Genomic DNA, 57,671 nt, shown 5'->3' with positions numbered 1-57,671 from the left:
CAAAGCTATGCGGCCGTCGCCATTGCCGCCGCCGATGCACCCGGGACTTCGCTTGACGTCGTCCGCTCCACTTTTGGTGATCCCACCGTGGCGTCCCGCCAGCGGGTGGATACCAGGCCGCATAACCTTTCGGACAGCCGTCCGGCCGGTGTGCTAATCGATTTGGCTCGGCGCGAAGTACACCTGGACGGCGAGACGCTGAATCTGACCTTCAAGGAATTCGAACTACTGAATTACTTGGTGGAGAACGGCACCCGGACGGTGGGCCGTGAGGAGCTGCTCGAAGGATTGTGGAGCAACGCCGAAGAGGTGCCCAATGAGCGCACCATCGACGTTCATATCCGCCGCCTGCGCTCCAAGCTGGGGCGGCTGGCCAACACCGTGCGCACCGTGCGCGGCGAGGGCTACCGGTTCTATGAGCACCCCGAGGTTATTGTCTGGGCGGCTCCGGAATACTCCATCTAGGCTGTTTTTCGCGGCCAGTCTTAGAGCTTCGATCCCTTAGACTGGCCGAATGAGCTTGCATCACCTCAAGCAGCTGACCTTGATGCGCCACGCCAAAGCTGAATATCCGAGTTCAGCGGTGGAGAGCGATCACGACCGCCCGCTCGCGGCGCGAGGCCATCTGCAGGCGGCTTTGGCCGGGCGTTGGCTAGTCGAAAACGATGCGGTGCCGGATTTCATCCTGTGTTCCTCCGCGCTGCGTACTCGGCAGACCTGTACCTGGGTCTGCAAAGAGTTGGCGGAGGCCGCGCCCACGCCCAAGCTGGAGGATGACCTTTACGACGGGGGTCCGCTGAGGATGCTCGCGCTGATCAACCATGTTCCGGAGACGGTGACTTCGCTGCTGGTGATTTCACATCTGCCCACTGTGCAGGAGCTAGCCCTGCGCTTGGCGGCCCGCGACTCGGATCCGGAGGCATATCTGGATCTTGCCGAGCGCTACCCAACTGCGGGGCTGGCTACCTTCCGTACTGCCTCGTCGTGGGCTGAGCTCGATGGTCAGGACGCCACGCTGACCGGGTTCGCCGTCCCGCGTTAGCTGACCCTGCCAACTAGCGTTGCAGTGCTTTGAGTTAGAGGGCTTTAGCAATGTCCTTGAGCTCGGCGACCAGGTGGTTGATCGCCGGGCTGGCGCTCAGGCTGCGCCGATAGACGATTTTTACCTCACGGTTCTGAGCGGGGGCGCGCAGTTCCAGGGCGACGACGTCGGCCGGCAGCTCCGGCCTGCCCAGCCTGGGCACTAATGCCACGCCAACACCCAACTCGACGAGGCCAATATGGGTGCTGAAATCGGCATCGAAAAGTCGGATCTTAGGCAGGATGCCCATTTCGGCAAACATTCGCATCAGCGCCTCGTGGCAGATCATCCCCACCGGGGTAGCCATCCACCACTCATCCAACAAATCTGCCGCGCAGACGCTGCCGCGCCCCGCCAAGGGGTGCTCTCGGTGCACCAATACATCGGCGCGGTCATCGCATAAATCGGTGGTTTGTAATTGCTCCGGAATGGGCAGCGGTACGGAATTCCAGTTGTGCACCAGGGCAAGATCTGCTTCGCCGTTGGCCACCCTTTCCACCGATTCGCGGGGGTCCTCGGCAATCACCCGAAGCTGGATCTCGGAGCCTTGCTGCTCCAGTCGGCGAATCAGTGGGCCCACCAGGCCGCGGCAGGAGGTGGAGAAGGCACTAACCCGCACCGGGCCGCTTGGCTTACTCGGGTCCGCCATTAGGGTGACTTCTAGTCCTTCTAGTTCCTCCAGCACCCGGCGGCCCTGCTCGGACATGGAGAGCCCGCGTTCGGTCAACAACACGCCACGGCCGTGCCTTTCGAGTAATGCGCCGCCAGCCTGCTTCTCTAGCTTCTTGATTTGTTGGGAGATGGCGGAGGGGCTGTAGCCCAGGGACTCCGCCGCGCTGATCACCGAACCGTACTGGGAAACGGCCACTAGAGCGCGTACCGCCATCACATCAATCATGAAGTAAAAGTACATGATTTCGAGGCGAAACGTTTGCTTTTACTTAAAGGAGTTCTTTGCCAAGCTTGGACTTATGCAACTCAAACACGCTCTGCTGGCCGTTCTGGTGGCTGTGATCTGGGGAGTGAACTTCCTGGCTATTAACGCAACCTTGCAGGATGTTCCGCCATTGCTCTCGCTGGCTCTGCGCTTCTTATTGGTCGTCTTTCCCTGGATATTCTTCGTCAAGCCACCGAAGGTCGGTTGGCGAGCCGTGGTGGCGATCGGTCTCACCACGAGCCTGGGGCAGTTCGCCATCCTCTATTTGGCTCTCAGCCTGGGCATGCCGGTGGGCTTAGCTCCGCTCGTCTTACAAGCCCAAGTGCTCTTTACTGCCTTGATCGCTATGGCGGTACTCAAGGAACGTCCCAGTGGCGGCCAGCTGATTGGCATCGGAATGGGTGTCCTTGGCCTGGCCATTGTCGGTTTTGGCCGCGCCCAGGTCGCTCCCGTGCTGCCCTTCCTGCTGGTCTTGCTGGCGGCAGCCTGCTGGGCCGTCGGCAATGTGATCACTCGTCGGGTTCAGCGGAGATCTTCCGCTTCAAGTTCGGGGCTAAGCATGGTGATCTGGTCCGGAACCGTGGTGCCGGTACCAATGTTCGTGCTGTCCTACTTCTTCGAGGGGCCGGCCGCACTGGGGGAGGTATGGGGCAATCTGCACTGGCCGGCCATTCTGGGCGCGCTCTACACCGCCCTGATTTCCTCCCTGGTGGGCTACGGCATTTGGAACAATCTACTCCGGCGCTACCCGGCCAGCGCCGTCGGCCCCTATAGCTTGCTGATCCCGGTGGTGGGGATGGCCTCGGCCTGGATCGTGCTTCGCGAGGTTCCGAGCTCTACCGAGCTGCTGGGAGGTGCGCTTTTACTCGCCGGGGTGGCGTTCGCCGTCGTCCGCTTCAAGAAGCCAACGGTGCCGGTGAAGCCCAGCGAGTTAGAAGTTCAGTCCTTGAGGTAACCGGTCATCACCGTCATCAGCGCCGCCAAGGCTTCTTCACGGCTGCGCTCCGGGTGGAACACCTGGCGATCCAGGCCGACGATAAGGGCGGCCCCCAGGGTCAACCCCACCATGGCCTGCGGCTGCACCTCGGTATGCACCTGATGTTCCTCAGCCACCCGGGTCAGGGTTCGCCCGGCCAGCAAGAACAGCCGCTCGCGGAGCATGGTCAAGGTGTCCCGCCAGGCGCTGGGGGTGCGCCACAGCTCGGAGACCAGCAACTGGGTGAAGGAAGGGTAAGCCTCGAAAAAGTCGAGAGTCTTGGCCAGCATGTCCTCCAGAGCTACCAGGGAAGGCTGCGAATCGTCCGGAGTGAGCTGCTCTTCTAGTAGGCTCACGCCGTGTTCCAGCAGTTGTGCGATTAGCTCGCTCTTGCTGCCGAAATTGTAGTAAACCGTGCCCTTGGAAACCCCGGCCGCGGCGGCTATTTCGTCCACCGTGACCTCCGCCGGGCCGCGCTCGCCAATTAGCTGCATTGAGGCTTCGAAGAGCTTCTGCTTGGTGGCGTTGGTGCGCCCGGGGCGCTTGAGCGGTTCGGTACTCATATTGAAATCTCCGGTTGCAGGGTGCTGAGGGTCCAGACCTTACGTTTGCGGACGGCCAGGATGGAAAGCAGGATTCCTATCAGGGTATAACCCACCAGGCCCAAGGCGATGGGTAGTAACGGAGCCAAGTCCGCCCCGTAGATCAAATGCCGCATTCCTTCCACAACGTGCCCCATCGGCAGAATGGTGTGCATGATGTGTAGCGGGTCTGGGGTGGTTTGCCAGGGAAAGGTGCCGCCGGAGGCGACCAATTGCAAGACCAGGAGGATCAGCACCACCAGCTTGCCGGGAGTGCCCAGCAGAGCCACGATGCCCTGAATCAGTGCGGTGAAAGCCATCGAGGCGAGCAGCAGCAAGCCCAGGGTGAGCACCGGGTGGCTGGGATTCAGGCCCAAGCCGAAGAGCACCACGGTGTAGAGCACTATGGCTTGGATGACCGAGACGGTGAGGAAGGGCAGCCAGCCGCCGAGCGCCACCTTCCAGGAAGGCGCATTCGAGGCTAGGGCGCGCTGAGTAAGCGGGCGCATTGCCTGCACCAGCATGAACGCACCGATCCACAAGGAAAGCACCAAGAAGAACGGGGCCAGACCAGAACCGTAGTTGACGGCCTTGGCTTGATCGACATTGTTCACGGCTATTGGATCGGCGATCACTTTAGAAGCCTTTTCCTTAGCGGCCTGATCCGGGTTGGGGATTTGATCGGCTCCCTTGTGTAGCTGATCGGCCAGGGTCTTTGCACCGGCTGCCAGCTTTCCCGCGCTGCTATCCAGGGTGCCGACGCCTTCGTCCAGGGTCTTTGCGCCGGCCGCGAGCTTATCGGTTCCAGCTACCGCTTGCTGCTCGGAGCTGGAAAGCGTGGCCGCGCCGCTAGCCAACTGGCTGGCACCGCCATTCGCCTGGTTGATCGCGCTGCTCAGCGCCGGGGTGGAGGCAGCCAGGGTAGCGGCGCCGTCGGCCACCGACTTCGACCCGGCCGCGAGTTTCTGAATATCCGCGGCATCGGCGTCGATCTTGCTCTTCACGCCGTTCACATCGGTTTGTAATGCGCTGCCAATAGAACTCCGCTGCGCTGCTGTGATCACTCCATCCGTCTCCAGTTTGTCCAGCACGGAGCCAACGGCGGTAGTTGCTTGAGTGCTGAGCTGATCCAGACTCCCGACGGCGGATTGCACCTTGGTGTTCAGGCTCGCGTTCCCGGCGGCTACTTGAGCGGCACCCGCGGAGAGCTGCTGAGCTGAGCCCGGTAGTCCGGCGGTCTTACTCTGCAGCTGGTTCAGCCCGGAGGAGAGTTCGCTAGCTCCGGCGGAGAGCTGGCTGGCTCCATCCGCCAACTGCTTTTGTCCGCTAGCCAGTTCATTTGCACCGCTTTGGAGCTCGGTACTGCCCTGGTGCAGCTTCGCCGTCCCATTGTGCAGTTGGCTTGCTCCGCTGGCGAGCTGGCTGGCGCCGTCGGCCGCTTTGACGATCTGCGCGTGTACCGTGCCGTAGCCGGTGAGTAATTGATTGGCGGTTGTTTCGCCGACCTGCAGGGCCACGCTGTCGTGTACCTGCGCGGTCACCTTGTCCACGATGGAGGAGAGGATGTAGCCGTTGGCATCATTGGTGGTGACCTGCAGGATGGCTTGCTGTGCCGAGTCGAAATTCGATGGCGAGGCCAGGTTGGCGGAGAACTCCTGCGGGATCTTCAGGGCGAAAGAATAAGTTCCGTTGGCCACGCCGTCGTCGGCTTCCTGGTCCGAGCTGACCTTCACCCAGTCGAAGGTCTTGCTGTCCACCAGGTTTTGAGCCACCTCGTCACCCACCTTGACCGGCTTTCCATCCACTACGCTGCCCTGATCGTTAACCACAACGGCGGCCTTGAGCTGGTCCAGATTGCTGTAGGGGTCCCAGTTGGCATAGAGATAGACGGCGCCGTAGAGCAGAGGCACCAAGATGAGGGCGATCAAGGAGAGCTTGGGCAGGATGCCACTGGTCATCCGCTTGAGTTCGGAGAGCGCTAGACGGAGGACGGTCATCAGAGTTCCTGCGATTCTGCTTCGGCTGCTGTTGCTGTTGCTTCGGCTGGTTCGGGTTCGGTCTCTGCAGCTTCGGTGGGGTTGTCGATCCGGACGGCTTTGCCGGTCCACTCTTCGGGGAGCTGGGATACCGTGGCGACGATGCAGAGCGGGCGACCCTTATCCTGAGCGAGTGCGACCAGCTGCGGCAGCCAATTCTGCGAATGCGGGCCGTGCCGGTCGGGGGAGTCGACGATCAGCAGATCGACGTCAGGGTTGGCCAGTGCCAGGGTGCAGAGCAATTCCAGCCTGCGCTGGGAGGGTAATTCCTCAGCCAGGGAGTCGGCGATGTCCTTGAAGGAGTTGACCTTGAGCCAATCGCCAGCGTGCCGGATCCCGCGATAGCGGCGGGGGATCAGGGCTAGATCCTCGGTCACCAGATCCTTGACGCTCAGGTGCTGTTCGGGCTCGTTGACGCCGGGGGAGTCAATCAGCGCGCTGCGCTTACGCAGCTGGGACAGCTTAGAACTCTGTCCCCAGCTCACGGTGCCCGAGCTCGGTTTCATTCGGGCGCTGAGGGTGAGCGCCAAGGCGGTGCGCTGCGGCTGTATATCGCCGACGGCGAGCAGCAGTGAGCCGGTGGAGGCCTCAAGATCCAGGGCGGGTACTAGATCGTAATGACGACCTTCCACCCTGAGTTGCTGGGCAAGGAGCACGGCAGTGCCTTTCGACGATGTTTCTGTCTCAAGGCTAACAGAACTGACTGGTCAGTTCAAATAGGAGTTCTACGGAAGAACTTCAACGCTCCCATTCCCTGGAATTCCCGGACGGCGGACTCAGAGACCCAACTTTTCCAAGAGCCGGAGCCACACCTCGCTCACCGTTGGGTAGGCGGGGACCGCGTGCCAGAGTCGGTCCAGCGTTACTTCGCCGACAATTGCAATGGTGGCGGAGTGCAGTAGCTCGGCCACGTCTGGGCCCGCGAAGGTGGCGCCGATAATCACGTTCCGGTCGCCGTCGATCGCTAACTGTGCCCAGCCCTGGTAGTCATCGGCATAGAGACTCGATCCGGCGACGGCGATAGGTAGCGAAACCTCGACCACCACCACACCATCGGCCTCGGCTTCTTCGATGCTGCGCCCAACCGTGGCAATCTCGGGATCGGTGAAGACCACACTCGGCACCGCATAGTGATCCGCTGTCTGGGCGAACTTGCTCCACGGGGCGGCAACGCCGTCGAAGCTTCCTTTGACCTTCGCGGCAATGGCATCGCCGGTAATCCGAGCCTCGTATTTGCCCTGATGGGTCAGTAAAACCTTGCCTGCGGCATCTCCCACCGCATAGAGCCAATCGGAGCCGGTCACCTTGCCACTCTGATCGGTCTCCAATTGTTTGCCGTTAAAGCCGGGCAGTTCCAGGGTCTCCAGGCCAAGTTCGGCCAGTGCGGCCGCCCGCCCGGTGGCTACCAAAAGCTCATCGGAAGTGATCGAGCTGCCATCTTCGAGTTCCACCCGGACGCCTTCCGGATCGCGGCTGATCCGACTGAAGGCGACCTTTTCACGCAGATCCACGCCGTCTTTTCGCAGCCCGGCGGTGACCAGATCCCGGGCCGGGGCGGGCATTTTGCCAAGCACATTGCCCCGAACCAGTTGCGTCACCTGCGAGCCCAGCCGGGCATAGGCCTGAGCGAGTTCGGTTCCGGCCACCCCGCCTCCGATTACCGTGAGACTTCTCGGCACTCGTGGCGAACTAGTGGCCTCTCGGGTTCCCCAGAACTCGATTTCGGCGAGGCCTGGGATGCTAGGAACGGTCGGATTCGAACCAGTGGCCAGCACAATGGCGTGCCGAGCGTGCGCAAGGTGGGTGCCGGCGTCGGGGGCTGAGATCTCCACTGTGCGCTCACCAATCAGCCACGCCTTTCCGCGGAGGAGAGAGATCTTGGCATTTTCAACCCACTTGACCTGGCCGGAATCATCCCAGTTCGAGGTGAAGGAATCCCGGCGCCGCAGCACTTGGCCTGAGTCCAGGCGACCGGTGACGGCTTCACGCGAACCGGCCAGATTGCGGGCGGCATTGAGTGCAACGCCTGGGCGGATCAGGGCTTTGGAGGGCATGCAGGCCCAGTAGGAGCATTCCCCACCAACGAGTTCGGCTTCGATCAGCAGGGTGCTCAGGCCACCTTTGACCAGCCGATCGGCGACGTTTTCGCCCACCGCCCCGGCCCCGATCACGATGGCGTCAAATGTCTGTTCAGAGCGCACTTCAGTCATCCTCAGAGCCTACGCCGAGGCCAGCGGATCGTCTTCCTCTTCGGTGATTTTGACGGCTTGGCTACTGATCTCGGTATCGACAGCCTGGCGAAAGGCTAGATAGCCTGGAGGTATGGATCGGAAAGAGCGAGCCGAACTACTGCGGAAAGCCGCACAACAACGCGCGGCCAGGGACCTCAGCCGGGGTGAAGAACCTCCGGAAGAGCCCGTTGTTCCGCAGCAGTCGATCCGCAGCGAAGCGGTGCGGGCGGACGTGGTGCTGGAGCAGGCAATAGCTCGAGGAGATTTCGACAACCTGGCGCTGGCTGGCAAGTCACTTCCGAGCCTGGAGGGGAACCTCGATCCGGATTGGTGGCTCAAAGGGTTGATTCAGCGTGAGCAGCTCAGCGGTCTGGGGCCTCCCGCCTTGATGTTGCGCAAGGAGGACGCCGAACTGGATTCCCGCCTGGATCGGCTGGGTTCCGAGCGCCAGGTCCGGGAGACGATCGAGGATTTCAATACCCGGGTCATCGAGGCCCGCCGTCAACTGCTCGGTGGTCCGCCGGTGGTGACTAAAACGCGTGAGGTCGAGCTGGAGATAACTCGTTGGCGGCAGCGTCGCCGGGCCTAGCTCGGCTGCATTGAGAATTCGACGATCTTGCTTACTATCCAGGCGTGTTTGCCGACCTGTCGGGTTCGGTTGAATCCGTGCTCTTCGAAGAGTTCAACGGTGGCGCTGTATAGAAACCTGCCTTGGGCTTCGCGGCCGGTGGTCACCTCGGATATGGCTTCGACCAGGCCACCTCCCGCTTGCGCGATCTGATCGAGGGCACCTTCCAACGCCACCCGGGCGATGCCCTGGCTGCGATGGTGCTTATCGACGTAGAAGCAGGTAATCCGCCAATCGGGTTGAGCCGGCGCGTCCTTGAGGTACTCGCGCCTGTGTTTGATTCGGCTGAGTTCTTCGGGACTGCCATATTGGCACCAGCCCTGTGCGAGGCCATCGTGGTCGTAAACTAGTGCGGCGTGGGCTCGATCATTGAAGACTCGTTCTTGCTTCGCTACGCGATGGTTGAGTCCTTTCTCGCTGCCTTCGGGGTGATAGCCGATGCACCAACATCCACCAAAGATGCCGTTATTACGCTCGACCAGTTCCGCGAAATCGTCCCAGCTAGCAGCGTTGAGTGGGCGACTGCGGTAAGTCGTGGTGCTGGACTCGGCAGTGCTGGACTCCGGCATCTTTCAGTCCTCGTTTGCCAGCGAAGCAAGCAGCTGGGCGAGTATTTCTGGCTTGCTGATCATTGGCCAATGACCGGAGTCAATATCGATAAGTTCAAGTTGCTTTACCGCGGTGAGTTCGGGAATCTCGCCGGCATCGATCCATTCTTGAGCCTGGGCGGGGCTGAATTCGGGGCAGATCAGGGTGACCGGAACGTTGTAGCGGTCTTCGTCTTTCAAGTTCACCACTCCAGTGGCAACCCCTTCGGGAACCGGAATTGCGGCCAGCTCGATAGCAGCCTTAGTGCTCTCGTCCAGGTCGGCTGAGTCTGCGCCTTCAAAAGGACCCCAACCCGGGAACGGCATGACGCCGTCCTTAATCTCAAAGAAGTCGGCATAGCTCGCTCCCGCGGAGGAGGGGAACCCGCCAATCAGAGCTACCCTGGCAACCTTCTCCGCTCGGGCGTCGGCGGCCAGCCAGGCCAAGGTGCAGGCTGCGGAATGTCCCACTACCAGGGGTTTTCCGGCGGCAGCATCAACCGCGGCGAGTACCGCTGCGCGTTGCTGGTCGAGGGAGGCAGAGCCATTCCCATCGCCCTGTCCGGGAAGGGTCAGCGGGACGGGGCGATGCCCCAGTTCTTCTAAGGTCTGTGCTACCCGCTGCCAAACCGAACCGTCCAGCCAGAGACCTGCGATCAGAATGATGTCCACGATAAGTTCCTTCTTTCCAGTTCTTGCAATAGCCGGACGATTGTTATGCACTCAGAATAGTTACAGTTCCGGACGATCTACTTCCGGTTTATAAGTAATTTTTATAACCTGCTGCTGTGACCTCCGATCTCAGTCCCACCGCCCGTGCACTGCGTGCTCTTGAGCTGCTTCAGGCTCGACCGGGCAGTACCGCTACAGAGCTGGCCGAGCGTTTGGGCGTCACCGAAAGGGCTGCTCGTCGCTATGTGGGGATACTTCGGGAGGCGGGTATTGCGGTTGAATCGTCCCGAGGCCCGCACGGCGGGTACCGGCTGGGGCGCGGCACCAGGCTGCCTGCGGTAGCTTTCACCCAAGAGGAAGCGTTGGGCTTGGTGATGGCTGTACTAGATGGTCAGCCAGCGGCCACCGATGTTGACGATCTGGTTGGTTCCGCCCTGAATAAGGTGATCCGGGCATTGCCCGAGAGTGTTGGCCGGCAAGCCGGTGAGCTCCGTAACTATGCACAGGCTGCTCCGGACCGCTACTCGTCACGCCCCGATCCGGCCATCACGAGTGCCCTCATTGCGGCCGTTGCCGCGCGGCGGCAGGTGCTGATCAGCTATCGAAGCGAGTCAGGCGGCGAGTGGGATTCCGAGGCTGAGCCTTGGGCCGTCGTCGTCCGCTATGGGCGCTGGTACCTGCTCTGTTACTCATACCGCGCGGCAGCCATTCGCACCTATCGACTGGATCGGATTCGGGCTGTGCGGCAGACCGGAGCTACCTTCGAGCCACCCGAAGCCCTCGACCCGGTGACCATGCTGGAGGAGAACCTTGGTACCGGCTGGGAATTCCCCACCCGCGTGGTGTTTGAGGCGCCGATGGTTGAGGTGGCTCCGTGGATCCGGCCTGCTATGGGCAAGCTTGAAGTGCTGGGGGAGGGGTGCGTGCTTATTGGCAGCACGAGCAACCCCGCAATGTATGTCCAGGAGTGGTTGGCCGCAGTGCCCTACGCCTTTTATATCGACGGTTGCCCGGAGCTTATTGAGGAGCTGGCTAAGCTCAGTTCACGCCTCTCAAGCGCCCTCAAAGAGCATTTTTGAGATGAGAAATCTCAAAATGTTATCCCAGGTGAGAGCGTAATAAACGGCACAGCTTCGACTTTATTCATTTTTGTTGTACCTCGTGAGTATGCTTTTCAAATTGTCATCTCGGAGGGATGGCGCTTTCTTCTTTTAAGTGCCTTTGGCCCCTCCGTGAACCTTATTTGGGGGAAAGTCATGCTCAAACATCGACGAACGTCACGCTTGATGAGGCCGTGGGTATTCATTGCGGCGATCATCGCTCTCGTTTTCGGCTCGGTGGTGGCTGCCGCACCAGCCTCTGCGGCTCCGACCGGTGCGAGTTGTGGCTTTGCCACCGGTGGCGGCGCCTATCCGTCCACCACCTGCTGGATCGATTGGAGCGGCTACGATCCGGTACTGGCTCGGAGCGCGACCGGCCAGGATATGACCATGCCAATGGGTGCCTACACCGTGAGCTTCAATGTAACCGATCGGCCCATTCCGGGTTGGCGGCAGCGCACCGTCCGGCCCAGTGGTTCGGTGGGGCTTTTCGATTCTCCGGGTTATTACGCAGGCTTGCCGGGCTTGCCGGTGCTCTATACCGATATCGGTACCGGATCCTTTAGCGCGAACACGCTCACCATCGGGAACGTCCAGGTGACCCTCAATGGTGCGCCGGTTTCGGGATACTCATTGGTCAGCGCCTCACCGGAGACCCAAGATCCCTATGTTGGTGCCCTGGGGGAGACCAGCAACTGGACTTCCGATCAGCCGATCCAGGTGATTGACCATGGCGGTACCTTCTCTACTGGCAGTGGTTGTCAGATTCCGACGCCCGGGGATGGCACCACGAGTGTGTACTGTGCGGGTGCTAGCGCTGGAACTACTAGCGCTTATGGCTTGATTGTCTCGGCGCCCGCCGCGACTTCGCTGAGCGCAAGCATGTACCTTGGCACCCGGGGTGAGCGGGAGGGTGCCGCCTTTGGGCTGATGGTTTCCCGGGTCAATCTGAGCAAGCAGGTGCAGGGCCGCATCGACAGCGCAGACTCCTTTGATCTGACGACGGCGATCACCGGCCAGACGCTCGGAACGGCCAGTACCGGAACGGCTGACTCGGCCACCACCGGGAGCCAGATTATTGTGCCGAACGGGCCGGTTGCCCTTTCCGAGGCTCCGACACCCGGCTCAACGACGGTACTGGACTATTACAACCAGGCCTGGCAGTGCGCTAACGCCACCTCCGCCAGCACAACTGCGTTGCCCTCCGGCTCAGGGCTTAGCCAGTCCTTCACACCGAAACTCGGTGATGATGTCTCCTGTACCTTGACGAACTCGGCTCTACCGACGGGGATTAGCGTGGTGAAGACCGCGGACAAAGCCAGTGTGACTGCTGGCGAGTCGGTGACCTACTCTTTCGCAGTGACTAACACCGGCCAGGTGCCGCTGGACGGCGTGGCAATCAATGAAGGTGCTTTCGCCGGCAGTGGGACCTTGTCTGCGGTGACCTGCGCGGCAACCGTTCTTGCCCCTTCGGCGTCCACCACCTGTACCGCTAGCTACCAAGCTACCCAGGCGGATGTTGACACCGGAGAATTCCTCAACACCGCCTCGGCGCAAGGGACGGTGACCGGCACCACCGCAGTGGTGACCTCCACGCCGTCGACGGCGACGGTTAAGGCACCTGGCCAGGCTGGCCTGAGCTTCACCAAGACTGCCAACGTGGACTCGGCTGCTGCCGGAGACCAAGTGGTCTATACCGTAAAGGCAGTCAACTCGGGTACGCTCACGCTTCACGACGTTGCTATTAGCGAGGACTCCTTCACGGGTGCTGGCACGCTTGGGAGTTTGGCTTGTGCCGAGCCCCAGCCCGCGCAACTTGCTCCCGGTCAGGAACTCAGCTGCACGGTGAGCTACCGGGTGCAAGCCGGCGATAAGGGCGATCTGATTAACACTGCCAGCGCGAATGGGCTGGATCCGAGTGGCGCCAGCATCGGTGCTAAAGACGATGCGGTTGTGGCCATCAAGCAGCTCGTTAAGCCAACTGTTACTCCGACCGCCACCCCAACTCCGACTGCTGCGGTCACTCCGACTGCTGCGCCGAGCCCGACAGTAGCCCCGACGCCGTCGGCCGATCCTGCGCCCCAGCAGGATGAGTTGGCCTACACCGGTGCCTCCGGTCTGCTCTGGTTCACCGCGTTTGGTGTGTTGCTGATTATCGCTGGTGTGGTGACCCTGCGGGTGCGTCGCTCAACGAAGTAGTTAGCCCCTCCGTTCTCGGTGAGCTTCGGTGGTGTCGATCGGTTGTACCGGTCGGCGCCACCGAGCTGCTTTAAGGGGCTTGAGGCCGGGGTTCCCCTCTAGGAGCCTCGCGGCTACTGGGGCGAGACGGCCTCGCGGCTCATCGGAACATGTTCGATGTCGTCTTCGTAGAAAACGTCACCGGACACCTTGAAACCGAATTTCGCGTACCAGGCTTGTTTTTGCGTCTGTGCGTCCAGAACGATCTCCCGCCCTGGTGCTTGCGCGACGGCCAGCTGCATCAAGCGCCCTGCCAACCCTCTGCCTCGGGCTGCCTGGGCCGTGGCGACTCGCCCGATGCGGAATCGATGCTTCTCATCAAGGAGGCGGAGTGTGCCCAAAACCTCGCCATCCTCTTCTGCCCAGAACAGCAGCGCCCCCGCTTCGTTATCGCGCCCGTCCAACTCCGGATAGGCGGCACCCTGCTCGACGACGAAGACCGAAACACGCAAACACATCAATCGATAAAGAGTCTGCGGATCCATTTCTGCAAGAGGCGAAGAAAAATACTCCATAGAACCAATCTATATGCCGCCTGTTGTGCAAGTGGTCGGGAAAGCGCGGTTTGGAAATCGCGGCAACTGCTCCGGAAGGGTCCGGCCAATGCCTGAGTTTTGGCTCTGGTCGGAGGAGTGCGACTGCGCTCTAGCTGGATTGAATCGCATATCGTCGTAGCAACCTCGTCACACTTCTCGATGGGAATAAGTGAATGGTAATCTCAATTAATTAATAGCCTTTTGGGGGGAACCAAATGACTTCTTGCCTGGCAAATACAGGTGTCCATCCTGCTGTCCCATTGATCTTGGGATTTGCTCTACTTATCTTCGGCGCAGTGATCGTTGTGATAACCCGGCGTCGGCCGGGGCGACGCGCGGTCGGCAGTGGAGCCTTATTGCTCGTCGGCTTATTGGCTCTAGGCGGTTTAGCTCTCAATACGGCTCAGCCTTCTAGCGCGGCTGCCGTTACCGAATGTGATGCTGCCCCAACGCCATCGCCGTCCCCGTCCAGGCCCGTTGTGGTTCCGCCGGTTATCGCTCCGAGCAACCCGGTACCCGTCACGCCGAGCGTGACAGCCGAACCCAGCGCGAGTTCTAGTCCCAGCGCCAGCTCCACGCCGACTAGTACTCAAACGCCGAGCGCAACGCCTAGCCCCACGGCTACGCCAACGGCTATTCCGGTTACGCCCGTAGTGCCGACTATCAGTTGTAAGGTCGGGACCGTTGATTTCAGCATTGTGGTGAATAACCCGACAATGACCGGGGTGGTCTACACACAGACCTCTACAGGATCTGAAACAACTGAAGTTGTCACTGTTACCGCGGCGGCGGCCCCCGGCTACATTATTGCCCCTGGGGCCACAACGGCCTGGACCTTCCCAGCCACTCTCTGTTATGACCCGGGTACCGGTGGTGGAGGCGCCTAATAGCTTGGGCTCGCATTAGCCACACTTAGCTTGAAAACAAAAAACCGCTAGAACTTCGGAGATTCCGAGGTTCTAGCGGTTTTTATTGTGTGTGCAAATGAAGAATCAGCTTATGAATCCGCCATATGCTCAGATTGGACTTGCGCTGAGCAAGGTGACCGTTGTCCAGGCCACGAGCCAGCCGAACAGGAGCCTTAGGGATGAATAAGATCGTGTGCATTTGTGGATCGACTCGCTTCATGAATGAGATTGCGGCTGCCCGCGCCGAGTTGACGCTCGCCGGAAAGATCGTTGTTGGTCCTGAGGTGCTAGTCCACTCCGATCCCGCGTATTCCGATCTCCACGATTCCAGCGTCAAGCAAAAGCTTGACGCGCTACATCTTGAAAAGATCGACCTTGCTGACTCGGTGTTTGTGGTGAACCCAGGCGGGTACATCGGCGATTCGACCCGTGCAGAGATTGCATATGCCAGGGAACATGGGAAGGCGATCCGTTTCCTCCACCCATAACCGCTTGGTTAGGGGGTTGTCGTCGTACCGCGACGGCTGTCCTCGATTATGTTTTGTGCCTGGAGCCACAAGGGACTGGACCTTCCCGGCCGCTCTCTGCCTGGACCCGGGCACCTAGGACCCGGGCGCCGGTGGTGGAGGCGTCTAATGTTTTGGCCCGCATCCCACCCAGCGTGAAAACAAGAAAACCGCTAGAACTTCGGGGATTCCGAGGTTCTAGCGGCTTTTATTGTGCGGGCGAAGGGATTCGAACCCCCAACCTTCTGATCCGTAGTCAGATGCTCTATCCGTTGAGCTACGCCCGCAATAAAACCGGCCAAAAGGCCGAGGTCAACTCTAGCGTGGAAATGCCCTAGTCATCAAATTCTGCCCTACGGAGGAATAGATCATAGACCGGTCTACGTGATCTATATCACAGTTTTTCGGATGAATATTTGATGAATTCCCCGGAATCACGGCGTTTTCGCTCCAAATCTGCTGGATAGCTCCCGCTGAGCGCCGCCGTCGAACCAGAGACCAAACCCTAACCTGTAAGGCATACACCGACCCAATGAAGGGAAGATCATGGGCCAAACCGCGCAGCAGGTTCTGAGCGAAGCACCGACGACCAATCAGCGATTGCTCGATTGGGTGACTGAGATGGCTGAACTGACTCAGCCGGATCATGTCTATTGGGTAGACGGATCCGAGCAGGAGTACAGCAGGCTCACCGACGAATTGGTCGAGGCCGGAACCCTCAAGCGGCTCAATCCCGAGCTTTTCCCGAATTCCTTTGCGGCCTTCTCCGATCCGAAGGACGTTGCACGGGTTGAGGAGCAGACCTTCATCTGCTCGGCCAAGGAAAGCGATGCGGGCTTCACCAATAACTGGATGGAACCCGCGGAGATGAAAGCCAAGCTAAACGGGCTTTTCGCTGGTTCGATGCGCGGTCGCACCATGTATGTGATCCCCTTCGTGATGGGCCACCTGGAAGCCAAAGATCCCAAATTTGGCGTGGAGATCACCGATAGCGCTTATGTGGTTGCCTCGATGCGGGTAATGGCTCAGATCGGCACCGAGGTGCTGCGCAAGATCGAAGAACTCGATGCCTTCTTCGTGCCCGCCCTGCACTCCGTGGGCGCACCCCTGCAACCGGGCGAGCAAGATGTGGCCTGGCCCTGTAGCGAGGAAAAGTGGATTGTGCACTTCCCCGAGGAACGCTCCATCTACTCCTATGGCTCCGGCTACGGTGGCAATGCCCTGCTGGGCAAGAAGTGCTACGCGCTGCGGATCGCCTCGGTGATGGCTCGCGACGAAGGCTGGCTAGCCGAGCACATGCTGATCCTCAAGCTGACCTCCCCCGAGCAGAAGACCTACTACCTGGCGGCGGCTTTCCCCTCTGCTTGCGGTAAGACGAACCTGGCCTTGCTCGATCCGACCATCAAGGACTGGAAGGTCGAAACCCTCGGGGATGACATCACCTGGATGCGTTTCGACGATGAGGGGCAGCTACGTGCCGTCAATCCCGAAGCAGGCCTGTTCGGCGTCGCACCCGGAACCGGCTGGGACACCAATCCGAACGCCATGCGAGCCATCAGCAAGGGCAACTCGATCTTCACCAATTGCGCGCTGACCGACGACGGCGGTGTTTGGTGGGAGGGAATGACTCACGATACGCCCGAGCACCTCACCGATTGGCAGGGCAATTCCTGGACGTCCGATATGGATCACCCAGCGGCTCATCCTAACGCCCGGTTCTGTACGCCGATCGATCAGATCGATATGCTCGCCCCGGAGTATTACGAGCCGGAGGGTGTACCGCTTTCCGCGATCTTCTTCGGTGGTCGCCGCAAGACCACGATTCCCTTGGTCACCCAGGCCCGGGACTGGAGCCACGGCATCTTCATGGGTTCCACGCTCTCCTCCGAGACCACGGCCGCCGCTGCTGGCGCGCTGGGTCGCTTGCGACGTGATCCGATGGCCATGTTGCCTTTTATGGGTTACGACGCCGGGGATTACCTTAAGCATTGGGTCAAGCTTTCCTCGGCGGTTGATGCCGAAAAGCTGCCCAAGATCTTCTTGGTGAACTGGTTCCGCCGCACCCCGGATGGTGGCTTTGCTTGGCCCGGGTTTGGTGACAACTCGCGCGTGGTCAAGTGGGCTATTGAACGGATCGAGGGCAAAGCCGACGCGGTTGATACCGCCATTGGCTTCGTGCCGACCGCTGAGTCGCTGGACCTGGACGGCCTGGACATCTCGGCGGAGCAGCTTGAGGCCGCCTTGAAGGTGGATGCGCTGGAGTGGGCCGAGGAAGCCGAAAGCATCGACGAGTGGTACCGCCGTTTCGGAGGCTCTTTGCCCGAGGAATTGCTGGGAGAACTGGAAGGCCTCAAGAGCCGATTGGCTTGAGCTGGCCGTCGCTGGACGTCTTCCGGGCTCGCGATAGCTCACTGACTTCCGGATAGCCCACTGCGCAGTCATTGAGCTATCGCGATGCTAGTGGACTATCGTGAGCCTGAATCGGCCTGATCGATTGGCTTGAAATCTGCACTTCGCTTGTTCCTGAAGGCGGCGACTCCCTGGCTGAGTTCGCCGCCTTCGGCGTACATCTCGCCACGTAGCGTCTCGATAGTCTCGCGTTCTTTGGGGTCGACTCCTGAACTCGTTCCCGAGCTAAGGACGGCGATCTGACGCTTGAACAAGTGCAGCGCGCGAGGGGAAAGACCAGCCATCCAGTGCGCTAGTTCAAGGGTTTCACGGGCTAATTCGGAAACCGGTAGCAGCCGGCTCACCAGGCCGTGACGCAGCGCCGTTTCGGCATCGAGGGCTTGCGCCGTGAGGAAGAGCTCCTTCACGAAGGCCGCTGGCAGCCGACTGAGGAAAAAAGCGATACCCGCTGTGTTGTATGGCAGGCCGAGCTTGGCCGGGGTGACCGCGAACGACGCCGTGGGGTCGGCCAGGACCAGATCGCAACTGAGCACGAACTCCACTGCGCCACCCCAGACTCCTCCGGAGACCTGCGCGATGATCGGCAGCGGGAAGTTCCGTAAAACCGCAAGGCTCCGCTCGAAATGACTGCTATCGGTCAGTGGGTCACTGCCATCGAGCGGTAATTCGTCGATGTCGTGCCCGGCTGAAAAGACTTTCGATCCCGGTGCCGCGCGCAGCACAACAACCCGAGTTCCGCCGTCGAGCCTATTGAGCGTTTCGGTGAGTTCGCCCAGCAATTGCTCGGAAAGCGCGTTGCGCTTCTCGGGGCGGTTCAGCTCCACAATGGCGATCGCGCCATCCCGTCGGAAGGAGATATGGTCGCTCATTCCTGAGTCGCCAGCATCGCCAGAATGGACTCGCGGTGCTGATCGAGTTGTGGGGCTGGTAGGGGTTCCATTTGTTCAGGGTAGCTGCCGAACTTAATCGGATTCCCGATCACCGTGCTGCGCGAGCCGTCCTGCCGGGGTGCGGTCTGGCGAATCATGTTCCTGGCTCGAACCTGGGGGTTCTCCAGTACCTGATCCACGGTGGCGATCGGTCCGCACGGTATTCCGGCGGCGGTGAGTTCGGCGATCCAGTCGTCGGTAGTCCGCTCGCTCAATGCCTCTTCTAGCACGGTCTCCAATTCATCGACGTGCTCAAAGCGTTTCCGCACCGAGCTAAATTTTTCCAGTTCTGGCAGCTCGGGCTTGCCTAGTGCCCCAGCCAACTTAGCAAAGAGCTGATCGTTTCCGGCCGCGATCACCAACTGTGAGTCCTTGGTTCGGTAGGCCTGGAAGGGCACGATGGAGGGGTGTCGGGTACCACGGGGTCCGGGGAGCACCCCGGTGTTTGCGTAGGAGGTTAGGGGCTCCTCCATGAAAGCAATCTGGCAATCCAGCATGGCCACGTCCACCAACTCGCCCCGACAGGTGCTGGCTCTCCTGAACAGCGCAGCCAAGATTCCTAGGCATAGATAGGTGCCCGCGGTCAGATCGCCAACGGAGACTCCGGCACGCACCGGAGCGCCTCCTCTTTCGCCGGTGATGCTCATCATCCCGCTCATGGCTTGCACAATCAGGTCATAGGCGGGCTGGTCGCTGGCTGGGCCGCTGCGGCCGAAGCCGCTAGCCGCCGCGTAAATCAGCTTTGGATGCCGTTCCTTTAGCTCATCCCAACCCAGACCTAGCCGGTCCATCACGCCCGGGCGGAAGTTCTCCACCAGTACATCGGCTTTTGCTAGCAAGGCTTCGAAGGTCTTGCGGTCCGTCTCGTCTTTGAGGTCGAGTGCAATGCTCTCCTTATTGAAGTTGATGCCTTCAAAGTACAGTGATCTGCCGTCCTGGAAGGGGCCAATGGCCCTGGCATCGTCCCCGGTTCCCGGGACCTCGACCTTAATAACCCTGGCTCCAAGACCAGCGAGCGTCATGGTGGCGAAGGGGCCAGCCAGAACTCGAGAGAGGTCCAGGATGGTCACTCCTTCAAGCGGGCCGGAAACTGGGGCATTCTGCATGGGGCTCCTCCGATGGCTAATAATCCGTGATTCCACGGTAGGACTCGACAAAAGAATGCGTCCAATACATAGTTTTCATCAGATCAATAATTTCTAGGCATGGATACGAGATGGAACTAAGCCAATTGCGCTACTTCGCCGAGATTGCTCGGACCGAGAATATGAGTCAGGCCGCCAGGAACCTCTATGTCTCGCAGCCCGGATTGAGCCGCTCGCTCGCGGCTCTGGAAGAAGAACTCGGCGTCGAGTTGTTCCTGCGACGAGGAAGAGGACTCCAACTATCAGCGGCCGGCCGGACGTTTTTGCAAAGCGTGCAGGCGGTGGAGGCGCTGCTGGTGCAGGCCAAGGAATCCTTAGCGGAAGACGCGGCCCCCGGTACCGGGCTGATTCGGCTTGGCTATCTAGGATCGCTGGGCTGGGACCTGTTGCCGCAATTGGTGCATAGTTACCGGCAGCGCCACCCCCAAATCCGCTTTCAGCTTCTGGAGGGAGCCGCAGGTGAACTCCGCGACCGTTTGGAGTCTGGCGAACTCGACCTGCTGCTCAGCATGCCACCCCTGGTGGATCATGCGGTGCAATACACCAAGATCTTGGAGCAAACCCTGGTGGCGTTGCTGCCCACCGGCCACCGACTGGCTCGGCGCAAACGGCTCAGCCTGGAGGAACTGCTTGGCGAGGAATTCCTGGCTCTGCGGCAGGGAAATACCTTGCGTGAGGTGTTCGACGGCGCCTGCCGGAGTTCCGGTCTCAGCCCACGGATTGGCTTCGAGAGCGATAGCGTTGCGACGGTGCGTGGGCTGGTCGCCGCGGGTGAGGGAGTGGCCCTGCTGCCCGCCGTCGAGGGTGGTCTGCAGGGGGTAGTGGAGGTTGCGGTGACTCCTGCGGTAACCCGGACCATTGCGATCGGGTATCTAGCGGAGCGACGGCTTAGCCAGGCCGCGCAGGACTTCCTGGACTGGGCTCCTAGCGCCGTTCCGGCCTAGCTAGTTCTGTGCTGATAGCGGTGCGGAGCTGGTCCTGGGCTGGTCCCAGGGCGGTGACCGGATTGTGCCAGTTCGATTCCGGGTACAGCCAGACCGGTCTTCTGCGTAGTTCCTCGGGCTCCCAGCCGTAACGTGGGAAGACATGGGCGTGCAGATAGGGATCGGCGTTGCCCAGAATCTCAATATTGACTCGTAGGAAGTCCGGATCCGCCGCCGCACAGCAGCTCTCTACCGCCGCAGCGAGCCGCTCCAGGCTGTCCAGGAACTCGATACGGGCCGGGCGTGGTAAATCGGATAGCCGCAAAATTGCGGGGTTATCCGTTAGTAGCACGCAGTATCCCGGTAGCCATTGCACATCACCGATTACCGCAAAGCTCTGCGGCAGCCGGGTCAGCACTGTCGGGTTCTCGCCGCGTTGGGCGGCAGCAATCCGGTCCGAACGCCAATCGGTCATGATTCCAACTTCCTTGGCTTGCGATAGGGCAGCTCGTCCACCTCACACCTGGCTCGCGATAGCCCACTGACTTCCGGATAGCCTACCGACGCGACATTGAGCCATCGCGATGCTAGTGGACTATCGCGAACTGTGGGCAAACAGCGGAGGCATCGCGAACAGTGGGAACCTGGAATTAGCCGCGGACCAGGGCCAGCACGGCGTCGCGTACGGACTCCATCGTGGCCCGATCCTTGGCCTCGCCGTTATAGCGCAGGTAGGGCTCGGTGTTCGATGCACGCAGGTTGAACCACCAGTCACCGGAGTCCGCCGAGAAGGTGGTGCCGTCCAGCTCATCTATGCTTACGCCGTCGTGCTCGTATTCCGCGCGGACCTTGGCCACGGCGCCAGCCTTGTCTTCCACGGTGGAATTGATTTCTCCTGAAGCCACATAGGGTTCGTACTCGGCGCCCAATTCGGAAAGCGGGAGCGGTTGTTCGCCGAGCGCCGCCAGCACATGCATTGCGGCCAGCATTCCGGTGTCCGCATTGTAGAAATCTCGGAAGTAGTAATGAGCCGAGTGCTCGCCGCCGAACACGGCACCCTCGGAAGCCATCACGGCCTTGATGAAGGAGTGGCCCACTCTGGTGCGAACCGGGCGGCCGCCGTCGGCCTCAACCAATTCGGGCACGGCGCGGGAGGTGATCAGATTGTGAATGATCGCCGGTGTCTCTTCGCCAGTGGCCCGGGCTCGGGCGATTTCGCGGCGGGCCACCAGGGCGGTGACCGCAGAGGGTGAAACCGGATCGCCCTTCTCGTCGATCACAAAGCAGCGATCCGCATCGCCGTCGAAAGCTAGGCCGATATCCGCACCGTGAGCCACCACAGCCGCCTGCAGATCTATCAGGTTTGCCGGTTCCAGCGGGTTGGCCTCGTGATTCGGGAAGGTGCCGTCGAGCTCGAAGTACATCGGCACGATTTCCAACGGCAGGGCAGAGAGAAGCTGGTCTCCGAGCACGGCAGGAGTGGTCAGCCCGGCCATCCCGTTTCCGGCGTCAACAACAACCTTGAGTGGCCGCGAGCTGGAGAGGTCCACGAGTGAACGCAGGTAGCCCGCGTAGTCCTTGAGTACATCCTGGATGCCAATCTGGCCCGGCGTCGGCACCGACGGAATCCCGGAGGCCAGGTACTGAGCCGTCAGCTCCTGGATTTCCTTCAACCCGGTCTCGGAGGAGAGCGGAACAGCACCGGCCCGGGTCATTTTGATGCCGTTGTACTCCGCCGGGTTATGGCTCGCGGTGAACATGGCGCCGGCCGAGTTGAAATGCCCGGAAGCGAAGTAGAGTTCATCGGTGGAAATCAGGTCCAGGAGCTTCACCGAGGCACCGCGCAGCGTTGCGCCCCGGGCAAAAGCCTTGCAGAAGCTCGGCGAGGAGGGCCGCATATCGCCACCCACCAGCACGGTTTGGCCGGTGAGCTCCAGGGTGTCCACGAAGGCCGCGCCGATTGCCTCGACCATTTCCTCGGTGATGCTCTCGCCCACGATGCCGCGAACGTCGTAAGCCTTGAAGGATGCCGAAAGGTCCAAGGGACCGGAATTCTGATTATTCGTCACCTGATGAGTCTAAACGGCCCAGGGCGAATCGGCATTTTGTCGGAGCCAACGACCATACTGGAGGGATGCCTGAGTTGAAGATCGAAGCCCAGCGGATCCTGGCCACCCTGGTGGGGAACCCGGAAGCCGATTTCCACGAAGGGCAGTATGAAGCCATAGCGGCGCTGGTCGACGGCGGTCAGCGGGCTTTGGTGGTGCAACGCACCGGATGGGGCAAATCGGCGGTGTACTTCGTCGCCTCGCTGCTCTTGCGCGCTCGCGGTGCCGGACCCACGCTCATCGTCTCCCCGTTGCTGGCGCTAATGCGCGATCAGATCGCCGCCGCCGAACGCGCCGGGGTGCGCGCGGTGGCGATTAACTCCGCGAATGCCACCGAATGGGACGAGGTGCGTGAGGCGCTCGCCGCCGATCGGGTGGATGTGCTGCTGATTTCGCCGGAGCGCTTGAACAACCCGGCTTTCCGGGACCGGGAATTGCCCGAGTTGATCCGGCGGACCGGGCTGCTGGTGATTGATGAGGCGCACTGTATTTCGGATTGGGGGCACGATTTCCGCCCGGATTATCGGCGGATCTCCGAGCTGATCGCGGGGCTGCCCGGTACCGTTCCGGTGCTGGCCACCACGGCCACGGCGAACTCTCGAGTGGTGACCGATATCGAAGAACAATTGGGTAGCGAGGTCCTCACCATTCGAGGCTCTTTGGCTCGTGAATCGCTGCGACTGGGGGTTCTCCGACTAGCGGATTCCAGGGATCGGCTGGCCTGGTTGCTGAGCCACCTTGAAGAACTGCCCGGCAGCGGGATTATTTACACGCTGACAGTTTCGGCAGCAGAGGACACCGCGCGATTGCTCGCCGAGGCCGGGCATCGAGTACTTGCGTATACCGGCCGTACCGATAACGCCGATCGGGAGAGCGCCGAGCAACTACTCAAGAACAACCAGGTCAAGGCCTTGGTGGCAACCAGCGCACTCGGCATGGGCTTCGATAAACCGGATCTAGGCTTCGTGATTCACCTGGGCGCGCCCTCCTCCCCGGTGGCTTATTACCAGCAGGTGGGCCGTGCCGGTCGTGGCAGCGCCAATGCGGACGTGCTGCTTTTGCCAGGGACCGAGGACAAGGAAATCTGGAAATACTTCGCCACTGCCTCGATGCCGTCTCCCGAGCGAGCCACCGCGGTGCTGGAGGCGCTTGCGGAGGCCGGAACGCCGTCGGGAGTCCTCTCCACCGCAGCTTTGGAAGCTCGGGTGGATCTTCGCCGGACGCCTTTGGAGTTGTTGCTCAAGGTTCTCTCGGTGGATGGTGCGGTGCAGCGGGTTGCCGGTGGCTGGCAATCAACCGGCAATCCCTGGGTCTACGATCGGGAGCGCTATCGGAGGATTGCGCAATCGAGAGTCGATGAACAGGGGTCGATGGTCGATTATGAGCGCAGTTCGGCCTGCCGGATGGAGTATCTGGCACTGGCTCTGGATGATCCGAACGCCGCGCCTTGTGGCCGTTGCGATAACTGTGCGGGCCAGTGGTTCAGCACAGAGCTGGATGGAAAGGCGGCTCAGGCCGCGGAAGAATCATTGCATCGCTTGGGTGTGCCGGTGGAACCGCGGGCGCAGTGGCCTTCCGGGATGGAACGCCTGGGCGTGCTGATTGACGGCAAGCCAGCGAAGGGCAAGATCTCGATGGGGGAGCGCGCGGTAGAGGGCAGAGCCTTGGCTCGGCTGACCGATCTGGGTTGGGGCGGTCCGCTCCGAGAACTCTTTGCCGAAGGTGCCCCCGATGGGCCGGTGGGTCAGGAGCTTTTGCGCGGTTGTGTTCAGTTACTCAAGGAGTGGGGCCAGGATGGCTGGTCTGCTGCGGGTCGTCCGGTGGCCGTGGTTTCGTTACCTTCGCGCAGCAAGCCGCAGTTGATTGGATCGCTTGCTAGCGGATTGGCTGAGATCGGGAGGCTCGAATATTGGGGTGAGTTGTCCCTTGTTGATGGCGGACCGACGGGTTTGCGCGGCGGAAACAGCGCTTACCGTCTGGCCGGACTCTGGGAGCGTTTGGTTCCGGGACCGGAACTGAGCGAAAGGCTGTCCGGACAGACGGTGCTACTGGTGGATGACTTGGTGGATAGCCGTTGGACACTGACGGTTGCTGCCAGGGAACTGCGTCGGGCTGGGGCGGCAGCGGTGCTGCCACTGGTCCTTGCCCAGGCAGGCTAGCCGACCGCGCCAAGCGCCGACCGTTCGGAATCGACGAAGGCGGGCAGCACGGTGCTTAGACCTTCGGTTGCTCGGCCGCGGTCTTCAAATCGGCGGCGAACTGGGTGAAGCTCTCGTCGAAGGATGGGATCTTGCTGGCGAAAAGTGGGAAAATGGGTCCACCGATTTTCTCGACTATTTCAACGGACGTGCCACCCTCGGCAATAGGGGTGAGAGTGTAGGTTCTGGTGCCCAAGGCGTCTCCCCAAGCCAGTGTGGAATTCTCTTCGAAAGTTTTGACCTTTAGCGAGAAGGTTCGGCTCGGATCGAGGGTGGAGACCAGCTTGATCTTCGACCCTGACAAGATCTCGCCCTCGATTGAAACGACCGTGGAATTCCAGCGGGGGTAATCGCTGGCGGTGGTGAGTAGATGCCAAATGCTCGGAGCTTCCGCATTCACGGCAATTGCCACCTGTGTGGTGCGGCTGAAGGTGCTGCTGGTGGTGCTTGCAACGCCGTTCGGAAGTGCGGTCATAGGAGGCCCTCGCTGTCTGAGCGAACCAGCTTCGGGATTTCGAAGCAGAGTTCGGTTATGGAGAGAAGAATACACGTCAGATGACCTACCGGATCGGGATTATGACGGCGACCAGGTAGCAGCGGGATTTCCGGCGGAAATCCTAGCATTTCGGGTTCCCCGCGGGGCTGAACCCGGCGCTCATCCGGATCGGCGAGAACGGAATCTGAGTCTGGTTATCTCAATTGGGATGAATCGGCTAAATTGAGATGCTTGGGGGCCATCTTGGGGTCGACTATGTCGACTCATCCGCGGGGTATTAGAGTCCCCGGACGCCTGCAATCCAATTAAGCAAACGAATAGACTAGGAGCGTGTTGTGGATCTTGATTCTTCCGTAAAATCGGATCGTTCTCTCCTCGCTGCCTTTCACGATGGAGACGAAGATGCTCTGAGCGAGTTGGTGGCGCGACACTCTCCGATGGGCTTGCGGCTGGCCAGGGCTCGGGTCGTCAATCCGAGCGACGCGGAGGACGTTCTCTCCAGCGCGGTTGCCGATGTCTACGCCCAGATGACGGACGGTAAGGGGCCGACCGATTCGTTTCGCTCTTATTTCCTGACCGTCATTTCTCGGAAAGCCTCCCGAACCAATCAAGACGCCGCCAAGGTTCTTCCGGTGGCAGATAATGCCTTGCTGGACGAAGTGGTTGAACCGGATGAAATCCGCTTGGATATTGATACCGATCTGGTGCGTGGAGCCTTTCAGGCCTTGCCCGAGCGCTGGCAGGAAGTTCTTTGGTACCTGGAGATCGATGAAGTGAAACCGGCGGAAGCGGCCGCTTTGATGGGTATGAGTTCAAACGCTGTCTCCGCGCTGGCGCTGCGGGCCCGCCGAGGCTTGCGTAGGTCTTTTGTCCAAACACTGCGCTCAAAATCCCCCACGGATGCCTGCAATCGACTGGCCAACACCGTCGAACCCTTCATTCGTAGCGGCGATCCCTTAATTTTGCCCGCGAACCTGCACCGACATGTAGCCTCATGCGCAAGCTGCAGCACGGTGGTGCAGCAACTCGCGGAGACCAAGTTTGCCCTGCGAATGTTGCTCGTTCCCGCACTTGTCGGGGTATCGGCCAGTACTTATCAGGGGATGGCCAATACTACGGCTGCTTCACTTCCGGCGGCTACCGGCGGGTTTCTTACTCGGGGACGCCTCCTCACTGGTCTGATCGGGGTAGCTGCTGCCGCCGTCCTGCTCGGAATTTTGCTGGTTCCACATCCGAGTCCTTCCCCCAGCGTCTTAGCTCCAGTGCCATCCTTCTCGGCGCCGCCAATAACGGCCGGAACCCCTACCTCGTCCCCTTCCCTTTTTCCTTCTCGGCAGCCGACCTCGTCAGCGACTCAGCCAGCCCCGCCCGCAGCCCAGGCAGTCGCTTTGCCCGCCGAGGCGCCCGTGGCCGCCGCGATAGAGCCTCCTAGTCCAACAGTGACTAGTAATAGCGTCGCCACACCCGCGCCTTCGGTGGTTCGGACAAGAGTCGTACCGTTCAGCACGCTGACTGCGATCGTCACCGACAGATACACGGCGACCGTTGGCTTCACACCGGCGGGAAAGACCCCCGACGGAAGCGCTGTGGTAACGATTTCGCCCAGCGGGCCAATCTCGCTTGGCACAGTGAAGCCAGCCGCCGGTTGGTCCTGCAGCCCTGCGGGGGCGGCGTGGAGCTGCAGGACCACTCAGATGGCAGCTAACTCCTCTGCTTCCTTCACCTTTTCGGTGACCCGAGAAGCGGAGGGAACAGCGTCCTTCAGCATGGAGGTCAGCGGCGATCAAATTGTCTCGACGGGCTCAACCAGGGCCGTCAGTTGATCGGGAGTATCGCCCCTTGTACACGGGCTCAGGGGAGCGCGTCATGTTTTTTTAATTTTTGACACCTACAGATGGCGATATTGCCAGTAACGCGGTGCAGCACCCATTGGGAGGCCTTGGGCTTTGATCCCAAGGTCGGGGCTGCGCTGGGGGAATCACTAGTTGCATTAAATGGGGGAATGGGAGTGTTTTATATGTATAGCGAGCCAAAGAGGGTGGCCCCGGGTGGGGGGATTCGACGGCGACATACGTTAGGTAGCCGAAAATTTGTGTCCGTATTGCTGGCATTTTGCCTAGCTATTGCGACCCTGATTCCTTTTGCCTCTTCGGCATCGGCGGCTGGCGCTTACACGCTGAGCCTAACCGCTCCGGTGAGCGCTCCGCTCAACCAAGGGTTCTCTTATACGGCGACTATCTCTACCCCCGGAGCCTCTCCGGCGGCACCTATGACCGGCGTCGTGCTGACTTCGACCCTGGCCCCGGGCCTGGAGCTGGATACCTTGGCGACCGGCCCCGGAACGCCGGTGCAGTCCTACACCTACGATCCAACCACTCGGGTCATTACCTTTACCCTGAACGACCTCACCAAGCAGCTGACGACCTTCACCTATTCGGTAACGCAGATCGACAACACGGTGAAGAGCCAAGACACGGTGTTGCACACCACGATTTCCGATCAAAGTGGCGACCCCACCTCGGCTGCCGATACCAAGGTGGTTGGGGATCTCAACTACCACCCGGGGAAGTCGGCTTTTACGGTTCAAGGCTCCAACAATCGTGACGTCACCTACTACCTTGATGTCAGTACCGTTAATGCCAATGCTGGCACGTCGACGTTCACTACTTGGCAGCAAACTCTCACGGATACGCTTCCGGCGGGTGCCGTGATCACCGCTACGTCCAGCAACGACGGCGGAACTTGGACCACGACGAATAACCCGGACGGCACCACAACGGTGACCTGGGATCACCTGGGCGCTTATGGCCCTCGGGGACCATCGCTCACTGAACTGAGTGGCAAGAAGATCTGGGTCCAGGTGCATTACCCCGTGGCTCAGTTTCCGGACGCAACGATCAAACCGCCGCTCAATACCGTTCAGTTGACGGTCAAGGACCACGATGGAAACGCTGCTGGACCGACCTCGGCTAGCGCTCAGAGCGTGGACTTCACCACGGGAGTGACTAAGGACATCTTCCTTACCAAGGCTGCAATCAACGGGGACAAAGACATCGTTTCGGCTAGCGGTGGCTTCCTTTCGGCATACCAGGTCGAGGCCGCCTATATCAACGGGGTGGATAGCGATAAGGCTTCATCCATGACCGTCCAGGACGCGGCTACCGACTCTGCCGGTAACGCTCAGTTCTTCGACCATTCCGATGTGTATTACCTGAATACCATTTTCAATGCCGCATTACAGAACGCAAATCTGCCTTATACGCTTGAATACACCACGAGCGCGAACAATTCGTTGTGGCAGACCTACACCGGCAGCGCTTTGACCACCGGCGAAAATACCAACTTTGTGGTGCAGACAACCGGATCTGCCGGCATGCACGCCTACCAAAACAACCCAGTCGATCTGAACATCCCTATCGGTGAGCACCTCACCGGTTGGCGGATAGTGGTTTCATCGGGTGCAGCCTTGATCCCTTCAGGGGCCGAGGCCGATGTTCAAGCCAACTACGCCGCCTCCTATCCAAGCCTGACCGATGGTTCCTTACCAACTCCCGCTACCGGCTCGGTGGGGCCTATTGTCAACACGGCAACCGGCAGCCTGACCGACGCCAGCGGTGTCACTCACTCGAAGACTGACGCGGCCAATTTCACCGTTCAAGACCGGGCGAACATTGCCACTTTTGTTGCCGCGCCAACGTCGATCCTGGTGGGTTCAACCGCGGTTTACCAGGCTACGATCTCCAATCTAGATCCGGTGGGCCGCTCCTATAAGAACTCGGAGCTCGACGTCGTCCTTCCGCCGGGCGTAGTTTATGACCCAGCCGTGGGCATTACTCCGGCCTATGCCAGCACCCCCACCACTAACATTCCGGTGCCGACCCTGGGGAACGGGGCGACTGTCACCACGAGTAACGTCACGGATGCCAACGGCGAGGTGCATCAGGTTGTTCACATTGTGGTTGCGGATCTACCGTCACTGCGCACGGTGGGGGAGGTGAAGAATCGAGACGAATTCCTAGGGTTCCGTTACAACATCCCTACTCAGGTACTTGCTCAGGCCTTCGACCCGACCCAGAACACCGCTGAGGTTACCTCCTGGGCCTTTACCAATGACCCGCTATATTCCTCTTTGCGGATGGATTTCTACGGACCGTACTACAACCCAGACCTCTATGATCTCGATCCGGCCCTAAGCCGCGTCGCGAAGTGGACTGATCAGTCGGTAGTGAACACCAGTGGCGGTCTTTTGCTGGGAAAGCAGGTGCGCGCGGATGCCTCTGCGGACTGGGGGCTCAGCGCCACGGTCAAATCCCCGGGCACGGTGCAGTGGCAGGTGTATGTTGCCAATGCGCTTCCCGAATCAGTTACTAACGCTGTCGTCTTCGATCGCCTGCCCTATCTGGGAGACAACCGAGGAACCCAGTTCCCCGTGACGCTGAGTGGCCCGGTCACCGGGGCTCCGGCGGGCGCGGTTCTTGAGTACTCCACGGATGCCACTAGTGCGAGCACCGGAACCTGGACCACTGACCCAAGCAATGCCACGGCGTTCCGATTGAAGCTCGATTCCTTGGCCAGTGGTGACAATCTGACGCTGCTTGTCTCGACGAATGTTCCGGCGGCACAGAAGTATCAAGACATCGCGGTTAACGATGTAACGGCCACCGCCGATTATCAGGGACAGAATCGCAACTTCATTTCGAACACGGCAACCGCGCAAGTTGAGGGAACGCCGTCGTTCACACTGGTCAAAAAGACCAATGGCCTTCATTACGATTCAGCCCCAGGGGCTGCAGTCGCTACCGGATCCACGGTGAGCTGGACCTACCAGGTGACCAATACCGGAGACACCCCTTTGGATAACGTCGCGATCAGCGACGCCTACACCGATGGAACCGGCAAGGCCGGAACCTTGACGCCCACTTCCTCTCAGACGGGGACGTTGCTGCCGGGAGAGAGCCGTACCTTCACGGCAACTGGCACGGCGGTCAATGGTGAGTATCACAACACGGCGACGGCGACGGCGACTGCTGTGGACGCGGAGGGCAAGGCTCTCGCGCCGCAGCCGAAAGCGCAGACTGATCAGTCCTGGTATCTGGCAGGAAATGCTGCCTTGACGGTTGAGAAGACGACTAATGGGCAGAACGTTGATTCAGCTCCTGGTCTTCAGCTCACTCCTGGTGATCAGGTGACCTGGGCTTATAAGGTCACCAATACCGGTTCTTTGCCGCTGACAAACATTGATGTCACGGACAAGGATTCAGCCGGTAATACGGTTTTCGTCGGCACGGTAGCTTCGTTGGCTGCTGGCAAATCCGTGACACTCAGCGCCTCGGGGAAAGCGATTTCCGGGCAGTATCACAACACTGTGACCGCTAGTGCCGCGAATCCAGCAGGTGGAGACGCTTTGCAGGCCGCCGATGAATCATGGTATTTCGGGGCTGAGCCGGGAATTTCCTTGCTGAAGCAGGTCTCTGCAAGTCCGGATGGACCGTGGTCAAATAGCGTCAGCATTAAGACTGGAGCCTCCATCTACTGGCAGTTCACCGTCGTCAATACGGGAAACATCCCTCTGGGCAACGTGGTTATCGGAGACGAAAACCTGCCGTCGATTCCGGCTATTGCCTCGCTGCAACCGGGTGAGACTAAGACCGTAGTGGTCAAGCAGGACAGTATTGTCTCCGGCTACACCAACACCGCGTCGGTCTCAATTCCTGGGGTCGAGGTCAAAACTCCTGGCGGCACCGTCATTGTCAAGAAACCCGGAGCCAAGGCGACTGTTACTTCTAGTGCAACTGTAACCATCGAGAGTCCTGCCCTCGCCTACACCGGCGCCGCCTTTGGCTGGTTGCTGATTGGCGCCGTCGGACTCTTCGGCCTAGGACTGACGATGAGGATCCTTAGCAGGAGAACTCGGCAGCGTGGCTAGACAATGAGCCAGGTTCCGTCGCTATACCTGCCGGTGAGGCGGCGGAGCCTATCGAGGGCACTGGTTTTTCCCCAAATTTTCCAGTGCCCTCGCCTTGGGCCGGTGGCCAATAGTGCGTTACCCTTCCCTCGGGCAAACGTGAGTCACCGGCCCAAGATCCCTACCTGTTCAGACGGTCCGTGATTTGGCAGGTCTGCTGATTCACTGACAGTGGTCTAGCAGTTTCACAGCTTAGAAACAGCTTGAACGCGCCATAATTCGAGTGTGGCTGGAAGTCTCCAGCGCGGGATGGCTCTATGTTTTGAGGAGACAGGTAGAGATGGCGAAGTTCTTAGTGTTGTACAAGGCCGATCAGTCGGCGGCGGAGCAAATGGCTCAGGCGAGCCCGGAGGAGCAGGAAGCCGGAATGCAGGTCTGGATGGACTGGGCGGGCAAGGCAGGGGATGCCATTGTGGATCTCGGCTCACCCCTTGCTCCGGCCTCAGCTGGGGCGGAGAGCGGCGTTGGTGGCTTCTCGATCCTGCAGGCAGATTCCGCCGAGGCCCTGCAAGGCGTTTTGGAAGGACATCCGCACACCGCCCAGGGCGGCACCATCGAGGTGCACGAATTCCTTCAGATGCCCGGGATGTAATCGGCATCGGCTCGTTTGTGCTTCTCCCGCAGGTGTTTTGGCGAATCTGAAGTCATTTACTCTGGCGTTGGAGGTGGGTCCCACCGAGTCGAGCGGCTTGGTGGGACCTGATGCCGGACCCCACCGAGTGTGCCAAGTGACTGGGGTCCGCTTGGGCGAAGTATCTGGGCGGTAGCCTCGCCTGCGCCCAGCTCTGCGACTTAAGCAAAAAATGCCCCCGATCAGTGACTGATCGGGGGCATTTCGGCGGAGACGGGGGGATTTGAACCCCCGGTGGAGTTTTGCCCCACACTTCATTAGCAGTGAAGCCCATTCGGCCGCTCTGGCACGTCTCCAAGGTGCTGGCTCCAGTAGAAGCCTAGAGCCAGCCTGACAAGGTTACCGAACTTAGCACCCTGTGCGCAAAGCGACCAGATGGGAGCTCCAAGGTACAAGCGAGTGAAGCCTGCGCCAGGGAGAAAAGATCAGCGGACCATTCGAAGCTCCGCCAGGTTTTCCCAGTCCGCCACCAGCTCGCGAGTGCCTTCCAAGGCAAAGCCCTGATGCTGGTAAAAAGCGATGGCATTGGCGTTCTCCTCCGCCACCCAAAGCGACGCTGGCCGGTCACCGAGGGCGGTTCGCAAGAGCTCCCCGCCCAGCCCCAATTTCTGATGCGATTTGAGCAGATACAAACCCCACAGCTCAACCGCCGCACCCGGAGCGGGACGATTGAGACCCGCGAAACCCACGATCACGCCGTCGTCCTCCACTACCCAATGCCGAGCCATCCCCTCAGGAGTGGCCGAGGACCACATTGCTAGCCGGTCCTCAACCCGCAGCGCCGCCAAGAACTCATCGGAAAGCATCCCAACATAGGTCTCTCGCCAAGCCTGGACATGAACTTCGGCGAGCCGAGGCGCATCTCCAAGGCGCATCTGACGGATACTCGTCACAGTTCACCACCGTTGAGAGCCCGCCAGAGGAATTCGAGCGGTGCGGTTTGCAGGCGAGCGGCTTGTTTATTGTCCGCGGCGCCCTTGTGCCCGCCCTCCAGCGACTCAAAGAACCACAGCGGTTCGATGTTCATCCGCTCCATCCGGGCCGCCATCTTCCGAGCTTGCACCGGGCCCACCCGATCATCGGAGGTCGCCGTCCAGATAAAGGTGGGCGGATAATCCACCTCGTCTTGAAGCAGGTGATACGGCGAGAAGGTTTTGATGTACTCCCACTGCTCAGGAACATCCGGATCCCCATACTCGGCAATCCAGGAGTACCCGGCGTTGAGCTTGGTGTACCGCTGCATATCGAGCAAGGGCACCCCGCAAGAGATCGCGCCGAACAGCTCCGGATACTGAGTGAGCATATTGCCCACCAGCAGCCCGCCATTGCTTCCTCCCTGGCAAGCCAACTTAGCTCGAATGGTCACTCCACGCTCGATGAGATCCTCAGCCACCGCAGCGAAATCCTGATAAGCCCGATGCCGGTTCTCCTTGAGCGCTGCCAGATGCCAGCCTGGCCCATATTCGCCACCACCGCGGATGTTGGCCACTACATAGACCCCGCCCCGTTCCAACCAGGCACGGCCAATGATTCCGCTATAAACCGGGGTTCGCGAAATCTCGAAGCCACCGTAGCCGGAGAGTAGAACCGGATTGTCGCCGGCGAGGGAAAGGTCTCTGGGTGACACTTGGAAATAGGGCACCTTGGTGCCGTCCAGGGAGGTGGCGAAGTGCTGTTCCACGGCGTAGTCGGCTTCTTTGAAGAACGACGGCGAGGCCTTCAGTTTCGCTGCTGGCCCGGCTTCCGCGGCCGCTGAGCCACGAAGCAGGGTGCTCGGAGTCAGGAAGCCTGTGACGGTGAGCCAATAATCGTCTCCTATTGCACCTTCTGGGCCTTCGCCGTCGTCCTCTTCATCCACCGGAGAGATGTTGGCGAGGTGCAGTGGCGGGCAACCTTCCAGCTCGCGCCGAGCGAAGCCCGCAGCCGGATCTGCCACCAGGATCTTTGAGGAAACATCTTGCAGTAACTCAAGCAGCAGGAAGTTCTTGGTCCAGCTCCAACTCTGTAGCGAGGTGTGCTCATCCGGTTCAAAAATCACCGTGAAGTCCCGTGAGCCCGCAAGAAAGTCCTCCAGCAGAATCGTGTAGAGCGCGCCGCTGCGCAGTTCGAAGCCGCCAAGGGTTGCTTGGCTCTGCGGCCGGAGCAGCAACCATTGCCGATGAAGATTGATATTGACGTCCTCGGGAACCTCCAGCGCCAACCACTCTTCGCCGACTCTCAGATAGCTGCGGCGCGAGAAGAAATCGATCACGTCCATCGCGATGTCCCGCTCAAAGCCAGGGGTGTCATCGTGCCGGACGAAAACGCCCATATGGTCTTCCGGTACCTCAAAGTACAGTTCGGCGTCGCTAAGGGCTTGGCCGCGGCGCAGAATCCGTGAGGTTCGCGGATAAGAGGAGGTGGTCAGCGTGCCCGGCCCGAAATCGGTCTCTACGATGAGGGTGTCCGCGTCCTGCCAGGAGGCATCCGACTTCGCTACCGGGATGGTGAAACCGTTGGGAACGAAGGACTTCTCCAGTACATCAAACTCCCGATGCACGTGCGCGTCCCCGCCGTCCGGGGAAAGCATGACTAAGCAGCGGCGGTGTGGCTCGCCTTTTGAGGGGCGGAGAAAAACCGCTCCATGCCAGACCCACTGGGTGCCTTCCTCGGCTCCCAGCGCATCGATATCCAGTACGGTCTCCCATTCCGGGATTTCAGAGCGATAAGAGTCCCAGCTAGTCCGCCGCCAAAGACCACGCGGGTTCTGCTCGTCCTGCCAGAAGTTGTAATAGTGTTCGCCGCGCTTGGCCACGGCGGCAATCCGGTCCTTTGAGTCGAGCACCTCCAGAATGCGGGATTCCAGCGCCGAGTACTGACCGTTCAACAGCTTTTGCTCGGTGCGGGCATTGCGTTCACGCACCCAGTCGAGTTGTTCTTGTCCGTAGATGTCTTCCAGCCAGAGGTTTTCATCGGTTTCAAGGGTCATAAGGCCATCCTAGTAAGCTCAAAGCATGCCTTCCTCTGCTCCCCGCCGCATCGCGATCATTGGTGCAGGCCCTCGGGGCACCTCGGTGCTGGAACGGCTGATTTCCCAGCTTCAGGATCGATCTGAGCCACTGGCCGGGTCGCTGCAGATCGATCTGGTGGATCCTTTTGACCCGGGTCCTGGCCGAGTCTGGCGTACCTCCCAGTCTGAGTTGTACTTGATGAATACTCAGTCCTTCTATCCCACCGTGGTACCGGATCAAGGTGTGGACAGCCCCCCGGTGTCCGGGTTGAGTTTTGATCAGTGGCGGGCACGATTTGCGCCCCAGCTGGCCAGCACTGAATTCCCGCCCCGTGCGTTATACGGACAATATCTGCGGTGGACTTTTGAGGAGCTACTGAGGCGACTACCTCACGAAGTTACGGTGCATTGGCACCGAACGGAAGCACTTGCCATTTCGCGGACGACGACGGCGGCCGGCGGCTTTGCGGTCCGGCTCGGCTCCGGGGATGAGCTGCTGGTGGAGGCGGTGGTGCTCGCGCTGGGCCATCTACAGGCCGAACTGAGTTCCGAGCAGCGGGAGTTCGCTGAGGCAGCCTCCCGCTGGAACCTGGGGTACTGGCCACCGGCGATTCCGGCGGATGTGGATTGGCGCGAAATCCCGGCTGGCCAGAATGTTCTGGTTCGCGGGATGGGTCTGAATTTCTTTGATCTGATTGGTCAGTGGACCGAAGGCAGGGGAGGGGTTTTCGAGGCCACCGGCGAAGGTGCCGGTAGGGCGCTCAAATATCTGCCCAGTGGCGAGGAACCGGTGATCCTGGCGGCTTCCAGGCGCGGCTCGCCCTACCGGGCCAAGGCGGATCTGGACAGTTACTATCCGCGCGGGGTGGAACTACGGTTCTTGAATCAGCTGCTTGCCGAGCGTGAAGCTCCCGGTCCGAACGAGCAGATACCCGGTTTTGACCACGATATCTGGCCCGCGCTGCACCGAGACGTAACCTGGAGCTACTATCGAACGTTGCTTCGGGGAACGCCTTCCGAGGGGTTGCTGGGGGATTTGGCGGCGATCCTTGACGGCCCGGGGTGGTCCGAGGGTTTGAAGGCCTTCGAAGCCCGGCTCCCCGCGGCGGACCGGTTGGACATTGAGGCCTTAGCCAAACCCTTCGCCGGTCAACATTTTGCCGGTACGGCTGAATTCGACCGGGCGGTGCTGCTGGAGTTGGAGAGGGACGCGCAGGGGTCTGCCGCGGCCGAATCCGATCCGGTGAAGATGGCCATCGGGACTCTTAACGAGGGCCGGGCGCTGATCAAGCAGCTCGTGGCCGATGGCGGAATTACCGAGGAATCTTGGCTGGGCGAGCTAAGGGGTTGGTTCGAACCCTTGGTTGAGGGTCTGGCTAGCGGGCCACCCTCCTTGCGGATCGAGCAGTTGGCGGCGCTGGTGCGAGCGGGCATAGTGGGCTTCACCGGGCCGGACCCGGTTTTTGCCGCTGGACCGGACGGATTTACCGCAAGCTCACCCTGGCTGGATGCGGCTCCGCGGCATGCCCGCTACCTGGTGGAGGCCTTAGCGCCAAGCAATCGAGTGCTGCAAAGTTCATCCCCGCTGATGCGGCAGTTGCTTGCGGACGGCTTGGTCCGTCCCAAAGCCATGCTGGCGGCGGACGGCGAGGTGGTGCTCAGTAGCGGCTTGGAGGTCACTACCCCTCCTTATCGAGCGATTGACGGTTCCGGTTCGGTTCTTGAAGGCCTGTACGTGCTGGGTCTGCAGCTCTCCTCCGTGCAGTGGGGAACCGCAATCGCGGCCGAGGCGCACGCCAAACACCCCAGTGGTTACCGCAGCTTGATCGATGCGGACAGCATTGCCAGCCACCTTTTGGAAAGCCTCCAGCTCTAGCGGCAAGCGAGCTTAACAACTAAGTGGTCGCCCACCGGGCTCGAAAGCCTCAGTGGACGACCACTTAGTTAGTGCGATTCAATGACTCCGGTGATTAGCCGTGCAGTCCGTGCTGCCACACCCACTGCCAGGAGTACCACAGCCAGAGCAGCGACTTCCAGAACCAAGTCCACCAGTTCGTGGAGGGAGCCGGAGGCGCGGTGGTGCCGATATCAATGGGCAACCGTCCGTAGGTCCCGGTATCGGTGGTGACGGTGAAGCGTCCACCCTTGAGCTCGGCGGGAACCTTGAAGCTCAGCGTAGCCACACCGGCTGTAACGGGGAACGTCCCGAGTACCGCGGGTACCGCTGCCGTGGGTACCGACCAGCCCGTGCCGCCGCCGACTCCCGAGGGTTCATAGCGGAGGGTCACCTTGGTGCTAGCCGGGGTGCCCAAGGAGGTCAGGTCCAGCTTTTGCAGCTTGACCGTGACCTGCTGATTCTCGGTTACCGAGGTTGGTGCTCCGGTGACGTTGAGTGCTCGCCGAGTGAAGTCCGGGGCGATCGGCTTGCTGGCGGATTCGGTGCTGAGGTACTTGAACCAGGCATCCCGATCAACCAGGCCGCTGTCCTTGGCATTGGTTCCTTCGGTGAAGATCCGGAAGTTATCACCACCGGAAGTCAGGAAGCTGAAGGTACCAATCCGATACGACTTAGCCGGATCAATCGGCGCTCCATTGATCACAATCGAGGTCACGTGGCTGCCCTGCGGTTTGCTGGGATCGTAGGTGTAATCCACATTCTTCGATAGACCCAGGTTCAGGAACGGCCGGCTCGGAATCGTGCCGTCGGCATTGGTCTGCCACTGCTGCTCCAGCAAGGTCTTGAACTGGGCACCGGTCAGGCTAGTGGTCCACAGATTGTTCAGGAACGGCAGCACCGCATTGGCTTCCGCCACCGTAACCACACCATCGCCTTCCGCTCCGGCCGCCTTGTACAACAGATCGGCACGCAAGCCACCGGGGTTCACCACCCCGATCTCGGCGCCGCCCAGAGACGGATCGGAAAGCGAGGACTTCAGCGCATTGGCCACCAGATTGCCCAAGGTGGACTCGTTCTGTCGATCATCGCGGGAGTATTTTCCGGTTGCCGGGTCCAGCACTTGAGCGGTGGTGATATCCGCTGAGATTTTGCCAATCGGCTTATCGCCCTCTGCCTGGGCGTAGGCCAAGGCAGCATCGACAATTCCCTTCACCTTTGCCGCTACCGGGAACTGGCTGACCAGGTCTGCGGCAGGGGTGGTGGTGCGTGGAACATTGCGCTGCTTGTAGCTGAGCACCTGCTTGCTGGCCGGGTCAACGTAGAGCTGAACCTGACCGATGTTCTCGCCGTAGTCTCCGGTCTGCAACACCGGACGAGTTTTCACCGCAGCGTCGGCAGCCACTCCGGGGATGGGAGCATCCCAGGCGTACTGCTTATGAGTGTGACCGGTGAAGATCGCGTTGACCACGGAAGAGGTCTGGTTCACGATCTTCTTGAAAGCCTCATTCTGCCCGGCCGGCGCGTTCAGCTCTTGCTCCAGGCTGGCACCATCGGGGGTGCCTTCTGCGGCGCCCTCGTGGTATTCAGCCACAATCACATCGGCGAGCTTCTGCTCTTTGATCTTGGTGGCCACCCGGTTCACGGCGTCCACCGGATCGCCGAAGTCAACCTGGGCAATCCCGCTGGGGCTCACCAAGGTGGGCGCTTCCTGGGTCACCGCGCCAACTACCGCGATCTTGACCCCATTGACGGTGAACAGTTTGTATTCGTCCAGGGCCGGCGTCGTGGTTCCCTTGAGGTACACATTGGCACCCAAGTAGTCCCACTTGGCGTTGGTGCCGCCGTTGATAATCCGGTCCTTCAGATCCGCAAAACCGCTATCGAACTCGTGGTTACCCACCGCCGAGGCTTGTAAGCCCATCGCATTGAGCACGTCGATGGTGGGCTGATCCTTCTGCACGGCCGAGGCGTAGAGCGAAGCGCTGACGTTATCCCCAGCCGAGAGGAAGGCCGAGGCACCGGCCGGCGACGCCGCCTTGAGCTGCTCAACAGTACCGGCGAAATTCACCGTATTGGTGTCGATGCGACCGTGGAAATCGTTGATGTTCAGCAGGTTCACTTCGAGCGGACCAGCCGGAGCAGTGCTCAGATTGAGTCCGACGACGACCGGATCGTGATCGCTCGCGGCGTACGGTTCGGTGTTGTAGTAGTCGGTGACGTTGTAGTTGTAGCGCGAGTAGTTCAGCGCCACGGACTCAACCGAGTTGATGTTCCAGATATCCGCGCCGGTGATCGAGGCCGCGAACTCATTCGAAACCAGAACGTGGTCCAGCGAGCCAACCCGACCGTCGAACAGGTAGGAATGCTTACCGGTCTGCGGGTCCAGGTCGGTGTACCCGGCGGCGGTTAGCGTGTTGATCGGGTCTTCTTTGCTATAGGCATTGAAGTCACCGATCAGCAGCACCTTGGTGGTGTTCTTCTGCGCCTTGAGGGTGTTAGCGAAGGTCAGTAGCGCCTGAGCTTGTTTGACGCGGGCGTTATTCGAGTTGCCCTGGCCCTTATCGGTATCGCTCGGATCATTCGCCGGAGCGGAACCCTTCGATTTGAAGTGGTTCACAATCGCCAGGAACTGAGCCGAATCCGCTGCGCCCTTCGGCTTGAAGGACTGAGCCAGCGGTTGACGGGCAATCCCGGTGAAAGCCGCATCATTCAGAATGACGGAATCGCCCACCGGTTCGGCGGCAGCGGTCTTGAAGATGAAAGCGGTGCGGATAACGTCCTCATCGCTGACCGCGGGACGAGCCTGCGGGGAGCGAACGTAATCCCAGACGTTAGAACCCAGCTTTGCGTTCAGCGCGTCCACCAGGGTCTTTAGAGCCTTGTCCCGGTCGGTGGCGCTATCGGCGAACTTCGCCGAGTTCTCGATCTCTTCGAGTGACAGCACGTCCGCGCCGGTGCCGATGATGCCGGCTACAACCTTGTCCTGCTGACGCTGCAAATTAGCCGCATCCCAAGCTCCACGCTGGGTGCAGCCACCCTTGACGGTGATCTTGTTCCCGGCACGATCAGAGTAGGCCGTGCAAGCCGGGTCCTGATCACCGGTGTGGATGAAGTAATTCTGCACATTGAAGGAGGCGATTTTCAGGTTTCCACCCACTGCGGCCGGAGCCGAGCGGGTGTCGGAGAAGCTAGCTGGCTGCACGCTGGCCGCATTGGCCGGGGTGAGCTGGGTAAGCGGCTGTAGCTTGTAGTCGCCGTTGCGGTTATCGAAGATGACGTTGGTGCTAAAGGTGACTGCAGCACCGACCCGCAGCGAGGAAGCCGTGGTCAAATAGGGCAGCGGGGTGCCCTGATTGGCTGCACTCAGAAAGTTCGTGGAGGCGCCGTCGTCCAAGCCAATGGACTTGGCCGCATTGCTCGCCACCAGCGCGGTGTTCTCCGCACTGCCATAGGGGTAGAGGGCATTCGGCTGCACCAGAGGGGTGGTTCCCGCAGCCAAGCCGATTTCACCATACTGATTGAGTGAGTAGTTATCGGCTACCGTGTAGGAACCCTTGGGCTGGAAGAGCATGCCTTCGAGGGATTCGCGCTCGGCTGCCGTGGCCGGAAGATCGACGACGGCGGGTTTCACTGCCACTGCGGCTTGGCTCAGCTTAGTGAGCTTGTCCGCAGCCACGCTGATTTCGGTTAGCGAAGTGGCATCACTGGCACCCTTGAACTCGGTGACCGGCCCGGTCACCTCGACGAAGTCACCAGCCTGTACCTGCGACATGGTGCTGGGGGAGTAGACGAAAACTGCATCCGAGGCCTTATGCGTACTCAGATCGAGATCGCCACCGGTGCCCTCGGTCTGGATGTAGTAGCCGTTGAAGCCGCCGGTGGGGTAAACCGCCGTCACTACGCCGCGGGTGGTCACGGTCTGGTTCACCAGGGGGCTGGTATCGGTGCTGCCCTGAATGTCCTTGATGGCCGCGATGGTCGGATTGACCGGACCCGGATCGACTGGGCTGCCAGCGGACTGCGGGGTGATGCTGGCGCTGAGCTTGAAGTCTGCGGAGTTGTTATTGCTGTCCGCGCCATCGGTGCGGTTGAGCGACTTAACGTCGGTATTTCCGCTCGGGGCGGTAGCCGCAGCCGTTTCGAAAGTATTTGAGGTGCCGTAGCCGAGCAGATCGGCGACATCGGCATTATCAGTCACGGAGCCGGTGGCCAAGCCTGTCACCGCGGCGGCCTTCTTGGCTAGATAGATGGTTCCGCTGGTTCCGGAGAAATTCAGCGTGCTGGTGGCATCTGGTGTCGGCAAATCTGCACCCGAGGTGCCGTTACTGCTGGCCTGAACTAAGAAGTGGCCCTTCGCGGGGATCGATCCGCTCAGCGGGGCGATGCCCGCGGGGTTGGCCGTGCCGGTCGCGCTGCGGTATTGCAGCGACCAGCCGTCCAGGCTGACGGAAGCGTCGGTGGCGTTGTAAAGCTCGATGAACTTGTTCTTATAGGCGGCCCCTGCGCTACCGCCGCTCAGATAGGCCTCGTTGATCACCACCGGAGAGGCAGTGGTGGCTGTTGGTGCTTGAGGCTGGCTTGCTGCTAAGGCTGGCGCGCTTGCCAGCGGAGCAGCGATAAACGCTGCCGCCAGCACTCCCCCTAGCGCTACGCGGATGGACTTGCCTGGCATAGTTCCCCATTTCTCTGAGCTTTTGTTTGGCACTTGATGAGTCCTACCCGGGCGCCGGGCCGTCTGGACGAGGCTAGTAGCCTGCCATATTAGCTATGGTTCGACTGTGTCAGGGCTGTGACTCTACTGTTGCATCCAATCAAAGCCAGGTTAACATGAGGTTGCAGCTGGGGGTGTGTTGTGAAACAAAAAAGAGGCGGTTCTGCATTTCTGCAGAACCGCCCCCATTTCTAGATTTTCTAGACTATTTTTTGACGCCCTTGAGCGAACCCTTGATCTTAGTTTCGTCCTTGGCGGCAGCTAAACAGAGGATCTCGCGGTCATCCTGCTTCCAGCTCTCTGCGGTGGGGTAGAAGTAGGTCACCCCGTACTTGGACTTAGCGCTCTCAATGCCGACGAACTTCGTGAAGGCCGGTCCGCAGTATGCCTCGGCCTTATCGGAAATGGTCGTTTCTCCGGGGTAGTCCCCGTCCGCTAACAGCGTGCGGTCGAAAGCTTCGAAATCGTGTGCCTCGCTGCAGGGAACGCTGACCACATCGGTGATGGAGGTGGTACCCGGGTCCTGGATGCAGTCGCCGACCTTGATCTGGAAGGCGTCCGAGGTGGACGTTGCGGTTACCGTGCCACTCGGATCGCGGTCAGGTCCGCCACCACCGATCAGTCCGCAACCGCTGAGTGAAAGTCCAAGGACTAAGGCTCCAGCAGCGAGGGCGCTAGCACGCAGCCTCGGTGACTTCATGGTTTCTAACATCTATGACTCCTAAGCGCTATTGCCAATATTTACTGGAGATTTTGAACGGCCCTTTGCTGTCAATCAGCTGTGCGAGTAGTTCCCCCGCATGAGACTACCGGACGGGCACAGGGAATTTACAGATATTTCCGAGTTGAAACAAAAATTTCGTTGAATTTTGACATAGCTCAAAATGAGGTGTTGTTGTCCTTCTCGCTTCGCGCCGATCGGTGCCGATCAGTGGCCCGGAATGCTGGTCGAGGAGTCAGTTAGTTCGGTGTCTCGGGTGATTAGGAGCGGTATTCAGGATTGACAAAGTCAAAGCGAGCTCCTGCATCCCATTCCTTGCGCTGATTGCCATAATCCGGGAAGCCATCGGCCGATCGGAGTAACTGGGCCAGATGCATCAGATTCCAGGTCATGAAAGTGGTGTTGCGATTAGTGAATTCATTGTCTATACCGGCTCGAACGCCGTTATTAAGATCGCCGTAGCTTGGTCCCGGGCCAGCTTCGCCGATCCAACCGGCGTCCGATTGCGGGGCGACAGAGTAGCCAACGTGTTGGAGGCTATAGAGGATATTAGATGCGCAATGTTTGATGCCATCCTCGTTTCCGGTAATGAGGCAACCGCCAACCTTGCCGTAGTAAAGCCATTGCCCTTTATCGTTTAGCTCACCGGAGTGGGCGTAGAGGCGCTCAATGATCTTTTTGGTTTCGCTGCTGTTATCGCCCAGCCAGATAGGCCCGGCAATGACCAAAATATCTGCGGCGAGTACTCGTGGGAACAAGCTTGGCCAGGCGTCAGTTTCCCAGCCATGCTCCCGCATATCGGGATAAACCCCGGTTGCAATGGGGTGGTCGATTGCGCGGAATTGATCGACTTCAACACCGTGCTTGGTCATAATATTGGCACTAATATCGACAAGTCGTTGGGTGTGACTCAAGCCAGGGGAGCGGGTCAAGGTTGTGTTGATAAACAGCGCGGACAGCCCGGAAAAATCAGGGTTCCTTTTGGAAGTGTCAGTCATGCACAGACTATACAGCCGGGATGGGAGCCTGCTAATGCCTGCTAAGGGCTTGAGTAACCCGAGCGAACGATGCGAACAGGTCTAGCCTTAACTTTCGTTCTGGCTAGACCTGTTCACACAACGCGGAAGGTATGGGATTTGAACCCATGAGACGGGGTTACCGCCCACTGGTTTTCAAGACCAGCTCCATCGGCCGCTCGGACAACCTTCCTTAGCCCCCAGTGTTTCACGGCAGGGCCGCTGCAATCAAAGTGTTCCGCCGGTGTTCCGCAGCGGAGGCTGGGTTCAGAGCAGCTTACGCACCCGCTCATCGCGCAGCCACAGTCCAATCCAAAGGGCAATGCCGATATAGACCGGAAACAGAACATTGCCGAAAAGCGATGCTTCGATGCGTAGCTGAGCGGCGACCGCACCACCCAGATAACCTGTCAGCAGCACTGCCCCCAGCACAGCAGTTCGCGGTACCAGGCTGAGCGCCAGAATCACCAACTCCACCACACCTATCGGAACGGCGACTCCGGAAGGAAAGCCCAAAAGCTTTTGCGCGTCCTGGACCGGGGCCAGATTCAGTAGATGGCTCACCCCGTCGAAGATGAGGAAGAGGCTAACGAAGCCGGTCAAGATCCAGCCTGCAAGGCGGGCGGCTTTGCCGATACTCTGGCCAGAGGCGGCTATGGACGAGTCAGTCATGGTCATATCTTAGGAGCAGAATTGAAAGCAGTCACCGTTGTCACTCCCGGCGGCCCCGAGTCGCTCGTGCTCACCGAGGTTCCGGCCCCGGTGACCGGCCCCGGCGAGGTGCTGATCGACGTCGTCGCCGCTGGCCTGAATCGCGCGGATGTGCAGCAGCGTCGCGGTTTCTACCCGCCGCCTCCGGGAGCCTCCGAGTATCTTGGCTTAGAAGTCTCCGGGCGAGTAGCTGAAACCGGAAACGGCTTTGAGAAGGGCCAACAGGTGGTTGCCCTGTTGGCTGGCGGTGGCTATGCGGAGCAAGTTGCGGTTCCAGCGGGTCAGGTAATTCCGGCGCCCGACGGCGTGGACCTGGTTTCTGCGGCAGGCCTGCCCGAGGTGGCGGCCACCGTGTATTCGAACTTATTCATGACCGCCCAATTGCAGGCAGGCGAGACCGTGCTGATCCATGGCGGGGCTGGTGGCATCGGCGCCATGGCGATCCAAATGGCTTCGGCCTTTGGTGCACGGGTGATTGCGACGGCGGGTACTGCCGAGAAGTGTGAACGTATCCTAGCGCTGGGGGCCGAGGAAGCAGTGAACTATCGGGAGCAGGACTTCGTTCAGGTGGCGCACCGTTACCGAGGCGCGAAGGTGATCCTGGACGTGATGGGTGCGTCTTATCTGTCCCGCAACGTTGATGCCCTGGCTCTGGGCGGACGTCTGGTGGTGATCGGGTTGCAGGGCGGTAAAACGGGGGAGCTCGATCTTGCCGCGTTAATGGGCAAACGCGCTTCCGTGATCGGTACGACGCTGAGATCGCGACCGGTCGAGGAGAAGGCGGAGATCATGGCGCAGGTCCGGCAACACGTCTGGCCTCTGATCACAGCGGGGAAGATCAGCCCCAGTATTGGCAGGACCTTCCCCTTGGCCGAAGCCGCGGCCGCACACCAGTTCTTTGATTCCGGGGTGCATCAGGGGAAAGTCCTGCTGACGGTCTAGGTCCTTGTCGACTGGGCCGTTCGCCTTGCTGAGGTCTAGTCGCTGAGGTGATCTACCAGGGTGGTGGCGATGCCGATGTAACTAGCCGGAGTGAGCGCCTGCAGGCGCTCTTCGGCCGCGGCAGAAAGTCCAAGTCCGCTGACGAATTCACGCATCCGCTCGGCGTCAACGCGCTGCCCTCGGGTGAGGTCCTTGAGCCGCTCGTAAGGATCATCCATCCCCGGGACACCGGCAATCGCCTCGGCGCGCATCACGGTCTGAATCGCTTCGCCGAGTACTTCCCAGTTATGGTCCAGGTCAGCTGCGAGCACTTCTTGTGCCGTGTCCAAGCGGCCCAATCCGCCCAGCACATTGCCGATGGCCAGTACGGAGTGCCCAAAGGCCACGCCGATGTTCCGCTGGCTGGAGGAATCCGTCAGGTCTCGCTGCCACCGTGAGGTGACCAAGGTCGATGCCAAGGTGTCCAGCAGGGCGGAAGAAATCTCCAGATTCGCTTCCGCATTTTCGAAGCGGATTGGGTTGACCTTATGCGGCATGGTGGAGGATCCTGTGGCGCCTGGAACCGGGATCTGCCTGAAATAGCCGATCGAAATGTAACTCCAGATATCGGTGCAGAGATTGTGCAGAATCCGGTTGAAACGGGCAATGTCCGCGTACAACTCGGCTTGCCAGTCGTGGGATTCGATCTGGGTGGTGAGCGGGTTCCAACTCAGCCCCAGTCCTTCGACGAAGCGGCGCGAAACCTGTTGCCAATCCGCCTCCGGAACAGCTGCGTAGTGAGCCGCGTAGGTACCGGTAGCGCCGTTGATCTTGCCCAGGTACTCGGTAGCTTCAATCCGCTTTAGCTGCCGGTCCAATCGATGCGCCAGCACCGCAAGCTCCTTGCCCAAGGTGCTGGGCGTGGCTGGCTGACCATGAGTGCGGGAGAGCATCGGCACTTCGCGGTTAGCTTCGGACATGGCGTGCAATTTGGTGCTCAGTTCGCGTGCCGCGGGCAGCCAGACATTCTCCACGGCACCCTTGATGCCCAGGGCGTAGGAGAGATTGTTAATGTCCTCGCTGGTGCAGGCGAAGTGCACGAGCGGTTTGAGGTCTTCGATACCAATTTCGGCGAGTCTGCGCCCGATGTAATACTCCACGGCTTTGACGTCGTGCACCGTGGTTTTCTCCAGTTCGCCCAGCTCGGCGACCGAGTCGGCGTCGAACTCGGTGACCAGGGAACGCAACTGGTTTTGCTGCTCTGCGCTCAGCGGCTTGGTGCCGGGCAATACGGAATCCGAGGTCAGCTGAATCAGCCATTCGACCTCGACGGCGATCCGGTCCCGGTTCAGTGCCGCTTCCGAGAGGTAATCAACCAGCGGGGATACGGCTCCGCGATAGCGACCGTCCAGCGGGCCAAGTGCTATCGGAGTATCGCTTTCCGAAAGTGAACGACGGCCGGAAGGGATCCGGACCAGGGCATCAGCCGAGGCAGAAGAATGTGGCATACCCCAATTCTTTCATGCCACCCACCCCAGAAACACTTCAGCCCTACCTCACGGCTACCCAGCTATCCCACTGAATGGTGCAGATGTGACCAATGTGGCGAGAAAAGCAGAACATCTGCCCCACAAGTAACACTCAGTGGGATAGGTGGGTTAGCGGCGGTCTTGGGTTTTCCGGTTTACTCCGGTGACCGCGCTACCGATCATGGACAGCACGCTGATAATGATGGCGGCCAGGATTGCTGTCCAGAAGAAGCTGTCGATGGTGAAGTGCACGGGGGTGAAGCTGCTCAGCCAGGAGGCAAGCCACAACATGAGCGCATTGATCACAATCGTGAACAGACCCAAGGTCAGGATTGTCACGGGAAGCGAAATGAGCTTCACCAATGGCCGGATCAAGGCGTTGATCACCCCAAAGATCAAGCCAACGAACAAGAAGGCCAGCACAGCAGCCAAAGTGTTATTTCCCTGGGCGACATTCAAAGTGCCCTCGGTGCCGATTTTGACTCCGGGCAGGATCCAACTGGTGATCCACAGAGCGATAGTGCTGATCAATACTCGGACCAGAAATTTTCCCATAGCTCCATGCTGGCACACTGCAGATCGTTTGAGCAGGCCGCGGGTGTGCCAGCAAGCAGCTTCCTTAGAGCAGAAACAACTGCCAACAGGCTCAGGAATCGTGAAAGTATTGGCTCATGTCAGAATCTTCGGTTCATCCCCGCGCTGCCCTGGGCCGCCTGCCCCGCTATGCCGCAGGCAAGCCACCCGTCGCCGTTGCCGGGATGGAGAGCTTCAAACTGTCCTCGAATGAAAATCCGCTGCCGCCCTTGCCCGAGGTGCTGGAATCGATGGCAAAGCACCCCGAGATCAATCGTTACCCCGATCCCACCGCAGCCCCACTCCGGGCGGCGCTAGCCGATTTTCTTGATGTTCCCGCCGAGGACATTGTCACCGGCGGCGGTAGTCTGGGCGCGCTAAACCAGATTCTCGCGGCTTTTTCCGGAGCGAACGACGGCGGCGAACCGGACGAGGTTATCTACGCCTGGCGCTCCTTTGAGGCTTACCCCATCTCGGTGGGTTTGGCCGGAGCCCGCAGCATCCAGGTTCCGCTGACCTCCGGTGCCCGGCACGATCTTGAGGCGATGGCTGCCGCCGTGACCGACCGGACCAAGATCGTCATCCTGTGCACGCCGAACAACCCTACTGGCCCGGTGCTGCACACCGCGGAGGTCGAGGAATTCCTGGCTAAGGTTCCGGAGGATGTCGTGGTGGTGATTGATGAGGCCTATGTCGAGTTCGTGACAGATGCAGACGCGGTCAAGGGTCTGGAACTCTACCGAAAGTATCCGAACGTCATCGTGCTGCGTACATTCTCCAAGGCGTATGGATTAGCTGGCCTGCGTGTTGGCTACTCAGTTTCCCAGCCTGAATTGACCCAGTACCTGCGAGTAGCGGCGGTGCCGTTCGCGGCTTCAAGTCTTGCCCAGCACGCCGCCATTAAATCCTTGGAGCTCTATCCGAAGATAGTGGAAAGGGTACAAAGCCTTGTACGTGAAAGAGAACGCGTGGTGGCGGGTCTAAGGGAACTTGGCTGGCCGGTACCCGACGCCCAAGGCAATTTCGTCTGGCTCAACTTTGGCCAGGATTCCTCAGATTTCGCGGCTCAGGCCGAGGGCCAGGGATTATCCGTGCGGCCCTTCGGCAATGAAGGGGTCCGGGTTTCTATCGGCGAGGTTGAGGCTAATAGTCGTTTTCTTCAGTTCTGTCAGGGTTATACAAAAGCTCCGGCAGCTTCCTAGTCCTTCACATGACGGTTCTTGGCTGGTTTTTGATTAGAGTGGAAGACGGATCAGGGAGATATTCCCTGTGAGTTATACATTCCCTTCGGGGAATATATCTGTACTCGAAGCATGGATCGAGGTCTGCTGTGACCACAGCGAATCTGCCCGAAACCGAAAGTGACGGCACCCCCGGAGGCGAGGTTGCCCCCTTTGCCGAGTCGGACCTAGTGCAGTTACTGAGTCCCAAAGGCGAGCGTCGTCAGGACGATTTCTTCGGCAGGTATGCCGAGGACTTGCCCGCGGAACAGCTTCGGCAGTTCTACCGGGACATGGCTTTGGCCAGGCGTTTCGATCAGGAAGCCACTGCCCTGCAGCGTCAAGGTGAGCTGGCCATGTGGGTGCCGATGACAGGACAGGAAGCCGCGCAGGTTGGCTCCGGCCGGGCCACCCAAGCCCAGGACTATCTCTTCCCGACCTACCGCGAACATGCCGTAGCGATGACCCGAGGCCTCAACCCTGCCCAGCTACTCAAGGTTTTCCGCGGTGTCTCGCATGGCGGCTGGAACCCGCTGCAATACAATTTCCACCTCTATACCTTGGTGCTTGCTGCCCAGACCTTGCACGCGGTGGGATACGCCATGGGCATCCAACGGGACCAGCTGGAGGCACCCGACACGGAGGCCGCCGTCGTCGCCTATTTCGGTGACGGTGCTAGTTCCGAGGGGGACGTGCACGAATCAATGGTCTTCGCGGCTTCCTTCCAGGCTCCTGTGGTGTTCTTCTGCCAGAACAACCAGTGGGCTATCTCGGTGCCCTTCAAGGTACAGTCCCGTGTTCCGTTGGCTCAGCGCGCGGCAGGCTACGGCTTCCCGGGAGTCCGAGTGGATGGCAACGATGTGCTCGCGGTTTACGCGGTGAGCCAGTGGGCGCTGGAGCACGCCAGAAGCGGGAAGGGGCCGGTGCTGATCGAAGCCGTGACCTATCGGCTGGGTGCTCATACCACCGCAGACGACCCCACCAAGTATCGGGAGAGCGCCGAGGAAGAGAGCTGGCGTAGCCGCGATCCACTCTCCAGGCTGGAAACTCTACTGCGCGCCGAAGGGCATGTAGACGATGAGTTTTTCGAACAGTTGAAAATCGAATCCGATCAGCTAGCCACTCAGCTACGGCAGGATGTGCTGGCCATGACCAACCCGGACCTGAGGGCATCCTTTGCCCAGGTCTACGCCGAACAGCACCCCTTGGTCAGCGAAGAACTCGCGTGGCTGGAACAGTACGAGCAGGGCTTCGCCCCGGAAAGCGGGCAAGCATGAGCACCATGACCATTGCGAAGGCAATTAATGCCGGTCTCCGCCGCAGCCTGGCCTCCGATCCGAAGAGTCTTCTGATGGGCGAGGATATTGGTGCCCTGGGTGGGGTTTACCGGGTCACTGAGGGGCTCAAAGCCGAATTTGGAGAGCTCAAGGTGGTGGACACCCCGCTCGCGGAGTCCGGCATTATCGGTACCGCGATCGGCCTAGCCATGCGCGGCTACCGGCCGATCTGTGAGATTCAGTTCGACGGCTTCGTCTTTCCGGGCTTCAACCAGATCACCACCCAGCTAGCCAAACTGCACGCTCGCAGTGAGGGCATCTTGAGTACCAGCGTGGTGATCCGGATTCCCTACGGCGGCGGCATCGGCTCCATCGAGCACCACTCGGAGTCCCCGGAGGCGCTCTTTGCGCACACTGCGGGTCTGCGAATCATCACCCCCTCCAATCCGCACGATGCTTATTGGATGATTCAGCAGGCGGTGAGCTGCGCGGATCCGGTGATCATTTTCGAACCAAAACGCCGCTACTGGCTCAAGGGTGAGGTCAATACCGAGGAGCCCGGCCGAGGTCCCTTCGAGGCTCAGGTGCTGCGTAGCGGCGAGGATGCGACCGTGCTGGCCTACGGGCCGTTGGTTCCGGTGGCGCTCGCGGCAGCAAACGCGGCCGAACAGGACGGGCATAGCCTTGAGGTGATTGATCTGCGCTCGCTCTCTCCTATCGACTTCGACACCATTACCCGTTCGGTGCAAAAGACCGGCAGGCTGCTGATTGCCCATGAGGCGCCAACCTTCGGCGGCCTGGGTGGCGAAATCGCGGCGCGGATCAGCGAGCGAGCTTTCTACTCACTGCAATCCCCGGTGATCCGGATTGGCGGCTTCCATCTGCCATATCCGGTCGCGAAGGTGGAAGAGCAGTACCTGCCGGATATCGACCGCATTCTTGAGGCCTTCGACCGCGCCATGGCTTATTGAGAGGAACCAGATGAATACTTTTAATTTGCCGGATGTAGGCGAGGGTTTGACCGAGGCGGAGGTTGTCTCCTGGAAGGTCAAACCGGGCGATATCGTGGCGATCAATGATGTTTTGGTGGAGATTGAGACCGCTAAATCGCTCGTGGAATTGCCCTCTCCCTATGCCGGTCGGGTGATTGAACTGATGGTTGCGGAGGGGCAGACGGTCGACGTCGGCACTCCGCTGATTTCGGTGGGTTCGGCGGCAGAGCTGCCGGCTCAGCAAGCGGCAAGTACGACTTCGGTTCCGAGCAGTGGCCTGCTCGATCTGGACCCAGCTCTGATCGACGATCGGATGGTCAAGCTCACCGAACCGAGTATCGAGGCTGCACCGGCCCCTCTGGTCGGATCGGGGCCGAAGGCTGATGCGGTCAGGCGGCGCCCCCGCACCGTAAGTTCTTCAGCGAGTAGCCCAGTTCCTGCAAAGACCAGCACGACGGCGGTGCCCCAGGAGCGTCCGGTCCGCGCTTTGGCCACGCCCCCGGTTCGCAAGGCGGCGAAGGATCTAGGCATTGAGCTGGCTCAGGTACCAGCCACCGGAGCTCGTGGTGAGGTAACGCGACAGGATTTGCTGAGTTTTCAGGGCGGGCAAGGTGCAAAGAGCGGGGACCGAATCGAGCGGATCCCGGTCAAGGGCGTGCGCAAGGCCACCGCCCAGGCGATGGTGCAAAGTGCTTTTAGTGCCCCGCATGTTTCGATTTTTGTCGAGGTTGATGCCAGCCGGACAATGGAATTCGTCAAGCGACTCAAGGCGAGCCGGGATTTCCAGGAGGTGAAGGTCTCTCCCTTGCTGATTGTGGCCAAGGCCGTGATCTGGGCCGCCGAGCGCAACCCTGGCGTCAATGCGAGCTGGGGTGAGCAGGAGATTCTGGTCAAGCGGTTCATGAACCTTGGCATTGCCGCGGCTACTCCGCGTGGTTTGATGGTGCCGAATATCAAGGATGCTCAGGACCTTTCGCTGCGGGAGCTGGCAGTCGCCCTGAACGAACTGACCATCACGGCCAGGGAGGGGCGGACGCAACCCGCGCAGATGCAAGGCGGAACGCTTAGCATCACCAATATTGGTGCACTAGGGCTAGATACCGGCACTCCGATCCTCAATCCGGGCGAAGTGGCGATCGTCGCTTTTGGCACCATAAAGCAGAAACCGTGGGTGGTTGATGGTGTGGTTCAGCCGCGTTGGGTCACCACACTGGGAGGTTCTTTCGATCATCGGGTGGTGGATGGCGATCTAGCCGCCCGCTTCCTGGTGGACGTGGCAGCTATTTTGGAGGAGCCGGCTCTGCTGCTGGACTGAGCCAAGCCCAGACCAAGGCGAGTCAGGTGCCTAGCGCCAGGGGTCGCCGTCGTGCAAATAGTCCACCGTCTCCGCCCAGAAGCTGTTTTCGAATCTCGATTGGAAAAGGGCGAAGTGCCCGAGGCTCCGCTCGCCGTAACGCTCCGGGTTGAGGAAAGCTACCGAGCTCGGGGCGGAGCTGTAGTAGCGGAGCATCCGCTGGGTGGCTCGCCGGGTGGCGTAAGGATCGTCGCTGCTGGCTAGTGCCGTCAGCGGAGCCGTGACTGCGGCCAGGTTCTCCCGGAGCTCTGGCTGGCCCCGAGTGAAGTTTCTGGGGCTGCGCGCCCAGTCCAGCGCTACCCCACGGGGAAGATCTTCGGTTAGCCCCAGCTTTTTGCCTGGATAGTAGCCAAGTCTCAGGGTGAGTGCTGGCATCTGGAGATGCCAGCGATACCAAAAAGCCAGTTTTTGCTGCCGACGGTAGTCGAGCCAGAAAGCGTGTTGCGCCCCGATGGCCAAGATCCGGCTCAAGCTGCGACCTTGCGGAGCCAGGCCGGCCGCGAATCCGCCAAAGCTGTGGCCAATCAGCGAGACCCTTCCCGATGATGGCCCCGATTGCAGGGCGTAACCGAGAACGGCGTCCAGATCGTACCGTCCCCAGTCGCTCCAGCGTCCACGTAGCGAGCCGAGCGCGCCTACGCTGGAGCCACCAATGCCGCGATAATCGAAAGTCACCGTGCGGAAGCCCTGAGCGGCCAGGAACTCCGCATAGCGTCGGTAGTAGCGAGCCAGCACGCCGGTGGCGCAACTGATCACCACGGTTTCCGAAGCTGTTTGAGGGCTTGCCTCAAAAACTGTGGCCGCGATGCTCAAGCCATCCTCGGTGACTAAGGTCAGCTGGCTTGGCATAAGCCCAGCCCATCACGACGACGGCGGGCTGGCAAGGTTGGTAGCGGTGAGACTAGGCGGCGATGGCTTTGGCCAGCACCGGGGCCAGTCGTTTGACGCCCTCTCGGATGTTTTCCGAACTCACCGCGCTAAAGGCCAGGCGCAGCGAGTTGCTGTGTGAGGCTGTGGTGAAAGCCGCACCGGGGACGAAAACTACACCGGCGGCAATGCCCTCCTGCAGCAGTGGATAGGTGTCCACGTGTTCCGGCAGGGTCAGCCAGACGAAGAATCCGCCCGCGGGCCGGGTCCATTCCACTCCGGCGGGCATGTGCTCTTCCAGAGCCTCAATCATGGTCTCGCAGCGCTCTGAGTAGAGTTCGCGGTAGCGTCGGATCTGGCCCATCCAGTCGTAATCGCGCAGGTATGCCGAAATCAGCATTTGGTTGAACGACGGCGGGCAAAGAGTCACTGCCTCGCTCGCCAGATAGAACCTCTGTTTAAGCTCGGCGGGCACCAAAGCCCAGCCAATTCGCAGGCCGGGTGCGAAGATCTTGGAAAACGAGCCTAGGTAGATGACGTTTTCGGCGTCCCTGGCACGCAAAGGGGCTTCCGGGTGACCATCGAACTTGAGCAGGCCGTAGGGATTATCTTCCAAGATGAGAACATGCTCTTCACGGCATATATCAATAATCTGCTGACGCCGAGTTTCGGCGAGCGTCACTCCGGAAGGATTATTAAAGGTGGGGATGGTGTAGAGCAGTTTCACTTTCTTGCCAGCTTCGCGCAGCTCAGCCAAGCGTTGCCGCAGGGCCTCGGGAACTAGCCCTTCGCCGTCGACGACAGCGGGCAGCACCTCTACCTGGTAAACCTCAAAGGCATTCAGGGCGCCCACGTAGGTGGGATCCTCCACTAGGACGACATCGCCCGGATCGCAGAACACCTTGGCGGCCACATCCTGGGCAGACTGCGAGCCCGCAGTGATCACTACATTGTCCGGATCGGCGTCGGTTATCCCCTCGGCTGCCATCACCTGGCAAATCTGCTCGCGAAGTTCCCGGGTGCCTTGACCGCCTCCATATTGCAGGGCTTCGAGTCCTTGCTCCGCGATCACTTGCGCAGCCGATTGGCCCAGTTCGGCCAAGGGGAGGGATTGCAGGTAGGGATTGCCGCCAGCGAGGGAGATCAGTCCGGGCTGCATGGAGATCTCAAAAACATCGCGAACGGCGGATTGCTTGATATTGGCGGCACGCTTTGAAAACAACTCAGTCGGGGAGTAGGTCTCGCGCGGGGAATCGGGCTGCTGCATGATGGAGGTCACATCCTTAGGATAAGCCCGAAGGTTGCATACAAGTCAACATAAGTTGCATATATATCCAGGTCGAGAGTGACAGTTGGGTAACTTTTGCGTAACGGGGTTGAGTCATCCTGATTGCCGGGGGCGTAGCTTGTTGCTGGTAAAAGGACTCCTCGACCCGAATCGTTGGTTTTAAGTTCCCCTAGAAATAGCGGAATATTCGTTCAGGCAAGCTTTTTGGGCGGGGGATTGGTCGGCGAAATTAATGCGCGTGATCCGGTTATCAGGTAGATAAACCTTCCTGTGAATTATGAACTGAGTGTGTAAACGCTGTGCTACATTCGGTGCAATGTGACGTGCGGCATAGTCAGTGGGGGATGGTGGGCCAAAAGGCCTCAGCCGTTCATCTCACTTCTGAAGCGAACTGCTTCAAGCTAAGGTCCCGTCACTCGTCAGGCCACAAGCCATTCGAGAGGAAGTACAAGGTGTCAACGTTGGTTATGGGAATTTCGGGAATTTCTTCCAGTCCGCACATCGGCGCTGAACAGAAGAGTCCCTGGTCCTAGAAGCTTTCGTTCCATGCTTTTATACTTGCTCAAGCGAGCCGCCAGCTACCTGGTGATGATCTTCATCACCACAACGGCGACTTATTTCCTCGCTGTCTCCTCCATGAAGCCTGCGCTTCTGGAACAGGAGAAGATTCCCAAGCCCACGCCGGAACAGGTCCAGGCGAACTTCGCTAGCCTTGGCCTCGATCCCACCAAGAACCCTTGGGAACGCTACGTCGATTGGCTGGTTGGTGTTGTCACCCGCTGGGATTGGGGACGCAGCCCCAATGGCGGCTTCATCAATACTCAGTTCGGCGATCGAGTCTGGGTTTCCACCCGGTTGATCTTGGTCTCGCTGATCCTGACCATCATCATCGGCATCGCGCTGGGCGTCTATTCTGCGGCTCGGCAGTACAAGGTTTCCGATCGAGTCATCACCGGCTACAGCTATTTCGTTTACATCCTGCCCGCTCCGGTGGGTTACTTCCTGATCCAGTTGCTGGCCATCAAGATCAACGAATGGACCGGTACCCAGAGCCTGTTTGTGACAGGGATATCATCCGTCGGGGTGGAACAGGGCTGGCCTGCCATCGTTGATTTGGCTGCGCACTATGTGGTGCCCACCTTCGCCCTGACCATCCTGGGTTGGCAGGGTTATCAGGTGGCGCAGCGACAGTATCTTCTGGACAACGTCAATGCCGACTTTGTCCGTACCGCTAGGGCCAAGGGCTTGACCAGAAATCAAGCCATTCGAAAACATGCGCTGCGGGTTTCCTTCATTCCGGTGGCTCAGTCCATCGCCTTCAATATCCCGGCTCTCTTTACCGGCGCTATCTTCGCCGAGCAGATCTTTGCCTGGCCTGGCATCGGGCGGTGGTCCTTTGAAGTCATCACCGCGGCCGATGTAAATGGCACGGTGGCTACGGTGACTTTCGGTTCGGTTATTTTCGCTGTGGGAGCGGTGCTGGCTGACTTTGCCACCACTCTGGTTGACCCGAGAGTGAGGGTGTCATGACCACGATGAATGTTCCAGACCCGGTCGAAATTGACATCGAGAAATCGATGGAGACTGGCGATGAGGTGATTAGCAAAACTAGGATCATTGTCCGCCGCTTCATGCGCAACAAAACCGCCGTTGCAGGCCTGGTGATCTTTATCCTGCTCTGCCTCTTTTCCACCGCCGGGGTGTTCCTACAAAAGTGGGACAAGACTACTCTTGACGTTTTCAACATCGGTACCGGTCCCAGCGCTGATCACTGGTTTGGTACCACTCAGAGTGGGCGTGACCTTTTTGCCCAGATGGTTGAAGGCCTGCGAACCTCAATTCTGATCGGCCTGATTGTCGGAGCGGGAGCAACTCTGATCGCCGCAATCTACGGCTGCACGATGGCCTACTTCGGTGGTCGGACCATGCGAATTATGCTCTTTATTCTGGAAACCTTGATTATGGTGCCCTCCATTTTGATTGTCGCCATTGTGACCAGTGGTGGCGGCGGGCTCAAGGACAACATACCTGGCTGGGTTTTGCTGACCATCGTGCTGTTAGTTTTTGGCTGGATGGCTGCGGCTCGTTTGATCCGTTCACTCGGACAGTCACTGATGACTCGAGAATTCGTCAAGGCCGCTCAATTCATGGGCGTACCGCCGCTAAAGATTGTTTGGCGGCACTTGGTTCCCAATATTGGCTCGCTTTTGGTCCTTGAGCTGACCCGTGGTGTGACCTTCGCGATTTTGAGTGAGGTGGCGTTCTCTTTCATCGGCATTGGTATTAAGGATCCCGATGTCAGCCTGGGTGTTCTGATCGGCCAGTCGACCGCTCAGATTAGCTCCTACCCCTGGATGTTCTGGTTCCCTCTGATCGCCATGTTCTTCCTAACGGGCTCCCTGTCCATGATGAATGACGGTCTGCGCGACGCATTCGATCCCAACTCCACTTCGGTTGGGCAAGCGAAGAAGAAAAAGAAATGACGGCAGAACTGGAACCGGAATTGATTGACATGAATGCTGCCTCGGGCACCCGCCCGGCAGCCGACGACGCCGTGTTGACCGTTCGCGGCCTCAACGTTAAATTCAATACCGAAAATGGCTTGAACCATGCCGTGCGCGGCATTGATTTCGATGTTCGACCGGGCCGTACCCTGGGAATCGTGGGTGAGTCGGGATCCGGCAAATCGGTGACCTCAATGGCGGTTATGGGTCTATTGCCCGAGACCGCCGAAATCACTGGCTCGATCCGCTATCGCGGGAACGAATTGATCGGCATGAGCGATCGCAAGATGTCGGAGTTCCGCGGTAAAGAGCTTTCGATGATCTTCCAGGACCCGCTCTCCTCACTGACCCCGGTCTTCAGTATTGGTGATCAGATCATCGAGACCCTGAGCATTCACAATCCGCGGATGAGTCGGGCCGCCAAGGAGGCCCGTGCCGTCGAGTTGCTCGGCCTGGTGGGAATCCCCAGCCCGAAGAGCCGGCTCAAGGCCTTCCCGCATGAGTTTTCCGGCGGGATGCGGCAGCGCGTGATGATCGCGATCGCGATGGCCAACGATCCCAAGGTGCTGATCGCCGATGAGCCAACCACCGCCTTGGATGTCACCATCCAAGCCCAGGTGCTTGAGGTGCTGAAAGTAGCTCAGGAAGAGACCGGGGCCGCGGTGGTGATGATCACCCACGATCTTGGTGTGGTGGCGGGCATCGCCGATGAAATCATGGTGATGTACGCGGGGCGCTCGGTGGAAACTGGCAATGCGGACCACATCTACTACCAGCCGAGGATGCCGTATACGATCGGCCTCCTGGGGGCAATTCCCCGGGTGGATACCAGCGCGAAAGCCGCCCTGGTGCCGATTAAAGGGACTCCTCCTAACTTGATCTCTCCGCCTCCCGGTTGTTCCTTCGCCTCTCGGTGCCCGCTGGCTACCGAAGAGTGCCTGTCCGCAGATGTTCAACTGGTCACCGTTGACGGCGACCCTCAACATCAGGCAGCCTGCATTAAGACCGAGGAAATCGGCGCTAATGCTGATGCTCACGAGGTCTACGATGTGCCTGAGATTCCGCCCTCTGCGCTCGAAAGTGTGCCGCGGTCAGAACGTAAGACAGTGCTCCAGCTGACCGATGTCAAGAAGCACTTCCCACTCCTGAAGGGTGCGCTGGTTAAACGGCGAATTGGTACCGTCAAGGCGGTAGACGGGATCAGCTTCGATATCCGCGAAGGTGAGTGCTTCGCCGTCGTGGGTGAATCTGGTTGTGGCAAGACCACCACCTTGCTGGAA

46 protein-coding genes and 3 tRNA genes (2 of these 49 only partly in view) are annotated in these 57,671 nt (G+C 59.9%); 22 read left to right on the top strand and 27 right to left on the bottom strand.

What is annotated here, in order from left to right:
• Together FHU41_RS10120 and FHU41_RS10115 are read left to right on the top strand one after the other, a co-directional pair.
• Nucleotides 1-465, top strand: partial view of a winged helix-turn-helix domain-containing protein gene (locus FHU41_RS10120; RefSeq protein ID WP_425503326.1) — the 3' portion only. Its footprint begins 189 nt before the window's first position; 465 of the gene's 654 nt are visible here — the last part of the coding sequence; its start codon lies beyond the left edge, outside the window; it ends in the stop codon at nt 463-465.
• A gap of 49 nt (nt 466-514) precedes the next feature.
• A complete protein-coding gene (locus FHU41_RS10115) occupies nt 515-1,042 on the top strand; it encodes a SixA phosphatase family protein (protein WP_179389547.1) in 528 nt (175 codons plus the stop codon).
• A gap of 34 nt (nt 1,043-1,076) precedes the next feature.
• Here FHU41_RS10115 and FHU41_RS10110 read toward each other — a convergent pair whose 3' ends face one another.
• A complete protein-coding gene (locus FHU41_RS10110) occupies nt 1,077-1,994 on the bottom strand; it encodes a LysR family transcriptional regulator (RefSeq protein ID WP_246279595.1) in 918 nt (305 codons plus the stop codon).
• A 58-nt stretch (nt 1,995-2,052) separates the two neighbouring features.
• Between FHU41_RS10110 and FHU41_RS10105 the strand changes: the two genes are divergently transcribed.
• The gene (locus FHU41_RS10105; RefSeq protein ID WP_179389546.1) at nt 2,053-2,973 is read left to right on the top strand and encodes an EamA family transporter; all 921 of its coding nucleotides are present in this window, start codon (nt 2,053-2,055) and stop codon (nt 2,971-2,973) included.
• On the opposite strand, the gene FHU41_RS10100 is transcribed toward FHU41_RS10105, so the two are convergent.
• The 4 genes from FHU41_RS10100 to FHU41_RS10085 form a co-directional block, all read right to left on the bottom strand.
• Nucleotides 2,958-3,557: a TetR/AcrR family transcriptional regulator gene (locus FHU41_RS10100; RefSeq protein ID WP_246279594.1), complete on the bottom strand. Its 600-nt coding sequence runs from the start codon at nt 3,555-3,557 to the stop codon at nt 2,958-2,960. The two genes, FHU41_RS10105 and FHU41_RS10100, sit on opposite strands and share 16 nt — an antisense overlap.
• Nucleotides 3,554-5,572, bottom strand: a complete 2,019-nt coding sequence (locus FHU41_RS10095) for a YhgE/Pip domain-containing protein (RefSeq protein WP_179389545.1) — start codon at nt 5,570-5,572, stop codon at nt 3,554-3,556. Before FHU41_RS10095 ends, FHU41_RS10100 begins: the two co-directional genes overlap by 4 nt.
• Complete coding sequence (locus FHU41_RS10090) at nt 5,572-6,243, bottom strand: ABC transporter ATP-binding protein (RefSeq protein ID WP_425503297.1); 672 nt, start codon at nt 6,241-6,243, stop codon at nt 5,572-5,574. The genes FHU41_RS10095 and FHU41_RS10090 overlap by 1 nt, the downstream gene beginning before the upstream one ends.
• Before the next feature lie 144 nt (nt 6,244-6,387).
• Nucleotides 6,388-7,821 carry a dihydrolipoyl dehydrogenase family protein gene (locus tag FHU41_RS10085; RefSeq protein WP_179389543.1) on the bottom strand — a complete coding sequence of 478 codons (1,434 nt, stop codon included), beginning with the start codon at nt 7,819-7,821 and terminating at the stop codon, nt 6,388-6,390.
• Between the two features lie 112 nt (nt 7,822-7,933).
• On the opposite strand from FHU41_RS10085, the gene FHU41_RS10080 reads away from it, so the two are divergent.
• The gene (locus FHU41_RS10080; RefSeq protein WP_179389542.1) at nt 7,934-8,431 is read left to right on the top strand and encodes a DnaJ family domain-containing protein; all 498 of its coding nucleotides are present in this window, start codon (nt 7,934-7,936) and stop codon (nt 8,429-8,431) included.
• Here FHU41_RS10080 and FHU41_RS10075 read toward each other — a convergent pair.
• Together FHU41_RS10075 and FHU41_RS10070 are read right to left on the bottom strand one after the other, a co-directional pair.
• The gene (locus FHU41_RS10075; RefSeq protein ID WP_179389541.1) at nt 8,428-9,039 is read right to left on the bottom strand and encodes a GNAT family N-acetyltransferase; all 612 of its coding nucleotides are present in this window, start codon (nt 9,037-9,039) and stop codon (nt 8,428-8,430) included. The genes FHU41_RS10080 and FHU41_RS10075 overlap by 4 nt on opposite strands.
• Nucleotides 9,040-9,042: 3 nt before the next feature.
• Complete coding sequence (locus tag FHU41_RS10070; protein ID WP_179389540.1) at nt 9,043-9,729, bottom strand: alpha/beta fold hydrolase; 687 nt, start codon at nt 9,727-9,729, stop codon at nt 9,043-9,045.
• A gap of 116 nt (nt 9,730-9,845) precedes the next feature.
• On the opposite strand from FHU41_RS10070, the gene FHU41_RS10065 reads away from it, so the two are divergent.
• Both FHU41_RS10065 and FHU41_RS10060 read left to right on the top strand, forming a co-directional pair.
• Entirely contained in the window at nt 9,846-10,808 is a 963-nt protein-coding gene (locus FHU41_RS10065; protein ID WP_179389539.1) for a WYL domain-containing protein, read from the top strand.
• A 207-nt stretch (nt 10,809-11,015) separates the two neighbouring features.
• Nucleotides 11,016-13,028, top strand: coding sequence for a DUF7507 domain-containing protein (locus FHU41_RS10060; RefSeq protein ID WP_179389538.1), 2,013 nt, complete (start codon nt 11,016-11,018; stop codon nt 13,026-13,028).
• Nucleotides 13,029-13,141: 113 nt separating this feature from the next.
• Here the strand turns inward: FHU41_RS10060 and FHU41_RS10055 are convergent, their stop codons facing one another.
• Together FHU41_RS10055 and FHU41_RS10050 are read right to left on the bottom strand one after the other, a co-directional pair.
• Nucleotides 13,142-13,582 carry a GNAT family N-acetyltransferase gene (locus FHU41_RS10055; RefSeq protein WP_179389537.1) on the bottom strand — a complete coding sequence of 147 codons (441 nt, stop codon included), beginning with the start codon at nt 13,580-13,582 and terminating at the stop codon, nt 13,142-13,144.
• A gap of 424 nt (nt 13,583-14,006) precedes the next feature.
• Nucleotides 14,007-14,180, bottom strand: a complete 174-nt coding sequence (locus tag FHU41_RS10050) for a hypothetical protein (protein WP_179389536.1) — start codon at nt 14,178-14,180, stop codon at nt 14,007-14,009.
• Nucleotides 14,181-14,729: 549 nt separating this feature from the next.
• Here FHU41_RS10050 and FHU41_RS10045 point away from each other — a divergent pair.
• Nucleotides 14,730-14,999, top strand: a complete 270-nt coding sequence (locus FHU41_RS10045; RefSeq protein WP_246279593.1) for a hypothetical protein — start codon at nt 14,730-14,732, stop codon at nt 14,997-14,999.
• A gap of 232 nt (nt 15,000-15,231) precedes the next feature.
• On the opposite strand, the gene FHU41_RS10040 is transcribed toward FHU41_RS10045, so the two are convergent.
• Nucleotides 15,232-15,304, bottom strand: a tRNA-Arg gene (locus tag FHU41_RS10040).
• Between the two features lie 259 nt (nt 15,305-15,563).
• On the opposite strand from FHU41_RS10040, the gene FHU41_RS10035 reads away from it, so the two are divergent.
• Nucleotides 15,564-17,387: a phosphoenolpyruvate carboxykinase (GTP) gene (locus FHU41_RS10035; protein WP_179389534.1), complete on the top strand. Its 1,824-nt coding sequence runs from the start codon at nt 15,564-15,566 to the stop codon at nt 17,385-17,387.
• A gap of 95 nt (nt 17,388-17,482) precedes the next feature.
• On the opposite strand, the gene FHU41_RS10030 is transcribed toward FHU41_RS10035, so the two are convergent.
• Both FHU41_RS10030 and FHU41_RS10025 read right to left on the bottom strand, forming a co-directional pair.
• Nucleotides 17,483-18,295, bottom strand: coding sequence for an enoyl-CoA hydratase-related protein (locus tag FHU41_RS10030; protein ID WP_179389533.1), 813 nt, complete (start codon nt 18,293-18,295; stop codon nt 17,483-17,485).
• Nucleotides 18,292-19,461, bottom strand: a complete 1,170-nt coding sequence (locus FHU41_RS10025; RefSeq protein ID WP_179389532.1) for a CaiB/BaiF CoA transferase family protein — start codon at nt 19,459-19,461, stop codon at nt 18,292-18,294. The genes FHU41_RS10030 and FHU41_RS10025 overlap by 4 nt, the downstream gene beginning before the upstream one ends.
• A gap of 110 nt (nt 19,462-19,571) precedes the next feature.
• Here FHU41_RS10025 and FHU41_RS10020 point away from each other — a divergent pair, with 110 nt between their 5' ends.
• The gene (locus tag FHU41_RS10020) at nt 19,572-20,444 is read left to right on the top strand and encodes a LysR family transcriptional regulator (RefSeq protein ID WP_179389531.1); all 873 of its coding nucleotides are present in this window, start codon (nt 19,572-19,574) and stop codon (nt 20,442-20,444) included.
• On the opposite strand, the gene FHU41_RS10015 is transcribed toward FHU41_RS10020, so the two are convergent.
• Both FHU41_RS10015 and FHU41_RS10010 read right to left on the bottom strand, forming a co-directional pair.
• Nucleotides 20,425-20,898, bottom strand: a complete 474-nt coding sequence (locus FHU41_RS10015; protein ID WP_218847198.1) for an HIT family protein — start codon at nt 20,896-20,898, stop codon at nt 20,425-20,427. The genes FHU41_RS10020 and FHU41_RS10015 overlap by 20 nt on opposite strands.
• Before the next feature lie 175 nt (nt 20,899-21,073).
• The gene (locus tag FHU41_RS10010; protein ID WP_179389530.1) at nt 21,074-22,492 is read right to left on the bottom strand and encodes a phosphomannomutase/phosphoglucomutase; all 1,419 of its coding nucleotides are present in this window, start codon (nt 22,490-22,492) and stop codon (nt 21,074-21,076) included.
• A gap of 65 nt (nt 22,493-22,557) precedes the next feature.
• Here FHU41_RS10010 and FHU41_RS10005 point away from each other — a divergent pair, with 65 nt between their 5' ends.
• Nucleotides 22,558-24,690 carry a RecQ family ATP-dependent DNA helicase gene (locus FHU41_RS10005; protein ID WP_179389529.1) on the top strand — a complete coding sequence of 711 codons (2,133 nt, stop codon included), beginning with the start codon at nt 22,558-22,560 and terminating at the stop codon, nt 24,688-24,690.
• 55 nt (nt 24,691-24,745) lie between these two features.
• On the opposite strand, the gene FHU41_RS10000 is transcribed toward FHU41_RS10005, so the two are convergent.
• Nucleotides 24,746-25,204 (bottom strand): SRPBCC domain-containing protein, encoded by a 459-nt coding sequence (locus tag FHU41_RS10000; RefSeq protein ID WP_179389528.1) that lies wholly within the window; start codon nt 25,202-25,204, stop codon nt 24,746-24,748.
• 356 nt (nt 25,205-25,560) lie between these two features.
• Here FHU41_RS10000 and FHU41_RS09995 point away from each other — a divergent pair, with 356 nt between their 5' ends.
• From FHU41_RS09995 to FHU41_RS09985, 3 genes are all read left to right on the top strand, one after another.
• The gene (locus FHU41_RS09995; protein WP_179389527.1) at nt 25,561-27,048 is read left to right on the top strand and encodes a sigma-70 family RNA polymerase sigma factor; all 1,488 of its coding nucleotides are present in this window, start codon (nt 25,561-25,563) and stop codon (nt 27,046-27,048) included.
• A 269-nt stretch (nt 27,049-27,317) separates the two neighbouring features.
• Entirely contained in the window at nt 27,318-31,151 is a 3,834-nt protein-coding gene (locus tag FHU41_RS09990; RefSeq protein ID WP_179389526.1) for a DUF7507 domain-containing protein, read from the top strand.
• Nucleotides 31,152-31,470: 319 nt separating this feature from the next.
• A complete protein-coding gene (locus tag FHU41_RS09985; protein WP_179389525.1) occupies nt 31,471-31,782 on the top strand; it encodes a YciI family protein in 312 nt (103 codons plus the stop codon).
• A gap of 247 nt (nt 31,783-32,029) precedes the next feature.
• Here the strand turns inward: FHU41_RS09985 and FHU41_RS09980 are convergent.
• The 3 genes from FHU41_RS09980 to FHU41_RS09970 form a co-directional block, all read right to left on the bottom strand.
• Nucleotides 32,030-32,117, bottom strand: a tRNA-Ser gene (locus FHU41_RS09980).
• Nucleotides 32,118-32,246: 129 nt separating this feature from the next.
• Complete coding sequence (locus tag FHU41_RS09975) at nt 32,247-32,696, bottom strand: GNAT family N-acetyltransferase (protein WP_179389524.1); 450 nt, start codon at nt 32,694-32,696, stop codon at nt 32,247-32,249.
• 14 nt (nt 32,697-32,710) lie between these two features.
• Entirely contained in the window at nt 32,711-34,789 is a 2,079-nt protein-coding gene (locus FHU41_RS09970; RefSeq protein ID WP_179389523.1) for a prolyl oligopeptidase family serine peptidase, read from the bottom strand.
• Between the two features lie 25 nt (nt 34,790-34,814).
• Here FHU41_RS09970 and FHU41_RS09965 point away from each other — a divergent pair, with 25 nt between their 5' ends.
• Entirely contained in the window at nt 34,815-36,686 is a 1,872-nt protein-coding gene (locus tag FHU41_RS09965) for an FAD/NAD(P)-binding protein (protein WP_179389522.1), read from the top strand.
• A 94-nt stretch (nt 36,687-36,780) separates the two neighbouring features.
• On the opposite strand, the gene FHU41_RS09960 is transcribed toward FHU41_RS09965, so the two are convergent.
• The 5 genes from FHU41_RS09960 to FHU41_RS09940 all read right to left on the bottom strand — a co-directional run bounded on the left by FHU41_RS09960 (nt 36,781) and on the right by FHU41_RS09940 (nt 43,827).
• Nucleotides 36,781-41,379 (bottom strand): ExeM/NucH family extracellular endonuclease, encoded by a 4,599-nt coding sequence (locus FHU41_RS09960; RefSeq protein ID WP_179389521.1) that lies wholly within the window; start codon nt 41,377-41,379, stop codon nt 36,781-36,783.
• A gap of 244 nt (nt 41,380-41,623) precedes the next feature.
• A complete protein-coding gene (locus tag FHU41_RS09955) occupies nt 41,624-42,130 on the bottom strand; it encodes a septum formation family protein (RefSeq protein ID WP_179389520.1) in 507 nt (168 codons plus the stop codon).
• Between the two features lie 269 nt (nt 42,131-42,399).
• Nucleotides 42,400-43,137, bottom strand: a complete 738-nt coding sequence (locus FHU41_RS09950) for a flavodoxin family protein (RefSeq protein WP_179389519.1) — start codon at nt 43,135-43,137, stop codon at nt 42,400-42,402.
• A 123-nt stretch (nt 43,138-43,260) separates the two neighbouring features.
• Nucleotides 43,261-43,348: transfer RNA gene (locus tag FHU41_RS09945), tRNA-Ser, on the bottom strand.
• Between the two features lie 74 nt (nt 43,349-43,422).
• Entirely contained in the window at nt 43,423-43,827 is a 405-nt protein-coding gene (locus FHU41_RS09940; protein WP_179389518.1) for a DoxX family protein, read from the bottom strand.
• A 21-nt stretch (nt 43,828-43,848) separates the two neighbouring features.
• On the opposite strand from FHU41_RS09940, the gene FHU41_RS09935 reads away from it, so the two are divergent.
• Nucleotides 43,849-44,808, top strand: a complete 960-nt coding sequence (locus FHU41_RS09935) for an NAD(P)H-quinone oxidoreductase (protein WP_179389517.1) — start codon at nt 43,849-43,851, stop codon at nt 44,806-44,808.
• 35 nt (nt 44,809-44,843) lie between these two features.
• On the opposite strand, the gene purB is transcribed toward FHU41_RS09935, so the two are convergent.
• Both purB and FHU41_RS09925 read right to left on the bottom strand, forming a co-directional pair.
• Nucleotides 44,844-46,295 (bottom strand): adenylosuccinate lyase, encoded by a 1,452-nt coding sequence (gene purB / locus FHU41_RS09930; RefSeq protein WP_179389516.1) that lies wholly within the window; start codon nt 46,293-46,295, stop codon nt 44,844-44,846.
• A 150-nt stretch (nt 46,296-46,445) separates the two neighbouring features.
• The gene (locus FHU41_RS09925; RefSeq protein WP_179389515.1) at nt 46,446-46,871 is read right to left on the bottom strand and encodes a phage holin family protein; all 426 of its coding nucleotides are present in this window, start codon (nt 46,869-46,871) and stop codon (nt 46,446-46,448) included.
• Nucleotides 46,872-46,987: 116 nt separating this feature from the next.
• On the opposite strand from FHU41_RS09925, the gene hisC reads away from it, so the two are divergent.
• From hisC to FHU41_RS09905, 4 genes are all read left to right on the top strand, one after another.
• The gene (gene hisC, locus FHU41_RS09920; RefSeq protein ID WP_179389514.1) at nt 46,988-48,091 is read left to right on the top strand and encodes a histidinol-phosphate transaminase; all 1,104 of its coding nucleotides are present in this window, start codon (nt 46,988-46,990) and stop codon (nt 48,089-48,091) included.
• Between the two features lie 128 nt (nt 48,092-48,219).
• Complete coding sequence (pdhA, locus tag FHU41_RS09915) at nt 48,220-49,386, top strand: pyruvate dehydrogenase (acetyl-transferring) E1 component subunit alpha (protein WP_179389513.1); 1,167 nt, start codon at nt 48,220-48,222, stop codon at nt 49,384-49,386.
• Complete coding sequence (locus FHU41_RS09910) at nt 49,383-50,357, top strand: alpha-ketoacid dehydrogenase subunit beta (protein WP_179389512.1); 975 nt, start codon at nt 49,383-49,385, stop codon at nt 50,355-50,357. Before pdhA ends, FHU41_RS09910 begins: the two co-directional genes overlap by 4 nt.
• 10 nt (nt 50,358-50,367) lie before the next feature.
• A complete protein-coding gene (locus FHU41_RS09905; RefSeq protein WP_179389511.1) occupies nt 50,368-51,693 on the top strand; it encodes a dihydrolipoamide acetyltransferase family protein in 1,326 nt (441 codons plus the stop codon).
• 30 nt (nt 51,694-51,723) lie between these two features.
• Here the strand turns inward: FHU41_RS09905 and FHU41_RS09900 are convergent, their stop codons facing one another.
• Nucleotides 51,724-52,581: an alpha/beta hydrolase family protein gene (locus tag FHU41_RS09900; protein WP_179389510.1), complete on the bottom strand. Its 858-nt coding sequence runs from the start codon at nt 52,579-52,581 to the stop codon at nt 51,724-51,726.
• A gap of 52 nt (nt 52,582-52,633) precedes the next feature.
• The gene (locus tag FHU41_RS09895; protein WP_179390399.1) at nt 52,634-53,866 is read right to left on the bottom strand and encodes an aminotransferase-like domain-containing protein; all 1,233 of its coding nucleotides are present in this window, start codon (nt 53,864-53,866) and stop codon (nt 52,634-52,636) included.
• A gap of 567 nt (nt 53,867-54,433) precedes the next feature.
• On the opposite strand from FHU41_RS09895, the gene FHU41_RS09890 reads away from it, so the two are divergent.
• The 3 genes in view from FHU41_RS09890 to FHU41_RS09880 are tightly spaced (each overlapping or abutting the next) and all read left to right on the top strand, a layout consistent with a single transcriptional unit that may run on beyond the window.
• Nucleotides 54,434-55,417 (top strand): ABC transporter permease, encoded by a 984-nt coding sequence (locus FHU41_RS09890; RefSeq protein WP_179389509.1) that lies wholly within the window; start codon nt 54,434-54,436, stop codon nt 55,415-55,417.
• Complete coding sequence (locus tag FHU41_RS09885; RefSeq protein WP_179389508.1) at nt 55,414-56,370, top strand: ABC transporter permease; 957 nt, start codon at nt 55,414-55,416, stop codon at nt 56,368-56,370. Before FHU41_RS09890 ends, FHU41_RS09885 begins: the two co-directional genes overlap by 4 nt.
• Nucleotides 56,367-57,671: the 5' portion of a dipeptide ABC transporter ATP-binding protein gene (locus FHU41_RS09880; protein WP_425503296.1), read on the top strand. It continues 861 nt past the right edge of the window; 1,305 of the gene's 2,166 nt are visible here — the first part of the coding sequence; the start codon lies at nt 56,367-56,369; its stop codon lies beyond the right edge, outside the window. The genes FHU41_RS09885 and FHU41_RS09880 overlap by 4 nt, the downstream gene beginning before the upstream one ends.

Source organism: Psychromicrobium silvestre (assembly GCF_013408295.1).
GTDB classification, from domain to species: domain Bacteria; phylum Actinomycetota; class Actinomycetes; order Actinomycetales; family Micrococcaceae; genus Renibacterium; species Renibacterium silvestre.
The sequence above is the reverse complement of the archived record's forward strand: the minus strand, read 5'-3'. Positions and strand labels throughout refer to the sequence as shown.

Excerpts from the sequence above, each read along its gene's own strand:
- FHU41_RS10115 (WP_179389547.1), top strand. The coding sequence starts at position 515 with ATGAGCTTGCATCACCTCAAGCAGCTGACCTTGATGCGCCACGCCAAA.
- FHU41_RS10110 (WP_246279595.1), bottom strand. The coding sequence starts at position 1,994 with ATGTACTTTTACTTCATGATTGATGTGATGGCGGTACGCGCTCTAGTG.
- FHU41_RS10105 (WP_179389546.1), top strand. The coding sequence starts at position 2,053 with ATGCAACTCAAACACGCTCTGCTGGCCGTTCTGGTGGCTGTGATCTGG.
- FHU41_RS10100 (WP_246279594.1), bottom strand. The coding sequence starts at position 3,557 with ATGAGTACCGAACCGCTCAAGCGCCCCGGGCGCACCAACGCCACCAAG.
- FHU41_RS10095 (WP_179389545.1), bottom strand. The coding sequence starts at position 5,572 with ATGACCGTCCTCCGTCTAGCGCTCTCCGAACTCAAGCGGATGACCAGT.
- FHU41_RS10085 (WP_179389543.1), bottom strand. The coding sequence starts at position 7,821 with ATGACTGAAGTGCGCTCTGAACAGACATTTGACGCCATCGTGATCGGG.
- FHU41_RS10080 (WP_179389542.1), top strand. The coding sequence starts at position 7,934 with ATGGATCGGAAAGAGCGAGCCGAACTACTGCGGAAAGCCGCACAACAA.
- FHU41_RS10075 (WP_179389541.1), bottom strand. The coding sequence starts at position 9,039 with ATGCCGGAGTCCAGCACTGCCGAGTCCAGCACCACGACTTACCGCAGT.
- FHU41_RS10060 (WP_179389538.1), top strand. The coding sequence starts at position 11,016 with ATGAGGCCGTGGGTATTCATTGCGGCGATCATCGCTCTCGTTTTCGGC.
- FHU41_RS10055 (WP_179389537.1), bottom strand. The coding sequence starts at position 13,582 with ATGGAGTATTTTTCTTCGCCTCTTGCAGAAATGGATCCGCAGACTCTT.
- FHU41_RS10045 (WP_246279593.1), top strand. The coding sequence starts at position 14,730 with ATGAATGAGATTGCGGCTGCCCGCGCCGAGTTGACGCTCGCCGGAAAG.
- FHU41_RS10035 (WP_179389534.1), top strand. The coding sequence starts at position 15,564 with ATGGGCCAAACCGCGCAGCAGGTTCTGAGCGAAGCACCGACGACCAAT.
- FHU41_RS10030 (WP_179389533.1), bottom strand. The coding sequence starts at position 18,295 with ATGAGCGACCATATCTCCTTCCGACGGGATGGCGCGATCGCCATTGTG.
- FHU41_RS10025 (WP_179389532.1), bottom strand. The coding sequence starts at position 19,461 with ATGCAGAATGCCCCAGTTTCCGGCCCGCTTGAAGGAGTGACCATCCTG.
- FHU41_RS10020 (WP_179389531.1), top strand. The coding sequence starts at position 19,572 with ATGGAACTAAGCCAATTGCGCTACTTCGCCGAGATTGCTCGGACCGAG.
- FHU41_RS10015 (WP_218847198.1), bottom strand. The coding sequence starts at position 20,898 with ATGACCGATTGGCGTTCGGACCGGATTGCTGCCGCCCAACGCGGCGAG.
- FHU41_RS10005 (WP_179389529.1), top strand. The coding sequence starts at position 22,558 with ATGCCTGAGTTGAAGATCGAAGCCCAGCGGATCCTGGCCACCCTGGTG.
- FHU41_RS10000 (WP_179389528.1), bottom strand. The coding sequence starts at position 25,204 with ATGACCGCACTTCCGAACGGCGTTGCAAGCACCACCAGCAGCACCTTC.
- FHU41_RS09985 (WP_179389525.1), top strand. The coding sequence starts at position 31,471 with ATGGCGAAGTTCTTAGTGTTGTACAAGGCCGATCAGTCGGCGGCGGAG.
- FHU41_RS09975 (WP_179389524.1), bottom strand. The coding sequence starts at position 32,696 with ATGCGCCTTGGAGATGCGCCTCGGCTCGCCGAAGTTCATGTCCAGGCT.
- FHU41_RS09970 (WP_179389523.1), bottom strand. The coding sequence starts at position 34,789 with ATGACCCTTGAAACCGATGAAAACCTCTGGCTGGAAGACATCTACGGA.
- FHU41_RS09965 (WP_179389522.1), top strand. The coding sequence starts at position 34,815 with ATGCCTTCCTCTGCTCCCCGCCGCATCGCGATCATTGGTGCAGGCCCT.
- FHU41_RS09960 (WP_179389521.1), bottom strand. The coding sequence starts at position 41,379 with ATGCCAGGCAAGTCCATCCGCGTAGCGCTAGGGGGAGTGCTGGCGGCA.
- FHU41_RS09955 (WP_179389520.1), bottom strand. The coding sequence starts at position 42,130 with ATGTTAGAAACCATGAAGTCACCGAGGCTGCGTGCTAGCGCCCTCGCT.
- FHU41_RS09950 (WP_179389519.1), bottom strand. The coding sequence starts at position 43,137 with ATGACTGACACTTCCAAAAGGAACCCTGATTTTTCCGGGCTGTCCGCG.
- FHU41_RS09940 (WP_179389518.1), bottom strand. The coding sequence starts at position 43,827 with ATGACTGACTCGTCCATAGCCGCCTCTGGCCAGAGTATCGGCAAAGCC.
- purB (WP_179389516.1), bottom strand. The coding sequence starts at position 46,295 with ATGCCACATTCTTCTGCCTCGGCTGATGCCCTGGTCCGGATCCCTTCC.
- FHU41_RS09925 (WP_179389515.1), bottom strand. The coding sequence starts at position 46,871 with ATGGGAAAATTTCTGGTCCGAGTATTGATCAGCACTATCGCTCTGTGG.
- hisC (WP_179389514.1), top strand. The coding sequence starts at position 46,988 with ATGTCAGAATCTTCGGTTCATCCCCGCGCTGCCCTGGGCCGCCTGCCC.
- FHU41_RS09910 (WP_179389512.1), top strand. The coding sequence starts at position 49,383 with ATGAGCACCATGACCATTGCGAAGGCAATTAATGCCGGTCTCCGCCGC.
- FHU41_RS09905 (WP_179389511.1), top strand. The coding sequence starts at position 50,368 with ATGAATACTTTTAATTTGCCGGATGTAGGCGAGGGTTTGACCGAGGCG.
- FHU41_RS09900 (WP_179389510.1), bottom strand. The coding sequence starts at position 52,581 with ATGCCAAGCCAGCTGACCTTAGTCACCGAGGATGGCTTGAGCATCGCG.
- FHU41_RS09895 (WP_179390399.1), bottom strand. The coding sequence starts at position 53,866 with ATGCAGCAGCCCGATTCCCCGCGCGAGACCTACTCCCCGACTGAGTTG.
- FHU41_RS09890 (WP_179389509.1), top strand. The coding sequence starts at position 54,434 with ATGCTTTTATACTTGCTCAAGCGAGCCGCCAGCTACCTGGTGATGATC.
- FHU41_RS09885 (WP_179389508.1), top strand. The coding sequence starts at position 55,414 with ATGACCACGATGAATGTTCCAGACCCGGTCGAAATTGACATCGAGAAA.